Source organism: Chryseobacterium sp. Leaf201 (assembly GCF_001421435.1).
Taxonomy (GTDB): Bacteria; Bacteroidota; Bacteroidia; order Flavobacteriales; family Weeksellaceae; genus Chryseobacterium.
In genome coordinates this window covers 1-51,068 of the sequence record NZ_LMKA01000058.1, presented here as the reverse complement: position 1 = coordinate 51,068, position 51,068 = coordinate 1, and the positions used below count along the sequence as shown (strand labels likewise).

The 51,068-nt window shown below is 37.2% G+C and carries 64 protein-coding genes; 13 read left to right on the top strand and 51 right to left on the bottom strand.

Annotated elements, in window-relative coordinates:
- Nucleotides 1-66 precede the first annotated feature (66 nt).
- The 5 genes from ASE55_RS06890 to smpB form a co-directional block, all read right to left on the bottom strand.
- On the bottom strand, nucleotides 67-1,038 hold the full coding sequence (locus ASE55_RS06890; RefSeq protein WP_056217009.1) for a glycosyltransferase family protein: 972 nt from the start codon (nucleotides 1,036-1,038) through the stop codon (nucleotides 67-69).
- A complete protein-coding gene (locus ASE55_RS06885) occupies nucleotides 1,035-1,862 on the bottom strand; it encodes a UDP-2,3-diacylglucosamine diphosphatase (protein WP_056217003.1) in 828 nt (275 codons plus the stop codon). The genes ASE55_RS06890 and ASE55_RS06885 overlap by 4 nt, the downstream gene beginning before the upstream one ends.
- 56 nt (nucleotides 1,863-1,918) lie before the next feature.
- Nucleotides 1,919-2,659, bottom strand: coding sequence for a YebC/PmpR family DNA-binding transcriptional regulator (locus ASE55_RS06880; protein WP_056217000.1), 741 nt, complete (start codon nucleotides 2,657-2,659; stop codon nucleotides 1,919-1,921).
- Nucleotides 2,660-2,753: 94 nt separating this feature from the next.
- The gene (locus ASE55_RS06875) at nucleotides 2,754-4,238 is read right to left on the bottom strand and encodes an OmpA family protein (protein WP_056216998.1); all 1,485 of its coding nucleotides are present in this window, start codon (nucleotides 4,236-4,238) and stop codon (nucleotides 2,754-2,756) included.
- Nucleotides 4,239-4,315: 77 nt separating this feature from the next.
- Nucleotides 4,316-4,774, bottom strand: a complete 459-nt coding sequence (gene smpB, locus ASE55_RS06870; protein ID WP_056216995.1) for an SsrA-binding protein SmpB — start codon at nucleotides 4,772-4,774, stop codon at nucleotides 4,316-4,318.
- Between the two features lie 116 nt (nucleotides 4,775-4,890).
- On the opposite strand from smpB, the gene ASE55_RS06865 reads away from it, so the two are divergent.
- Nucleotides 4,891-6,513: an ABC-F family ATP-binding cassette domain-containing protein gene (locus ASE55_RS06865; RefSeq protein ID WP_056216993.1), complete on the top strand. Its 1,623-nt coding sequence runs from the start codon at nucleotides 4,891-4,893 to the stop codon at nucleotides 6,511-6,513.
- A gap of 78 nt (nucleotides 6,514-6,591) precedes the next feature.
- Here the strand turns inward: ASE55_RS06865 and ASE55_RS06860 are convergent, their stop codons facing one another.
- On the bottom strand, nucleotides 6,592-7,407 hold the full coding sequence (locus ASE55_RS06860; RefSeq protein ID WP_056216990.1) for a M48 family metalloprotease: 816 nt from the start codon (nucleotides 7,405-7,407) through the stop codon (nucleotides 6,592-6,594).
- A gap of 113 nt (nucleotides 7,408-7,520) precedes the next feature.
- Here ASE55_RS06860 and recJ point away from each other — a divergent pair, with 113 nt between their 5' ends.
- The 6 genes from recJ (at nucleotide 7,521) to ASE55_RS06830 (ending at nucleotide 14,457) form a co-directional block, all read left to right on the top strand.
- On the top strand, nucleotides 7,521-9,233 hold the full coding sequence (gene recJ / locus ASE55_RS06855) for a single-stranded-DNA-specific exonuclease RecJ (RefSeq protein WP_056216986.1): 1,713 nt from the start codon (nucleotides 7,521-7,523) through the stop codon (nucleotides 9,231-9,233).
- Nucleotides 9,234-9,266: 33 nt separating this feature from the next.
- On the top strand, nucleotides 9,267-9,632 hold the full coding sequence (locus ASE55_RS06850) for a four helix bundle protein (protein WP_056216983.1): 366 nt from the start codon (nucleotides 9,267-9,269) through the stop codon (nucleotides 9,630-9,632).
- A gap of 10 nt (nucleotides 9,633-9,642) precedes the next feature.
- Nucleotides 9,643-10,227 (top strand): nicotinate (nicotinamide) nucleotide adenylyltransferase, encoded by a 585-nt coding sequence (gene nadD, locus ASE55_RS06845; RefSeq protein ID WP_056216980.1) that lies wholly within the window; start codon nucleotides 9,643-9,645, stop codon nucleotides 10,225-10,227.
- 76 nt (nucleotides 10,228-10,303) lie between these two features.
- Entirely contained in the window at nucleotides 10,304-10,642 is a 339-nt protein-coding gene (locus ASE55_RS06840; RefSeq protein WP_056216978.1) for a DUF3817 domain-containing protein, read from the top strand.
- Between the two features lie 521 nt (nucleotides 10,643-11,163).
- Nucleotides 11,164-13,419, top strand: a complete 2,256-nt coding sequence (locus ASE55_RS06835) for a TonB-dependent receptor domain-containing protein (RefSeq protein ID WP_056216974.1) — start codon at nucleotides 11,164-11,166, stop codon at nucleotides 13,417-13,419.
- Nucleotides 13,420-13,599: 180 nt separating this feature from the next.
- Nucleotides 13,600-14,457: an alpha/beta hydrolase gene (locus ASE55_RS06830; RefSeq protein WP_056216971.1), complete on the top strand. Its 858-nt coding sequence runs from the start codon at nucleotides 13,600-13,602 to the stop codon at nucleotides 14,455-14,457.
- 41 nt (nucleotides 14,458-14,498) lie between these two features.
- On the opposite strand, the gene ASE55_RS06825 is transcribed toward ASE55_RS06830, so the two are convergent.
- The gene (locus tag ASE55_RS06825) at nucleotides 14,499-16,256 is read right to left on the bottom strand and encodes a discoidin domain-containing protein (protein ID WP_056216968.1); all 1,758 of its coding nucleotides are present in this window, start codon (nucleotides 16,254-16,256) and stop codon (nucleotides 14,499-14,501) included.
- 230 nt (nucleotides 16,257-16,486) lie between these two features.
- Between ASE55_RS06825 and ASE55_RS20060 the strand changes: the two genes are divergently transcribed.
- Entirely contained in the window at nucleotides 16,487-16,684 is a 198-nt protein-coding gene (locus ASE55_RS20060; RefSeq protein ID WP_128414516.1) for a hypothetical protein, read from the top strand.
- Complete coding sequence (locus tag ASE55_RS06820) at nucleotides 16,626-16,931, top strand: hypothetical protein (protein ID WP_056216965.1); 306 nt, start codon at nucleotides 16,626-16,628, stop codon at nucleotides 16,929-16,931. The genes ASE55_RS20060 and ASE55_RS06820 overlap by 59 nt, the downstream gene beginning before the upstream one ends.
- Before the next feature lie 387 nt (nucleotides 16,932-17,318).
- Here ASE55_RS06820 and ctlX read toward each other — a convergent pair whose 3' ends face one another.
- The 11 genes from ctlX to ASE55_RS06765 form a co-directional block, all read right to left on the bottom strand.
- Nucleotides 17,319-18,242, bottom strand: a complete 924-nt coding sequence (gene ctlX / locus ASE55_RS06815) for a citrulline utilization hydrolase CtlX (protein WP_056216964.1) — start codon at nucleotides 18,240-18,242, stop codon at nucleotides 17,319-17,321.
- A 12-nt stretch (nucleotides 18,243-18,254) separates the two neighbouring features.
- On the bottom strand, nucleotides 18,255-18,926 hold the full coding sequence (locus ASE55_RS06810; protein ID WP_056216962.1) for a CPBP family intramembrane glutamic endopeptidase: 672 nt from the start codon (nucleotides 18,924-18,926) through the stop codon (nucleotides 18,255-18,257).
- A gap of 13 nt (nucleotides 18,927-18,939) precedes the next feature.
- Nucleotides 18,940-19,854, bottom strand: a complete 915-nt coding sequence (locus ASE55_RS06805) for a dimethylarginine dimethylaminohydrolase family protein (RefSeq protein ID WP_056216960.1) — start codon at nucleotides 19,852-19,854, stop codon at nucleotides 18,940-18,942.
- A 424-nt stretch (nucleotides 19,855-20,278) separates the two neighbouring features.
- Nucleotides 20,279-21,565, bottom strand: a complete 1,287-nt coding sequence (locus tag ASE55_RS06800) for a citrate synthase (RefSeq protein ID WP_056216957.1) — start codon at nucleotides 21,563-21,565, stop codon at nucleotides 20,279-20,281.
- Between the two features lie 89 nt (nucleotides 21,566-21,654).
- Nucleotides 21,655-22,947, bottom strand: coding sequence for a phosphopyruvate hydratase (eno, locus tag ASE55_RS06795; protein WP_056216954.1), 1,293 nt, complete (start codon nucleotides 22,945-22,947; stop codon nucleotides 21,655-21,657).
- A gap of 306 nt (nucleotides 22,948-23,253) precedes the next feature.
- Nucleotides 23,254-24,519, bottom strand: a complete 1,266-nt coding sequence (locus ASE55_RS06790) for a hypothetical protein (RefSeq protein WP_056216952.1) — start codon at nucleotides 24,517-24,519, stop codon at nucleotides 23,254-23,256.
- Nucleotides 24,520-24,542: 23 nt separating this feature from the next.
- Nucleotides 24,543-24,872, bottom strand: a complete 330-nt coding sequence (locus tag ASE55_RS06785) for a hypothetical protein (RefSeq protein ID WP_056216949.1) — start codon at nucleotides 24,870-24,872, stop codon at nucleotides 24,543-24,545.
- A gap of 132 nt (nucleotides 24,873-25,004) precedes the next feature.
- The gene (locus tag ASE55_RS06780) at nucleotides 25,005-25,724 is read right to left on the bottom strand and encodes a sensor histidine kinase (RefSeq protein ID WP_238585006.1); all 720 of its coding nucleotides are present in this window, start codon (nucleotides 25,722-25,724) and stop codon (nucleotides 25,005-25,007) included.
- 62 nt (nucleotides 25,725-25,786) lie between these two features.
- The gene (locus ASE55_RS06775) at nucleotides 25,787-26,422 is read right to left on the bottom strand and encodes a hypothetical protein (protein WP_128414514.1); all 636 of its coding nucleotides are present in this window, start codon (nucleotides 26,420-26,422) and stop codon (nucleotides 25,787-25,789) included.
- Nucleotides 26,423-26,431: 9 nt separating this feature from the next.
- Nucleotides 26,432-27,274 carry a hypothetical protein gene (locus tag ASE55_RS06770; RefSeq protein WP_056216942.1) on the bottom strand — a complete coding sequence of 281 codons (843 nt, stop codon included), beginning with the start codon at nucleotides 27,272-27,274 and terminating at the stop codon, nucleotides 26,432-26,434.
- Between the two features lie 5 nt (nucleotides 27,275-27,279).
- On the bottom strand, nucleotides 27,280-27,912 hold the full coding sequence (locus ASE55_RS06765) for a response regulator (protein WP_056216939.1): 633 nt from the start codon (nucleotides 27,910-27,912) through the stop codon (nucleotides 27,280-27,282).
- Nucleotides 27,913-28,083: 171 nt separating this feature from the next.
- On the opposite strand from ASE55_RS06765, the gene ASE55_RS06760 reads away from it, so the two are divergent.
- Nucleotides 28,084-28,503, top strand: a complete 420-nt coding sequence (locus ASE55_RS06760; protein WP_056217017.1) for a hypothetical protein — start codon at nucleotides 28,084-28,086, stop codon at nucleotides 28,501-28,503.
- 61 nt (nucleotides 28,504-28,564) lie between these two features.
- Here ASE55_RS06760 and ASE55_RS06755 read toward each other — a convergent pair whose 3' ends face one another.
- The 31 genes from ASE55_RS06755 to ASE55_RS06610 form a co-directional block, all read right to left on the bottom strand.
- Nucleotides 28,565-29,392 (bottom strand): N-acetylmuramoyl-L-alanine amidase, encoded by an 828-nt coding sequence (locus ASE55_RS06755; protein ID WP_056216936.1) that lies wholly within the window; start codon nucleotides 29,390-29,392, stop codon nucleotides 28,565-28,567.
- Between the two features lie 120 nt (nucleotides 29,393-29,512).
- A complete protein-coding gene (gene rplQ, locus ASE55_RS06750) occupies nucleotides 29,513-30,040 on the bottom strand; it encodes a 50S ribosomal protein L17 (protein ID WP_056216933.1) in 528 nt (175 codons plus the stop codon).
- 6 nt (nucleotides 30,041-30,046) lie between these two features.
- Complete coding sequence (locus ASE55_RS06745) at nucleotides 30,047-31,042, bottom strand: DNA-directed RNA polymerase subunit alpha (RefSeq protein WP_056216932.1); 996 nt, start codon at nucleotides 31,040-31,042, stop codon at nucleotides 30,047-30,049.
- 33 nt (nucleotides 31,043-31,075) lie between these two features.
- The gene (rpsD, locus tag ASE55_RS06740) at nucleotides 31,076-31,684 is read right to left on the bottom strand and encodes a 30S ribosomal protein S4 (protein ID WP_056216929.1); all 609 of its coding nucleotides are present in this window, start codon (nucleotides 31,682-31,684) and stop codon (nucleotides 31,076-31,078) included.
- A gap of 19 nt (nucleotides 31,685-31,703) precedes the next feature.
- Nucleotides 31,704-32,093 (bottom strand): 30S ribosomal protein S11, encoded by a 390-nt coding sequence (gene rpsK, locus ASE55_RS06735; protein WP_034684858.1) that lies wholly within the window; start codon nucleotides 32,091-32,093, stop codon nucleotides 31,704-31,706.
- 12 nt (nucleotides 32,094-32,105) lie between these two features.
- The gene (gene rpsM, locus ASE55_RS06730; RefSeq protein WP_007839478.1) at nucleotides 32,106-32,483 is read right to left on the bottom strand and encodes a 30S ribosomal protein S13; all 378 of its coding nucleotides are present in this window, start codon (nucleotides 32,481-32,483) and stop codon (nucleotides 32,106-32,108) included.
- A 9-nt stretch (nucleotides 32,484-32,492) separates the two neighbouring features.
- On the bottom strand, nucleotides 32,493-32,609 hold the full coding sequence (gene rpmJ / locus ASE55_RS19850; protein WP_007839480.1) for a 50S ribosomal protein L36: 117 nt from the start codon (nucleotides 32,607-32,609) through the stop codon (nucleotides 32,493-32,495).
- A 62-nt stretch (nucleotides 32,610-32,671) separates the two neighbouring features.
- Complete coding sequence (infA, locus tag ASE55_RS06725) at nucleotides 32,672-32,887, bottom strand: translation initiation factor IF-1 (RefSeq protein ID WP_027381317.1); 216 nt, start codon at nucleotides 32,885-32,887, stop codon at nucleotides 32,672-32,674.
- Between the two features lie 3 nt (nucleotides 32,888-32,890).
- Nucleotides 32,891-34,270, bottom strand: coding sequence for a preprotein translocase subunit SecY (gene secY, locus ASE55_RS06720; RefSeq protein WP_056216926.1), 1,380 nt, complete (start codon nucleotides 34,268-34,270; stop codon nucleotides 32,891-32,893).
- A gap of 9 nt (nucleotides 34,271-34,279) precedes the next feature.
- Nucleotides 34,280-34,729 (bottom strand): 50S ribosomal protein L15, encoded by a 450-nt coding sequence (gene rplO / locus ASE55_RS06715; RefSeq protein WP_056217014.1) that lies wholly within the window; start codon nucleotides 34,727-34,729, stop codon nucleotides 34,280-34,282.
- A 19-nt stretch (nucleotides 34,730-34,748) separates the two neighbouring features.
- The gene (rpmD, locus tag ASE55_RS06710; protein WP_029297759.1) at nucleotides 34,749-34,925 is read right to left on the bottom strand and encodes a 50S ribosomal protein L30; all 177 of its coding nucleotides are present in this window, start codon (nucleotides 34,923-34,925) and stop codon (nucleotides 34,749-34,751) included.
- 10 nt (nucleotides 34,926-34,935) lie between these two features.
- The gene (gene rpsE / locus ASE55_RS06705) at nucleotides 34,936-35,457 is read right to left on the bottom strand and encodes a 30S ribosomal protein S5 (protein ID WP_027387203.1); all 522 of its coding nucleotides are present in this window, start codon (nucleotides 35,455-35,457) and stop codon (nucleotides 34,936-34,938) included.
- Between the two features lie 19 nt (nucleotides 35,458-35,476).
- Nucleotides 35,477-35,830, bottom strand: coding sequence for a 50S ribosomal protein L18 (gene rplR, locus ASE55_RS06700; RefSeq protein WP_056216923.1), 354 nt, complete (start codon nucleotides 35,828-35,830; stop codon nucleotides 35,477-35,479).
- A 15-nt stretch (nucleotides 35,831-35,845) separates the two neighbouring features.
- On the bottom strand, nucleotides 35,846-36,391 hold the full coding sequence (rplF, locus tag ASE55_RS06695; protein ID WP_056216920.1) for a 50S ribosomal protein L6: 546 nt from the start codon (nucleotides 36,389-36,391) through the stop codon (nucleotides 35,846-35,848).
- 17 nt (nucleotides 36,392-36,408) lie between these two features.
- Nucleotides 36,409-36,807 (bottom strand): 30S ribosomal protein S8, encoded by a 399-nt coding sequence (gene rpsH / locus ASE55_RS06690; RefSeq protein WP_056216917.1) that lies wholly within the window; start codon nucleotides 36,805-36,807, stop codon nucleotides 36,409-36,411.
- Nucleotides 36,808-36,956: 149 nt separating this feature from the next.
- On the bottom strand, nucleotides 36,957-37,226 hold the full coding sequence (rpsN, locus tag ASE55_RS06685; RefSeq protein ID WP_027387207.1) for a 30S ribosomal protein S14: 270 nt from the start codon (nucleotides 37,224-37,226) through the stop codon (nucleotides 36,957-36,959).
- 3 nt (nucleotides 37,227-37,229) lie between these two features.
- Entirely contained in the window at nucleotides 37,230-37,781 is a 552-nt protein-coding gene (gene rplE / locus ASE55_RS06680) for a 50S ribosomal protein L5 (RefSeq protein WP_027387208.1), read from the bottom strand.
- A gap of 13 nt (nucleotides 37,782-37,794) precedes the next feature.
- Nucleotides 37,795-38,121 carry a 50S ribosomal protein L24 gene (gene rplX, locus ASE55_RS06675; protein ID WP_056216914.1) on the bottom strand — a complete coding sequence of 109 codons (327 nt, stop codon included), beginning with the start codon at nucleotides 38,119-38,121 and terminating at the stop codon, nucleotides 37,795-37,797.
- 18 nt (nucleotides 38,122-38,139) lie between these two features.
- Nucleotides 38,140-38,508 (bottom strand): 50S ribosomal protein L14, encoded by a 369-nt coding sequence (gene rplN, locus ASE55_RS06670; protein WP_007839504.1) that lies wholly within the window; start codon nucleotides 38,506-38,508, stop codon nucleotides 38,140-38,142.
- 2 nt (nucleotides 38,509-38,510) lie between these two features.
- Nucleotides 38,511-38,765: a 30S ribosomal protein S17 gene (rpsQ, locus tag ASE55_RS06665; protein WP_027387210.1), complete on the bottom strand. Its 255-nt coding sequence runs from the start codon at nucleotides 38,763-38,765 to the stop codon at nucleotides 38,511-38,513.
- A gap of 12 nt (nucleotides 38,766-38,777) precedes the next feature.
- Nucleotides 38,778-38,963, bottom strand: coding sequence for a 50S ribosomal protein L29 (gene rpmC / locus ASE55_RS06660; RefSeq protein ID WP_056216912.1), 186 nt, complete (start codon nucleotides 38,961-38,963; stop codon nucleotides 38,778-38,780).
- A 12-nt stretch (nucleotides 38,964-38,975) separates the two neighbouring features.
- A complete protein-coding gene (gene rplP, locus ASE55_RS06655) occupies nucleotides 38,976-39,401 on the bottom strand; it encodes a 50S ribosomal protein L16 (protein WP_056216909.1) in 426 nt (141 codons plus the stop codon).
- A gap of 97 nt (nucleotides 39,402-39,498) precedes the next feature.
- A complete protein-coding gene (gene rpsC, locus ASE55_RS06650) occupies nucleotides 39,499-40,269 on the bottom strand; it encodes a 30S ribosomal protein S3 (RefSeq protein WP_027387213.1) in 771 nt (256 codons plus the stop codon).
- Between the two features lie 7 nt (nucleotides 40,270-40,276).
- Complete coding sequence (gene rplV / locus ASE55_RS06645) at nucleotides 40,277-40,675, bottom strand: 50S ribosomal protein L22 (protein ID WP_027387214.1); 399 nt, start codon at nucleotides 40,673-40,675, stop codon at nucleotides 40,277-40,279.
- Nucleotides 40,676-40,677: 2 nt separating this feature from the next.
- Nucleotides 40,678-40,956, bottom strand: coding sequence for a 30S ribosomal protein S19 (gene rpsS, locus ASE55_RS06640; RefSeq protein WP_027387215.1), 279 nt, complete (start codon nucleotides 40,954-40,956; stop codon nucleotides 40,678-40,680).
- A gap of 2 nt (nucleotides 40,957-40,958) precedes the next feature.
- Nucleotides 40,959-41,780: a 50S ribosomal protein L2 gene (gene rplB, locus ASE55_RS06635; RefSeq protein ID WP_056216906.1), complete on the bottom strand. Its 822-nt coding sequence runs from the start codon at nucleotides 41,778-41,780 to the stop codon at nucleotides 40,959-40,961.
- A 22-nt stretch (nucleotides 41,781-41,802) separates the two neighbouring features.
- Nucleotides 41,803-42,093: a 50S ribosomal protein L23 gene (gene rplW / locus ASE55_RS06630; RefSeq protein WP_056216904.1), complete on the bottom strand. Its 291-nt coding sequence runs from the start codon at nucleotides 42,091-42,093 to the stop codon at nucleotides 41,803-41,805.
- Between the two features lie 3 nt (nucleotides 42,094-42,096).
- Entirely contained in the window at nucleotides 42,097-42,726 is a 630-nt protein-coding gene (gene rplD / locus ASE55_RS06625) for a 50S ribosomal protein L4 (protein ID WP_056216901.1), read from the bottom strand.
- Entirely contained in the window at nucleotides 42,717-43,343 is a 627-nt protein-coding gene (gene rplC / locus ASE55_RS06620; protein ID WP_056216898.1) for a 50S ribosomal protein L3, read from the bottom strand. Before rplC ends, rplD begins: the two co-directional genes overlap by 10 nt.
- A gap of 418 nt (nucleotides 43,344-43,761) precedes the next feature.
- Entirely contained in the window at nucleotides 43,762-44,583 is an 822-nt protein-coding gene (locus ASE55_RS06615; RefSeq protein ID WP_082474364.1) for a GLPGLI family protein, read from the bottom strand.
- Nucleotides 44,584-44,665: 82 nt separating this feature from the next.
- Nucleotides 44,666-44,902, bottom strand: coding sequence for a hypothetical protein (locus ASE55_RS06610; protein ID WP_056216894.1), 237 nt, complete (start codon nucleotides 44,900-44,902; stop codon nucleotides 44,666-44,668).
- A gap of 497 nt (nucleotides 44,903-45,399) precedes the next feature.
- Between ASE55_RS06610 and ASE55_RS06605 the strand changes: the two genes are divergently transcribed.
- The 3 genes from ASE55_RS06605 to ASE55_RS06595 are packed head-to-tail and all read left to right on the top strand — an operon-like array spanning nucleotide 45,400 to nucleotide 49,539.
- The gene (locus tag ASE55_RS06605) at nucleotides 45,400-45,813 is read left to right on the top strand and encodes a hypothetical protein (protein WP_056217011.1); all 414 of its coding nucleotides are present in this window, start codon (nucleotides 45,400-45,402) and stop codon (nucleotides 45,811-45,813) included.
- Nucleotides 45,813-46,796 (top strand): hypothetical protein, encoded by a 984-nt coding sequence (locus ASE55_RS06600; RefSeq protein ID WP_056216892.1) that lies wholly within the window; start codon nucleotides 45,813-45,815, stop codon nucleotides 46,794-46,796. The genes ASE55_RS06605 and ASE55_RS06600 overlap by 1 nt, the downstream gene beginning before the upstream one ends.
- 34 nt (nucleotides 46,797-46,830) lie before the next feature.
- The gene (locus ASE55_RS06595; protein ID WP_056216889.1) at nucleotides 46,831-49,539 is read left to right on the top strand and encodes a hypothetical protein; all 2,709 of its coding nucleotides are present in this window, start codon (nucleotides 46,831-46,833) and stop codon (nucleotides 49,537-49,539) included.
- Between the two features lie 121 nt (nucleotides 49,540-49,660).
- Here ASE55_RS06595 and ASE55_RS06590 read toward each other — a convergent pair whose 3' ends face one another.
- Both ASE55_RS06590 and ASE55_RS06585 read right to left on the bottom strand, forming a co-directional pair.
- A complete protein-coding gene (locus ASE55_RS06590; RefSeq protein WP_056216886.1) occupies nucleotides 49,661-50,491 on the bottom strand; it encodes a GLPGLI family protein in 831 nt (276 codons plus the stop codon).
- Nucleotides 50,492-50,650: 159 nt separating this feature from the next.
- Nucleotides 50,651-50,962 carry a hypothetical protein gene (locus ASE55_RS06585; protein ID WP_128414513.1) on the bottom strand — a complete coding sequence of 104 codons (312 nt, stop codon included), beginning with the start codon at nucleotides 50,960-50,962 and terminating at the stop codon, nucleotides 50,651-50,653.
- Between the last annotated feature and the right edge of the window lie 106 nt (nucleotides 50,963-51,068).

Here is a 51,068-nt window from a genome sequence, read left to right as displayed (position 1 = left end):
ATAATAATTTTTACTTTTAAATAATATGACTTCCAAAAAATAATTTATAAAATGATATTGATCTTGTTAAAATTTCAAAACTTCGTTCAATAATATGTTTTCGATATCATCGGGATAATCTACCTTAAAATAGAGATCAGAATTTACCCAGTTTTCAATTTCTTTTTTATCCAAAATTTTAGAATTAGGAATTCCCATTTTATCCAGTGCGCAGGCATTGCATTCCTGTTCATATTGGTTGTGGATCGGGATAACAAATAATTTTTTATCCATGAAAAGCGCTTCGGCAGGGGTTTCAAAACCGGCATTGCACAGAATACCTTCACAGCTTTCAAAATATTTCAGGTAATGAACCTCATCAACGGGGAAGATTTCAACATTACTTTCTTTATACTGAAGTTTACTGTACCTGGAAAAAATTTTCCATTCTACAGGAATCTGTTTTACAATTTTAATGATGTTCTCATCTGAGAAACTGGGCAAATACACAAGATAAAAACCTTTTTTTTCAGGCTGCAAATCTCTTATTTTCTTTCTGATGACAGGCTTTTTAATCTGTGGGTGATAATTTTCAAAATGAAAACCTATCCTTCTTGTACTGGGTACGTAATATTTTAAAATCAATTCACCGAAGGGATCTTTCTTATCAGGTTTCGGGGTTTCTTTAAACAGCATTGAAGCCTGATGGCTCAGTTCAATCATCGGGTTTTTATTGAGTCTACACGCCCAACCCGTTAATGGTTCATAATCATTGATGATCAAATCATAATCCGAAAGCCTGATCTGCCTGATAATCTTAACAGCTTCCAGAAAACGGTTGCCTGTAAGTGTTTTTCTGTAGGACAGGCCTCCTGTTTTATTATAGAGCAGTGAAACCCCTTTGTGCTGGAAATTAACATCAAAATCTGCTTTTAACTGAGACTGATGCCCACTGATCAGTGTATCTACTGAAGCATATTTTTTCAGAAGAGGAACAATCTCCTGTGCGCGGGCTACATGGCCGTTGCCTGTTCCCTGAAATGCGTATAAGATTTTCATACTGTGAAATTGGTTACCATTTTTAAAAGCTCGATACTGTCTACGTCCTGAATTTCCTCCGCCTCTTCATCTTTCAGCAGATGCTTATGGTCTTCGTAGTAAAAAATTTCCCATTTTTTATCATGATATTCCAGGGCAGAAAGGTTTTCAATCCAGTCCCCGGAATTCAGATAGGTACAGGAACCCTTTTTATTGATCACCTCACGGATCTGGGGCTGATGGATATGGCCGCAGACTACATAATCGTAGTGATTGTCAATGGCCAGTTCCGAAGCAGTCAGTTCGAAATCCCCGATATATTTTACTGCTTTTTTTACATTATTTTTGATCTTTTTTGAAAATGAATATTTTTCCTTTCCCATTTTATCCAAAAACCAATTGACCATGTTGTTGATCACAATCAGGAGATCATATCCTTTACCGCCCAGTTTTGCAATCCATTTGGAATGCTGAACTGAAGCGTCAAAGACGTCTCCATGGAAGATCCATGTTTTTTTATCGTTTATATTGAGGCAGATTTTATTGCAGACTTTGAGTTTACCCAATTGGAAATCGGTAAACTTACGGAACATCTCGTCGTGATTTCCGGTGATGTAGTATACATCTGTATTTTTGGTAGCCAGTGAAAGGATCTTTTTAATTACTTTCAGATGGGGCTTAGGGAAGTAAGACTTTTTGAATTGCCAGATATCAATAATATCACCGTTCAAAACCAACGTTTCGGGCTGTATAGAATTAAGATACCGCAGTAATTCTTTAGCCTTACATCCATAAGTTCCTAAATGGACATCCGAGATAACAACTAATTCAACGTTTCTTTTCATAGTTTTATGCAAAGAAACTAATTGAAAATTAACTGTATATGAATGCCATATTATTTTTATAAAGCGTTCATCAGTTCTTCACTGATTTCCATGTTGTGGTATACATTCTGTACGTCATCATCTTCTTCAAAGCGGTCAAGCATTTTCATATTGGCTTTAAACTGCTCTTCGTTCACCTCTTTTGTATTGTTCGGGATTCTCTGCAACTCCGCGCTTTTTGCTTCAATTCCCAGTTCATCCAGTTTATGGGAAAGAGAACCGAAATCTTCAAAAGCAGTTGTAATCATTACTTCTTCTTCATCTTTTTCCACGTCTTCTGCTCCGCCGTCGATCATTTCCATCTCGAAGTCTTCCCAATCCATTTTAATCTGGGCTAAATCGATGGTAAAAATCCCTTTTCTATCGAAGATAAATGCCAGTTCACCATTTTTCCCCAGGTTACCGTCAAACTTATTGAAAATGGCCCTTACATTGGCTACCGTTCTTGTGGTGTTGTTTGTTGTGCATTCAATGAAAAATGCAACTCCTCCCTGCCCGTATCCTTCATAAGTAACCTCTTCATAGTTTTCTGCATCGGCACCGCTTGCTTTCTTGATGGCCCGTTCCACATTATCCTTAGGCATATTTGCTCCTTTTGCATTCTGGATACATCTCCTTAATGCAGGATTTGCCTCTACATCCGGACCACCCGCCTTTACGGCCAATGCAATATCTTTACCTATTTTAGAAAAAGTTTTGGCCATCTTATCCCATCTGGCCATTTTAGATGCTTTTCTATATTCAAATGCTCTTCCCATTTTAAATTTTTAATTTTCAACAAAATTAATTAAAAGTCAACGAAAAAAAAATACCCTCAGAAAACTGAGGGTATTATTATTTAGAAAAATTTAATTATTTTCTTTTTTTAGCGGCAGCTTTTTTCTTAGCTGGAGCTTTTTTAACTTTTACTGGAGCCGGATCTTCGTAATCTCTTTTCTTAAGAGCTTCCCACTGAGCCGCATCTTCAATAGCAGTTACCACTACTTTTCTGTCAACTTGTCTTTCAGCATCAGTTGCTTTTTCAGGAACTGTAGCTTTAGCTTCACCAACACCGATAGATTTAAGTGCATTTGCATCAACTCCTCTTGCATCTAACGCAGCAACTACAGCAGCAGCTCTTTGTCTAGATAACTTAAGGTTATAAGCTTCAGCTCCTTTAGCATCAGTTCTACCTTCTAACAGATAGTTACCTCCGTCTTTCTTGATCAGGTCAGCAGCTCTGTCTAATGCTGTAGTAGATTCAGCTTTGATAGTCGCTTTGTTGAAATCAAAGAATACACTTCCGAAGTTTTGCTCTAATTCAATAGCAGTTTGCTTCTTAGGCTTAGGACATCCGTTGTATTCAGGAAGACCTGGAACTGTAGGACAAGCATCATCTTTATCTAAGATACCGTCACCGTCTGTATCTGGCCAAGGACAACCGTTGTTTTCAGCAGGACCTGCAACAGTAGGACAAGCATCATCTTTATCGATTACACCGTCACCGTCAGTATCCGGCCAAGGACATCCGTTGTTTTCAACCGGACCAGCAACATCTGGACATTGGTCATCTTTATCTGGAACTCCGTCACCGTCAGTATCAGGACATCCCTGGAATTCTGGTAAACCTGGAGTATCAGGACATAAATCATCTTTATCTAGGATACCATCCTTATCTCTGTCTCTGTTCCCGAATCTGAAGTTAAGGGAAGCAGAAGCCTGCCAGAAATTAGCAACAGTAGATTTGTCACCTGGAGTGGAAACGTAATCTCCCTGAACACCTAAACCAAAGTTTTTAGTTACCCAGAAGTTTACACCGGCACCTGCAGCAACAGTAAAGAAGTTTGCTTTACCATTTTCAGTACCGTTATCTCCGTTATTAACCATTACTCCGTTAACATCCATTCTAGGGAAGGTAAGAGAAGTATAGTCATGTCTCAGGTAGTTAGCTCCAACTCTTAAATATGGGTCAAACCAAGATTCTTCATTCCATAAAAGCCCTGCAGCTTTAGCCTGGAAACCAAGACCTGTCATTAACATGAATTCTTTACCCATGTTGAATCTTTTGTTTTCAACATTACCTACGGTAGTCTGCCAGTCAATAACCAAACCTTTACCGATGTTTCTTGCAACTGTAAGTTTAGATAATGGAGGTGTAATAGAGAAGTTGTTCACATTGAACATAGTCTTCGTCAAGTTTCTAGCAGAGAACGTATTACTGAAATTACTTCCCTGTGCAAGGTGATTTTCCGCGTGAGCACCAACCCCGATTAACCACGGATTGTTGGTAGTCTGAGCGAACACAGTAGAAGCAACAGTAAGTGCCAATGCTGAAATTCCTAATTTTAGATTTTTCATAGAATTAAATGATTAAATAATTGATAATGCAAAATAAATATAATTTTTCTTTATAAACAAAGTTTTTCAGATGATTTTTAACTTTTCTTTAATATTCTGTCGAGGGTTCGTTTATTTTCTCTATCTTTTATGCTTTCCCTTTTATCAAAGAGTTTTTTACCCCTTGCCAGTGCTATTAAAACCTTTGCTTTGCCTCCGTCATTGATATACAATTTAAGAGGAATAATTGTGTTTCCGGCATCCTTTAACTTTTTTTCAAGTTTCTGCAATTCTTTTTTGTGCAACAGCAATTTCCGTTCCCTTTTTGTTTTATGGTTATAAAAAGTGCCTAATTTATATTCATCAATCATCATATTGATGATATACAGTTCCCCTTCTATAAACTGACAGAATGATTCTGCAATAGATGCTTTTGAAGACCGTAAAGACTTGATTTCAGTTCCGGTTAAAACCATCCCCGCTTCCACCTCTTCCATAATCTCATACTCAAATCTGGCTCTTCTGTTTACTATATTAACTGTCTTTTCGATCTTCATCTTAAATTTCTTTTATGAAATATATAAAAAATACCCCACATTAAAAACTTGAATATTACATTATTACGAAATACCCAAATTCTTTTCGTATTTTTGCGCCAAATTTACAAAACTATATGTTAACAGTATCTAACTTATCTTTACAATTCGGGAAAAGAATTCTTTTTGACGAAGTAAACATTATGTTTACGAAAGGGAACTGCTACGGGATTATCGGGGCAAATGGTGCAGGAAAGTCTACATTCCTTAAAATACTAACAGGCAAGCAGGATCCGACAACAGGCCATATATCTTTAGAACCAGGGAAAAGAATGTCAGTTTTGGAGCAGGATCACTTTGCATATGATCAATATACTGTTCTGGAAACTGTTTTAAGAGGAAATGCAAAATTATTCGAAATAAAAGAAGAGATGGACGCTTTGTACGCCAAAGAAGATTTCTCTGATGAAGACGGGATCAAAGCAGGTGAGCTGGGTGTACTTTATGACGAAATGGGTGGCTGGAACTCAGAATCTGATGCCCAGACGATGCTTTCCAACGTAGGTATCAAAGACGGTATGCACTGGCAGATGATGAGCGAGCTTGAAAATCAGGACAAAGTAAAAGTTCTTTTGGCTCAGGCGCTTTTCGGAAATCCGGATGTACTGATCCTGGATGAACCTACGAATGACCTGGATATCGAAACGATTGCCTGGTTAGAAAATTTCCTTGCAGATTATGAAAACACGGTAATTGTGGTTTCTCACGACCGTCACTTCCTGGATACCGTTTGTACGCACATCGGCGATTTGGATTATGCCAAATTAAACCTGTATACAGGTAACTACTCTTTCTGGTATCAGGCTTCCCAGCTGGCAACGAGACAGAGAGCTCAGGCCAATAAAAAAGCGGAAGAAAAGAAAAAAGAACTTCAGGACTTCATTGCGCGGTTCAGTTCAAACGTAGCAAAAGCGAAACAGGCTACAGCAAGAAAGAAAATGATCGATAAATTAAACATCGATGACATCAAGCCTTCTTCAAGAAGATATCCTGCTATTATTTTCGAAATGGAAAGAGAAGCCGGAGATCAGATTCTGGATGCAAAAGGTCTTGAAAAAACGAAAGACGGCGAATTATTATTTTCAAATATTGATTTGAACCTTAAGAAAGGGGACAAAGTAGCCGTACTTTCCAAAAACTCACTGGCGATTACAGAATTTTTTGAAATTTTAGCCGGAAACTCTGAAGCAGATAAAGGAAGTGTTGCATGGGGCGTTACAACCAACCAGTCTCACATGCCTTTGGACAATACAAAATTCTTCCAGGAAGACATCAGTCTGGTAGACTGGCTGAGACAGTTCACAAAGAATGACGAGGAGCGTCACGAAGAATTCATGAGAGGATTTTTGGGAAGAATGCTTTTCTCAGGTGATGAAGCGTTAAAATCCTGCAAAGTGCTTTCAGGAGGTGAAAAGATGAGATGTATGTTCAGCAGAATGATGCTTCAGAAAGCCAATGTTCTTCTGTTGGATGAACCTACCAACCACTTAGACCTTGAGAGTATCACTACGTTGAACAACTCACTGTCAAATTTCAAAGGAAACCTTCTGCTGGCGTCTCATGACCACGAAATGCTTTCAACAGTCTGTAACAGGATCATCGAACTGACTCCACAGGGAATCATCGACAGAGAAATGTCCTATGACGAATATCTTGCTGATAAAAAAGTAAAGGAATTAAGAGAGAAAATGTATTCTTAAGACTGCATTTTACTGATCATAAAAAATCCTCAGGCTTAGTTTAGCCTGAGGATTTTTATTTGAATGAATACTGATCAATTATTTTGTCAGCTTTGAGGTTGGTAAAGTAACTGTTCCCGGATCTTTCCACAGTCCGTCTTTTTCAGCGCGTTTTTTAATTGCTTCAGCCCTTTTATTGCTGTCCGGGTGAGAATTGAACATCTTCTGAAATCCCGACTGTGCAGAGCCGCCTTCAGAAAGCAATGCCAGTTTTTTAAATGCCGTATACGCTCCTACTACATTGTAGCCGTTGGCTCTCATAAAGTTGTAAGAATAGGTATCCGCTTCAGATTCCTGCTTTTTACTGTGAGAAGCGTCAAGAAAAGCATTGGCCATTTTTCCTACCTGGCTGTCATTAAGCGTGGCAACCGTTGATGAAGCTGAAGAAGCCGCATCCAATGCCGCCGCTTTCAGGTAAGCCGTTTTCATGGCATCTTTGGTATCCTGATTTTTAACGTGGCCGATTTCATGACCGATTACAGCTAATAATTCACTGTCTGTCATAATATCCATTAACGAGGAAAAAACACGTACACTGCCGTCTGCACAGGCAAAAGCATTAATATCTTTCACTTTGTACACCTTGTAATTAAGGTTAAGTCCGTCCTGGGTTTTATGTTTACCGAAAAGCTTGTTCAGCCTTACAGTATACGGATCTTTCGCGCTTGCAACCGGATTATTTTTATCCATATATTCCACGGATTCTTTAGACAGCAGGATGGCATCCTGATTGGTAAAAGTTAAAGCTTTTGCACCGCTGGAAACGATGCCTGCCGCTTTTCCGAGATTAATTTTCTGTGCATTTGCGAAATGCATCGCCCCGATTACCATCAGGCATAAAGTCATTTTTTTCATAGTTTTTTATTTCTAATTTGGACGGTGAAGATAACTGTTTTTTTTATCAATCTTAGAGTCAAATCTTAAGATAAGGATTTCAGAATGCTGTTTTTTTTCCTTATTTTTGTGAAATGAGTCAAAAATGGATTTACAAGCCTGAACCCGATGAAGAAATTGTGGATGGATTAAGTTCGTCACTTGGTTTTGGAACCTTTGAATCTAAACTTCTCGTTATGAGGGGGATTGACAATTACCAAAAGGCAAGAGAATTTTTTAAACCGAACGTTACAGACATCCACAACCCTTTTTTAATGGCCGATATGCAGAAAGCCGTAGAGCGGATTGCCACAGCTATTGAAAACGGAGAAAAAATACTCGTTTACGGAGATTATGATGTAGACGGCACTACGGCTGTTGCCCTGATGTACCTGTACCTCAGCAAAATTGTCCAGAAGAAATACCTGGATTTTTATATCCCCGACAGAAATTCTGAAGGGTACGGTATCTCAACCGAAGGAATTGATTTCGCCAAAGAAAACGGATTTTCATTAATCATAGCCTTGGACTGTGGAATCAAAGCCCTGGATATGATCAATTATGCCAAAAGCCAGTCCATCGATTTTATTATCTGCGACCACCATTTACCCGGTGAAGAAATTCCGAAAGCCATTGCGGTACTGGATCCGAAAAGGCGTGACTGCCGTTATCCGTTTAAGGAACTTTCAGGATGCGGTGTCGGGTTTAAACTGTGTCAGGGACTGAATACCATTTATAAGCTTCCCGAAGCCGAACTGTTTGAACTGACGGATCTCCTCGCGATTTCCATTGCTGCAGATATCGTATCCATGACCGGCGAAAACAGGGTTCTGGCGAAACTGGGATTAAAAACCTTAAGGAAAACCAGAAATCTGGGATTGAGGTTACTGATTCCTGATGATAAGCTTTCGCATTTTGAAATTTCCAATATTGTTTTTGAAATTGCTCCTAAGATTAACGCTGCCGGAAGAATTTCCCACGGAAAAGCAGCCGTTGAACTGATGGTTTCCGATAACCTGAAACATGCCCACCAGATTGTAGGCGACATTGTAGATCTTAACGATGAAAGGCGTGAACTGGATATGAATTCTACCCTTTCTGCCCTTAACCAGGTGATTGAATCCCAGCAGGAAACAAAATATACAACGATCGTGTACCATCCGGAATGGAACAAAGGCGTTATCGGGATTGTGGCTTCAAGACTGATTGAGACCTACTATAAGCCTACGTTAGTTTTCACAGACGGAAACAACGGCGAAATGGTAGCTTCTGCAAGATCCGTATCTGATTTTGACGTGCATGAGGCATTGGACCTGTGTTCTGAATATTTTCTGAAATTCGGAGGGCACCATGCAGCGGCCGGACTTTCAATGGAAAAGGAAAAATTCAGTGCTTTCAAGGAAAAATTTGAGAAAATCGTTTCTGAAAAAATCAAAGAACATCAGAAGGAACCATGCATCACGATAGATTCTGAGATTAAGATCGATGATATCAACCGGGATTTTATAAACTTCCACCGGAAGCTCGCTCCTTTCGGGCCTCACAATATGAAACCTATTCTGGCACTGACCAATCAAAAGCTTTCGGGCTATATCAAAACAATGGGGAAAGATAACAATCACCTTAAGTTTTATATCAGGCAGGAATCCACAGGGCGTAATATCGAATGTGTGGGCTTTAAACTGGGCCAGTTTGCCGATGATTTCAGGAATAAAAATTTTGATTTGGTATTCACTTTGGAGGAGAATCACTGGAAAGGCAATGTAACCCATTACCTGAATATCAAGGATGTGAAATTTAGGGATTAATTTTTAGGGTTTAGCTTTTAGGGATTAGTTATTATGGGAAATTACAAAGAGTTAATGGTTTGGCAGAAATCTGTAGATCTTGTTACAGACATTTATTCCTATACTAAACAGTTTCCAAAAGAGGAAATCTATTCTCTTACCAGCCAGATCCGCCGTTCTTCAATTTCCATTCCGTCTAATATTGCAGAGAGGCATTCCAGAAGATCCCGAATTGATTATATTCAATTTTTAAAAATTGCCAGAGGAAGCTGTGCAGAATTAGAAACCCAATTGATGATCTCAAAAAATTTAGATTATTTAAGATTAACGGAATTCAATTATTTAATTCAAAAATCAGAAGAAATTTCCAAAATGCTCAATGCGTTAATTACCAAACTGCAAGTAAACCCTAACACCTAAGCCCTAAAGTATGAAAAAGATCGGTTTATTTTTCGGGTCATTTAATCCTATCCACATTGGACATTTAATTCTGGCTAATTATATTCTGGAGAATTCAGATATGGATGAACTCTGGTTTGTGGTAAGCCCCCAGAATCCTTTTAAAGAAAAAAAATCTTTATTAAAAGACCATAACCGGCTGGATATGGTGCAGCTTGCCGTTAAAAACTACCCGAAAATGAGGGCTTCGAATGTAGAATTTTCTCTTCCGCAGCCCAGCTATACGATTGATACACTGACCTATCTTCATGAAAAATATCCGGACTATTCATTCAGCCTAATTATGGGTGAAGATAATCTCGCGAGTCTGCCTAAATGGAAAAATTCTGAAACGTTAGTTAAAAACCATCACATTATCGTATATCCAAGGGTTTTTGATCCTGAGAAGGCAGATTCACAGTATCTTCAGCATGAAAATATTTCTCTGATCAAAGCACCTGTTATTGAACTTTCCGCTACGGAAATCCGAAATATGATTAAGGCAGGTAAAAATGTGCGCCCGATGCTTCCGCCGGAGGTTTTTGATTATCTGGACGGCAGCAGTTTTTATAAATGAAGTTAGAAGTTAGAAGTTAGAAGTTAGAAGTTAGAAGTTAGACAAAATTATATTATCCTCAATAACTCATCATTCAATGGATTTCTTAGAAAAATTATTTTCAAAATACCCTCAGGAAAAAACCATCAGATGGTTTAAGCAGATTTGCCTGGCTGAAGCCGTTTCCTGGTTCTTCCTGTTTACAGCAATGATCTGGATCCGTACGGATCCTGAAGATATTTTTGCGATTGTCTACATCAGTACAATTGGCAGTATTCACGGGCTTTTCTTTACGCTTTACCTGATATTTATACCTGCAATAAGAAAAATCTACACATGGGACGATGAAGATTTTGTTTTTTCACTCATGTCGGCATTTTTTCCTTTTGCCACGATTTGGGTAGACAAAAAACTGGCCCGCTTCGACAGGGAATAACATAAATTTAAAGGGCTTTTTAAGCTCTTTTTTTATGCACCTGCATGTAAGTTCCATTCAGTCTGGACCTGCGTATCAGCTTTAACTCACTATTATAAATTGAGATAAAGATTTTCGCTGAATGAGCAATCAATAAATTTCTAAGTAAATTATCTGCTCCTTGATTCTCAATTAATACATTCCGATTTGTTTACCCTGATCTGCACTTTTCTATAAGAACTTCCCTTGTTTTCTCCTTACCAATCTTAATATCACTCAAAATGATCAGCAGTATTTTAGAGAAATTCATCTTAATTGCTATTGAGATGTAACAAAATTGTGACCTGAATTGTTTAATTAAATAGGAATCAGATTTCGATTTAATTTTTTAATATAAAATTTTACATCTGTAAATCAATACATTAAACAAAATATAAAAATATTTTAAGTACTTTGTATTGCATGATACTAAATTTATTACATATCTTTGCAATGTTAAATAATAATAAATACAAGCTATTAAAATCTCTAAAACAGGAAACATGAAAACATCTATACTTATTGCAGCTTTATTCTTCAGCGGATTTGCTTTTGCACAGGAAAAAAAACAGGATACTGTAAAAACAAAAAGCATTGAAGGCGTTACCCTAACCAAACAGGTTTTTAAGAAACAGAGCGACCGTTTTGTTTATGACGTTGCCGCTTCACCGGTTGCCAAAGGAAATACAACTTTCGATCTTTTGAAGCAAACTCCCCTTTTATCGACAACGGATGATAAAGCTTTCAAAATTGTAGGAAAAAATAATGCTCTTATCTACATCAACGGCAGGAAAACCAATATGGATGCAGAATCTCTTACACAGTTCTTAAAAAATACTCCGGCAGAAAATATTCAGAAAATTGAGGTAATTACGGTTCCGGGAAGTGAGTATCAGGTAGAATCTTCAGACGGAATCATCAATATTATTCTGAAAAAGAAAATGAGCGACGGAACCAGCGGAAACATGAGGATGTCTAACTCTCAGAATAAATATAACGCAAGCCAGGCCAGTTTTTCTGTTAATTACAGAAAAGATAAGCTGGGCGTTACGGCTAATTTAAGCGGCGGAGAAAACATCAACCCGCAGGCTTACATTTTAAAAAACGGAACCAACAGAATAAAAAATGAATCTGTAGGAAACATTGATGATCCAAATAAAAACTTGGGAGGCTACTTAAACATTGATTATCAACTGACTGAAAAAAGCAACCTGGCACTTTCATGGAATTCGTGGGCGAATAAAAGCTATAATTCTACTATCAATTTACTGAATACGATTACAGAATATGATAAAGACGGAATTTTAACCTCAACAAAATATACAAGAACACAAAATAAGGAAGATGCAAGAAATTACAACAATTCGGTTAATTTAAATTATGAAATAAAACTCGACTCTTTAGGAAGTAAATTCAATGCCAATGCGGCTTATCTTATTTACAAAAGGTTTCAGTATTCCGACAACAATACGCTGAACCTTGCAGATTTGGGAAGCCTGCCTACACCAGGAAAAAAAATCACTCAGAATATTCCGCAAATTGTGAACAATTTTTCGGCAACTGTAGATTATATCCAGAAATTCAAAAATGATTTCACCTTTTCTGCAGGAGGAAATTTTAACAAAACAAAAACAGATAACGATACCAAAAACTTTACTTTTCTATATGATAATGGTATTATGCAGAATCCTGATGCAGATTTCAACCATTTTATTTACGATGAAAACATTTACGGAGCTTACATCACGTTTGAGAAAAAATTCTCTGATAAATTCTCAGGAAAAGTGGGCGCAAGATATGAAATCACCAACAGTGTAGGTACTGCTGACAGTTTTAAAAACAATGCAGAAGGACACCAAAAAATTGAGCAAAATTATAATAACTTACTTCCTTATCTAAGCTTCAATTATGCAATTAACGACAAGAATAATCTTTCTTATGCATTTTCAAGCAGAATGAGAAGACCGAGCTTTTGGGAGCTGAATCCGGTAAGAAATATCATTACTGAGGATAATTATACTCAAAACAATCCTTTTGTAAAAGCATCTTCAAGCTATAACCAGGAACTGACGTATATGTACAAGAATTCCTATTTCGTGATTTTAAACCATTCTTATGAAAAAGATCAGATCACGCAGGTTCCTTTGCAGAGAAAGTATACCGATGAAAACAATGTAGAAAGAGTAAAACTGGCATACATCAGAACCAATTTCGGAGATAAACAGGAAATGTCTGCCATGCTGGGAATTCAGAAATCATTCTTCAAACAATATGTAACGTTGAATTTTAATGCGGGCGTTCAGCACAATATCAACAACGGAACCTTGAATACAGATCCTACAACGGGACAGGTTTTTGACACGTATGTTAACAACAGAAAATCGACAAGCTTTATCGTTACCAGCAACAATACGATTCGTTTAGACAAAAAGAAAACATGGTTTCTGGGTGTAAATTATTTCTATGTAGACAAACAGCAGATCGAATTGGGAATGTTGAAAAGTTTAATGAGTTTAGATCTAAGCATCAAGAAAAACTGGAACGACTGGACTTTTGCAGTGAATGTAAATGATGTATTACGAACAAATGTGGTAGAAATAGAAGATATGCAGGATTCCGGAAACTACAATTATATCAGAAACGACCAATACAAAAGAAACTTAACGGTAAGCATCACATACAATTTCGGAAACAGCAAGGTGAAAAAAGTAAGAGACATTGAAGGGGCCTCTGATGCCATTAAAAACAGGACACGATAATCATCAACTAATCAATCATTTCTTCATATCATTATTTTTTTATGGTAAAGCCTGCAGGGAAATCTGCAGGCTTTCTCTTTTGAAGACAGCAGACAATACCCTATTTTAACGGTAAGCATAATAATTGTATTCATAGATGCAGTTTCAGTTATTTAATTATTGGCTTAAATAAAGTTAAAGATGAAAAACGGTATATTGATTTCAGGTATTCTGCTGCTGTTATGTTTTACAGTGTGCAGACAGAAAAGCACTGACTCAGCAAACAGCTCTTTATCTACGGGTAAAACAGACGTTTCTTACGGACCGGAATCTGATCAGCGGATGGATCTTTACATCCCTCAGAAGACAACAAGAAAAGAAGTGTTCATTATCATCCACGGCGGCGGCTGGCGCGGGGGAAGAAGATCCCAACTGACTCTTTTTACCCATCGTTTAATGGAAAAATTTCCGGGCCATGTTTTTGCTAATATGGATTACAGGCTGGCCTCTACCTCCCGCTTTGCCCTGCCGAACCAGACGGATGATATACAGCGCGTTATTGATTATCTGGAGAAAACATTACCGTTCAAGCCAAACTATATCCTTCTCGGCAACAGCGCCGGCGGCCATCTTTCCATGTTGTATGCATACAGGTATGACCGTGGGAAAAAAGTAAAAGCCGTAGTGAATATCGTCGGTCCTGCAGATCTGGGCGATCCCGGATTTAAAAGTTATGACGATTATGCTTTTTTAGAAAATTACCTGGCAGACCCGAAAGTATACGGAAACAGGGAATCACTGATGAATACGGTAAGCCCGGTGTATTGGGTGACCCAAACCTCTTCTCCCACGCTTTCTTTTTACGGAACGGAAGATACCGTTGTTCCTGTATCACAAATGAAAATCCTGGATTCTTCTTTGCAGCGCTACCATATATATCATGAATCCTATACATTCAACGGCAACCATGTGGAATGGCAGAATGAACCCAATGCTTCATTGTTGATTACAAAAACTGAATTGTTTCTGAGGAATATTTCCAAAACAAAAACGCCCTGAAAATTCAGAACGTTTTAGTCTATATAAGGATGAGCATGTATTTATTCTGATTTAAAAACTTCCGTCTTTTCTGAAACCCCGTTGGCATTAAATGCTTCAATCTGGAAATAGTAGGCATCAGTTCTGTCGGCTCCGGTAAAGAAATATTCATTTTTACCATAGACCATAATGCTTCCGTAGAGCTTGTCGGGAGATTTCCCCCAATAGATCACATACCCGTCGGCTTCGGAATTCTGCTGCCATTTCATCCAGATGCTTCTTCTTTCGCCGTATTTTTTAGGATCTGCTCTCAAGGGAACAAAATTCTGAACTTTTGCAGGAACAGCTCCGGCTCCTTTCCCGAACACCCGGAATCCGCTTAATGCAAATTTCCCGGTCGGCATTTTCAGGTTCTCCATTTTCAGGAATCTTGCTTTGGCAGGTTTTTCCAGCTCAACATAATCATGAGGGACGTCTCTGGTATTTTTGCTTTTATCAACAATCACTTTCCATTTTTTTCCGTCATCCGAACCATAAATTTTATACTGGTGCATTTTTCCCAGTGTCTTGCCTAAAAACTCAATGTCCTGATCCGCATAATTAATCTGAATTGCATTAATGGAAGATACTTCCCCCAGATCCGTCTGGAACCATTCACCGGAATTTCCGGTTTTCGCACTCCAGTAGGTTTTAATATCTTCATCCACCGCATAATTGGAATGGTACCCGCCCAATGTTGAGGAAACCTGAACCGGCTTATTGTAATTCAGCAGCATCCAGCCTGCAAAAAGGCCTTTGGAAAAATCTTTTCCCTGTGCATATTGCGGAAGATAGGTAGGATAATCACCATACGCAGTATTGCAGTACATCACATCATCTTTATCAAATCCGGCAGGCCAGATCCCCAGCCTTCTTTCAAAGTTATTTTTAGTGGAGATAAAGATGGTTGAAACATGCCACCAGTTTTTATAATTGTCCTCAAAAGTAGCTCCGTGCCCGGCTCCTCTTGCGAAACCTCCCGGCTTATAGGAAAACGGATTGTGCTGCTGGTATTCGAATCCTTCCAGGGCATTATTACTGACATATACGCCGTCTGAATAGCCGCTGAACTCTGTAGCCGGTGCGCCATACTGCATATAATATTTACCGTTATGCTTCGTCATCCAGGCACCTTCCACAAAAGGCTGAAGAAAAACATTATCATTGTATTCCCCGAATCTTTCCCAGCCATGGTCTTCGGGCTTTAATCTTAAAATCGGTTTTACAAAACCTTCAGACTGAAGGGTCTTTGTCTTCACTTCTGTTCCCAACAGCGGCCATTCGTTGCTGGATCCCCAGTACAGATACAGTTTATTTTTGTCTTCATCGTAATGAAATGCAGGATCCCAGGCGCCTACTTTCAGGGTATCTACGGCAATCTTCCAGTCGTCTTTCGTTGGATTGGTACTTTTCCAGATCGGGAAATCCTGTTCCCAGGTGGATCCGAAAACATATAACGTATCTTTCATCGCCCAGACTGCCGGAGCGTTGAGGTCATGGATGTATTTATTGTCCCGTAGAAAATTCCTCTTCACAAATTTCCAGTCGAGCATATCGTCGCTGTACCAGTAGCCTTCCTGGTTGGTAGAAAACAGGAACAGCTTATTTTTAAAATTAACAATAACGGGGTCTGCCGTGGCCCGGTGCTTCCCCTGTTTTGAGAAAGCTTCAAAAGGGGTATATCCGTAGTCAATGTTAATCGGGTTACAGAATGTTTTCTGTTGTGCATTTAAGCTTAATATTCCCAAAAAAGTCATCAGGGAGAAAAGATACTTCTGCATTTTTATGTTTTTAACTTATGAACAAAAATAGGTAAGTTTTTTTAAAATGTACAGGGCCGGAGATTTTAAATCTGCAATATCCGGTTTTATAAGTTGCCGGTTTTTGTTATGAAAAAGCTTTGCCTGCTAGTAATAACTCCAATTTCTCATAGTAGACATATTCTTTCCTGTAGATTTTAATAAATTGTAAATCAAAGTATTAAATATTTGTATATTAGCCGGAATTAAAAATGAAAACTTCAAAATCTTTAAGAAGAGCCGTTGCTCCCGTCTTTTTAGGCAGTCTTCTGTCTGCTCAGGTGGGTATCAATACAGATCTTCCTACGAAAACACTGGATGTGAACCCTTACAGCGCCCGCAAAGGTTACGATGTGGGCAACCATTGGTGCCAGCCTGCCAGTTGGTGCCACCGGAACGGTGAATGTTGATGTGGCCATATTTATTAATAATGTGATAAAATCACAGGGCGGATACAACAGGTTTTCCATTATAGGCTCCGGTGTCAGAATCTATCATACAGTGGCAATTACGACCATGCAGGAATTTCCTGCCGGCACTCATACCATAGATTTAAGAACAGGGTTGGCAGAAGGTACTTCAGTACCGGGCCTGACCATTGGAGGGGCTGCATCAGATATCAATCCGGGAGAAATGACCATTCAGGTCCTGTATTAGTATAAAAATTCAAAATAAATCAATTGCTTTCTGAATAATCCAGGATCATTTAATATACCGGCATTGAGCATATTAACGATATGATACATCATCCGGTTCTTCCTGTTTATTTTTCAATAACTAAATTTTTAAACAGTACCATTTGAATGAAATCATTAAAATCCCGGAATAATATTTTATCGTTATATCCACATGGTAACAAATTTTATTTCAGTAATGTCCGAAAATATTGTCATGTTTAACAATGAACAGAAAACATAGTATTCCAATGCGGGGTATTTGCTGCTTACGGGATGATTTAATCTTTTTTTAAAAATTACATAAAAAAATCCGGAATCCAATCAGAATAATCTGATTGGATTCCGGATTTTTATTTTTATTCTGCTGTTATTTTTTAGGCAGGAAAACCTCAGCGAGCATGCATCGGGCGCTTCCACCGCCATTTACCTCTATGGTATTTAAATCTGAATAAATAATTTCGCAGTATTTTTCAATTGCAGAAACCTGATCTTCATGTAAAGACCTGTAAGCCGTTTCGCTCATGACCAGGAATTTTTCTCCGTCTCTGTTCTGAACCTGCAGCATATTTCCTGCGAACTGCTGCATCTGTTCTTCTGAGATTTCAATAATTTCCTTTCCTGAATTTTTAATGATTTCGGCTACTTTACTTCTTTCCAGTTCGCTGTCAATACAGTCCAGGCAGATTACCACAAACTTATCAGCCACGCACATCATGACATTAGTATGGTAAATCGGCAGCCTTTCTTCTCCTACAGTCTGGAAGGAATGGAAAACAACGGGCGTAAAGCCATATTTTTCACAAAACTCCCTGAAGAGATTTTCATCCAACCGTAAAGAGACCGAACCGTAAGCCAGTTTATTATCGTGGTCGAAAATCATGCTCCCTGTTCCTTCAAGAAAATGGCCCTGCATTTCAGGAAAAGACCAGTCGTCAATTTCTGACACTTCAAATCCCTGTTCTCTGATGGTTTCAATAATATCATCCCGTCTTTCCACTCTTCGGTTGGAGGCGAACATCGGGTATAAAACTACTTTTCCGTCTTTATGGAAGCTTACCCAGTTATTCGGGAAAATAGAATCCGGGGTATGCGGGTCTAACGTATCTTTAATGGTAATCACATTAATTCCTTTGCTTCTCAGTTTCTCCACAAAAGCCTTAAATTCTGTCAGCGCTTTGAACTGGGTATCAAAACCTTTCTGCTCGATCTGAAAATAATTGTTTTTTGCCGTTTCGGCATTGAAGCCGAATGCAATCGGCTCTATCATTAAAACGGTATCTGTAGTTTGCATGTGTTTAATTTTTTATAAAATAATATTGAATCCTGAATAAAAATCTGTCAGTCCATAGTAGCTCAGCGTCAGGAAAACGGTATCAATAAGGCCATGGATAATAATGTTGATCCAGATATTTTTAAATTTCAAATAGATAAGCCCGAAAGCCAGTCCGAATAAAAAAGTCATCACCAGCCCGGAAATTCCCTGATACAAATGCGGCAGTGAAAACATTACGGCACTTAACAGAACAATCACCAACTGATTTTTCCCGAACCATCTTTTAAGCTGTGAAAAAGCAAAAGCACGGAACAGGAGTTCTTCCCCGACTGCCGCACTGATCCACATATTAAAAAGCCATTTGAAATATTTCTGAGGATTTCCTTCAATCACTTTAAATGAAGAATAATCTGCCGGCTCATTAAAAATTTTACTGACCAGAGGCTGAAAAACAAAATCCATGGAAAGTTCCAGAACAAGGTAACAACCCAATATGATCATGATTTCCGACAGCCCTATTTTCTTAAAATTAAGATTCTTTAGATTTCCGTCCTGTAAGTAGGTGAACAAAAGGATCACTGCAATTATTACACAGAATGTATACGGAAAATGTGTAAAAGGATTATAAATTAATAAAAATGCGACTGCCAGAAGCAGCAATGCTACCCATTTATTACCGGGTAAAACTTTTGAATCTATCATTTTTCTTATTTCATTACTCTCTTACCAAAGGCATTGTGGAACACCTCAACAATCCTCCCATTTTTGAAATCTCCCGGTACGGGATTTCCTCTACCGTCATTCCCCATTCATTTCTCAGATGGTTATTCATTCTTGTAAAAGTCTTGTCTGAAACTACAATTTCCGGAGAAATTGAAAAGATATTCGGGAACATTTCAAACATTTCCTCATCTGTAACGTGGAAGCAGTTTTCTTCCCCGAAAATATCAATGATAAGATGATAATCACTTTCGTCCACAAACCCGTTTTTATAGATGATGCATTTATCCTCTCCTACCGGATTGAAGGTACAGTCCAGATGCAGGATTCCTTCATAGGGAATCTGATCATTTTTCTTCAGTTCAAGATCAATGATCCTTTTTTTAGGGAAATATTCTTTAAGAATTTCGATGGCATATTCATTGGTCCTCGCTGTCTTATAGTTTCTGTAATCTTCACTGAAACAGGTCCCGATAAATAGGAAATTACCCCAGACAATAACATCCCCTCCTTCTATGTGTGCCGTATCCGGAAGGTTGATAATATCCCTCCATTTTACTTTTTCAAAAATACCTTTATAGGCATCCTGCTCATCAGCCCTGTCTGAGATAACATTGGAAATAATCATTTTATCGTCAATCACAAAAGCTACATCCCTTGCAAATACCTGGTTGTAGTTCTCAATAATGCTCGGCCGAAGTACTTCTACATTGTATTTTTTTAAAACGGCCTCGAAAGCGTTCATTTCATCAATAATCTCCGATTCTTTGGGATAGATGTTATTTTGTATGGAATGATAAGACTTGGCATCGTAGCTTTCCTCGAGTGCAGGAGTTCCTCCCAGCGAATTGGGCTGCCCTAAAACTACTGATTTAAGCCTTCCCGTTTCGTTTTTTATATTTAGTTTCATAAAGAGTTATGCAATATTGCAAATATAAGTAAAGGTCTGTATCTGGGAAACTTTTAGGGTATTTTTAGGGATGTAATTCGCCTGTATTCTGAGAATAGCCTATCCTGCAGTTCTTTAATGATATGTATCCGGTAAATATTAAAGTTTTATTACTCTTAATATTTGATTAACAGATAATTTATCCAAAGTGTAATATTTATAGCACAAATATTATGATGCAATTTTATCTTTGAACGATGCCAATGTCCGTAAATTAAAGCTAATGATCATCTTCATTAATTAACAGTTTTTATTAATCAAGATCTGATTTACAATCTCTTAGGTTATACATCGGTTATTTGGATAATCTAAAGAATATTTACAAAAAAAATCCCAAAGCGAGCTTTGGGATTTAATGTATATAGATTGTAATACTGTTATCTTCTTATCTGTTGACCATATCGATATAGTCTCTCTGCTGAGCTCCCTGATAAACCTGTCTCGGTCTTCCGATCGGGTCTCCTTTCATTCTCATTTCTTTCCATTGGGCAATCCATCCCGGAAGTCTTCCCAATGCAAACATTACGGTAAACATTTCTGTAGGGATTCCTAATGCTCTGTAGATAATTCCTGAATAGAAATCTACGTTTGGATATAGTTTTCTTTCGATGAAGTACTCATCTTCAAGTGCTACTTTTTCTAACTGCATTGCAATATCAAGTGCCTTGTCTTCAATTCCTAATGCAATTAACAGATCGTCAGCAGCTTTTTTAATGATTTTCGCTCTTGGGTCGAAGTTTTTGTATACTCTGTGTCCGAAGCCCATCAAACGGAAGCTGTCGTTTTTATCTTTCGCTTTTTCAACCCATTTGTTAACGTCTCCACCGTCTTTTTCAATCAGTTCAAGCATTTCGATAACCGCCTGGTTTGCACCACCGTGAAGCGGCCCCCAAAGTGCAGAAATACCTGCAGAAACTGAAGCAAAAAGACCTGTATGGGCAGAACCAACCATTCTTACGGTAGAAGTAGAACAGTTTTGCTCATGGTCTGCATGAAGGATTAATAATTTATCTAAAGCCCCAACTACAACCGGATTGATTTCGAAATCAGCATTCGGTTGTCTGAACGCCATTTTGTAGAAGTTTTCTACATAGTTAAGGTTGTTATCTCCGTGGTTTAATGGCAGACCTAATGTTTTTCTATACGTCCAGGCAGCAAGGTGAGCAAATTTGGCAATAAGCAATTCTGCAGCAAGATCCATTTCTTCTTTAGAATTAACGTTAACCGCTTTTGGGTTAAAAGCTGTTAAGGCAGAAGTCAGAGAAGACAGAACGCCCATCGGGTGAGCAGAACGAGGGAAAGCATCGATGATTTTTTTCATCTCCTCTGCTACGAAGTTATATTTTTTGATATTCCCTTCAAAGGTATTGAACTGGTCTGAAGTTGGTAAATCACCGTGTAACAGAAGATACATTACTTCTGTGAAGTTGGATTTCTCTGCAATCTGCTCAATTGGATAGCCTCTGTAGAACAATTCTCCCTTATCACCATCTAAATAAGTGATTTCGCTGAGCGTAGCACCGGTATTTTTATACCCTAAATCTAATGTGATTAAACCTGTCTGGTCTCTTAATTTTGAAATATCGATTCCTCTGTCTCCGATCGTACTGTCTACGATAGGATATTCATATGAATTACCATCGTAATTCAATATTACTTTGTTGTCTGACATTATTTAATTTATTTTTTTTAAATATACTACTTATTACAAAATACGGCAAACTAAAAATTTCGCTTGCCGTTATTTATAAATTCGATGAATTATCTTTTGATTTTAAAAGCATCCAGTCCCGGGAAAACTGCCGTTTCACCTAAAGCTTCCTCAATTCTTAACAGTTGGTTGTATTTTGCCATCCTGTCTGATCTTGAAGCGGAACCTGTTTTGATCTGTCCGCAGTTCATGGCTACGGCTAAATCTGCAATGGTAGAATCTTCAGTTTCTCCTGATCTGTGAGACATTACCGAAGTAAATTTGTTATGCTGAGCCATTTGTACAGCTGCCATGGTTTCAGAAAGGGAGCCAATCTGGTTTACTTTCACAAGGATTGAGTTGGCAATACCTTCTTTCACTCCTCTGGCCAGTCTTTCAACATTGGTTACGAATAAATCATCTCCAACCAGCTGCACTCTGTCCCCGATTTTATCGGTTAACATTTTCCATCCTTCCCAGTCATTTTCCTGCATACCGTCTTCGATAGAGATAATCGGATATTTATTTGCCAGTTCAGCCAGATAAGAAACCTGCTCACTGCTTGTAAACTGAGCGGCATCCGGCGTCTGGAATTTTCTGTAATCGTACACTCCGTCTTTATAGAATTCTGAAGCGGCACAGTCTAATGCAATCATCACGTCGTCACCCGGCTTATATCCTGCTTTTTCAATGGCCTGAAGCAAAGTATCCAGCGCATCTTCAGTCCCGGAAAATGTTGGTGCAAAACCACCTTCATCACCTACTGCAGTAGAAAGGCCTCTTGAGTGAAGGATTGCTTTCAGGTTATGGAAAATCTCAGTTCCTTTTCTCAACGCGTGAGAGAAAGAATCTGCTTTTACCGGCATTACCATAAATTCCTGGAACGCAATCGGTGCATCTGAGTGAGAACCCCCGTTGATAACGTTCATCATCGGAACCGGAAGTGTATTGGCATTAACCCCGCCTACATATTTGTATAAAGGCATTTTCAGTTCAGCTGCCGCTGCTTTTGCAGCAGCCAGGGAAACCCCCAAAATTGCGTTAGCTCCTAAGCTTCCTTTGTTGCTTGTTCCGTCAAGATCAATCATAATCTGATCGATAAGGTTCTGGTCATATACCGGAAGGCCTACCAATTCGGGAGCAATTACTTCTCTTACATTCTCCACAGCTTTAAGAACGCCTTTCCCCATATATTCTGAACCTCCGTCACGAAGTTCTACGGCTTCATGTTCTCCTGTAGATGCTCCGGAAGGCACTGCAGCACGCCCCATCGCACCACTTTCCGTGAATACATCCACTTCAACTGTAGGATTTCCTCTTGAATCCAAAATCTGTCTCGCTTCTATGTAAGAAATGTAACTCATTGTTTTTTTTTATAGTTCAGACAAATTTAATGAATTTTTAAAATGTTGTGCTATCTATAGGATATTTTATGGTATGATTGTGAGTTAAATTTTAGTTAATTTTAATATTTTTTAAATAATACAGAGAGGGTGCAAAAAAATATTCTCCTCCTTTCACCGTTACAAAATTCTGAAACTGTAATTTGATAAGTCCTAATATCTACAACTCTTACAGATAGCTATTTCTTCCCCTGAAGGTTTTCTAGCATCTGATCATGTTACAAATCATTTGCGTTTACAGATTGATTTTGTGAATATTGATCATGGTTATTGTGGTTTCATAGAAATGGTATTAACTTTTGAAAGGTTGTAGGTGATCCCGATGAAATGTCCGAATTTGAACTGTTTTACCATAGGAATCTGCCCACTGGTACCCAGGTCATAACTTCCACCATTTTGGAAGCCGTCTGCCAGACGATCTACAACACCCATGCTTAGTCCGCCGGATAGGATCCATCTTTCTTCCCGGCCCAAGATAGCACCGGCTCCTAAAATCATTTGAAACTTTTGGTTCTGGGTAAAGATTGCTCCAAAGTTAACCTGAGGCTGTATCCATGAATTTAACCTGAAATTGGTATTAATGGTAGACCCAAATGCAAAGTCATATTGCCCGTGATTTTTCAAATACACTTCTTTTAGTGCAGTTCCTGCGGCAACATCTCTTGTTTCGTATTGCCTATCAAAAAGACTGGTAAGAAAGATTCCAGCACTGATGTCTATTTTTAAGCCACCGGTAATCCAGACTTTGTATTTTCCGACAAATGCTTCATCTTCTTGATTAGTTTCTTTATCAAATCTTTTAATAGTAAATTCAATGGCATCTGCATTTTTTCCCTGAATATCAATAGGAAGCGTATAGAAATCATTTTTAAAGAAATATTTTTTCTCAAAAGATTTCAGCATTTCTTGTGATTTATCAATGTTTTCCTTGATGATATTTTCTATAACCTTTTTCTGGGCTGATGTGAATGTGTATATTCCCTTTTCAAAAGAAGAATGATTGAGTTCCGCTTCAAGATTTAACGTTTTTAACGCAATAAACAAGGAATCTCTGGTCTTGGTGAAGCCTTCACCCAAGCTTTCTCTATTGATATTTTTCAGCTTAAACTTATCTAAGAAAAGATCTAAATCATACAATTTATCCTTTAATTGTTTATTTTCTTCGAGAAGGTTTTTATAAGTATATGAATCATGCTTTAATAATACAAGACTATCTTGCTTCTTTCCTAACTTAAATATATTATTAAATTCATTAAAATTCATAAAAAAAGTTACCGGCGCTCCACCTATAGTATAATTGTACTTAAGCGGATTGCCATTTATTAATCTCAAAGCAATTAATTCACGGGATTTTACAGAAAGCCACTTTGATTCCGAACATTTCCGAAATTCTTTTCCATCAAACTCTTTACATTTTTCAAAAGTAATCGAATTATCATGAGGAGTTCCTAAATCCACAACCAAAACTTTTGTTTTCTGACCACTTACCAAAAATGAAAGTGCCACGAATACAAAGAATAATAGATTTTTCATAATGTAAATTTTATAGTTATTATTTAATTTTTACCTGGTGACGGTGCAAGAAGTCCGGCAAGAGCGCCTATTGCTCCAGACGAAATGGCTGTGAAAATGGTAATTACCTGTGCATTTATTTGATCCCCATCTTTCATTGACATGATGGTAAGTGTTACGACAATGGTGAGAATAGCCAATCCCAGTGATATGACAATTATTCTGTAAATCCAGGAATCTGTTTCTATTGGATTTTTCGTCACAATAGTTTCTACTGCTTTTACAGGATTTTCCTGAAATTTCTTCTGTAAATCAGGACTATTTTTTAATGCTACTTTAAAGCCTTCAAATGTGTTATCAATTGGAGTTTCCATGTTTATTGGTTTTAAAATTAATACTTCAAAGTTGCTCTTAAAACAAATCCCGGTCAATTACCCAAACGGGTGATTCTGCAACAAAAAACAGCACCATTAGAAATGATGCTGCTGTATTTAAGTTGAAGCTAATTATAAATCAATCCTGAAAAAAAGATGGGTCCCGTTTTCGGTTGTCACTTCACAATGGCCGTTCTGTTCTTTCATTCTTCCTCTCATGTTCCGAAGTCCGTTTCCTTCGGGTTGGTCATAACGGATCCCGATTCCATTATCGGAAACTGTCATCATGAATTCTTTATCTTTCTGGACAAACGAGAGTTTTAGTTGACTTGACCGACTGTGTTTGTAAGCATTATTAAGGGCTTCCTTTAAACATAAAAATAAATTCCGTCTCTGTTCTGTGGTGATGATTGTTTCAAAAATTATGTTTTCATCCTCTATATTCAGTTGAATATTTGTTTTTTTGAGAAAATTCCGGGCATACATTTTCGAATAATCTATAAAACTTCCCAAGGTATCATTTCCTGAGTTCAGACTCCAGAGCATTTCTCTCATGGAAATATTCATTTCTTCGGATGTTTTCAAAAGCTCATCGATATCACTTTTTAACTCATCACCTTCAGCTCGTTGTTTTAAAAATTCTGCCTGAAGTTTCAATGCTGAAATTCCTGCGCCGAGATCATCATGCATATCATGAGAAATCCGCTCACGTTCTTTTTCTATGGATTTTTGTTTTTCAAGTTCTTTTTGGAGGAGCTGGTTTTGATGCTCGGCTTCTTTAAGTTTTTGCTGTTGAATAAAAAAAACCTGCCTTTTATTATATAATACAACAATTAAAACTATAAAAATCATAAATGTTATTAGTAAAATAACTCCTATAATATAAGCTAATTTTATTGTGTCTGGCAACTTACTCATCTTTTCATTTGTATTTTATTAGTTTCAATCTTTCTTAAAGCCATATAAAACAAACTATACATTATGATGTTCACAACATATTGTGTACTCTTTAAAATCTCTAAAAAATCAGGATCTTCTTCCTGAAGAAAAAACATTAAAATCGCTCTGAAAATAAAAAATATACTCCAAAGCATTAAACCACAAGACACCCAGAAGTGTGGATCATCTGTTATTTTCCTATCATCAAAATTTTTAAGTCTTTCATAAAACCAAACCAAAGTATTGGTAATAAAATAAAAGCAAACTAATATTCCTAGTCTGTTGTCATAGTCTTGTCCATAAAATTTAGTGAAAAAGGATATATAAACTAGCATTATCACTAAACTGTACCAATATATTTTCTTAAACTTTGGTAAAATTTTAGAATAGTAAAGAAAAAAGAATACAATAAGAAAAATGCTATAATAATTAAACAAATAAGCAAAATCACGCTCACCCAAATAGAGTTTATAATGACCATAAAGATCCAACAGAAAAGAAACTAATAGATAAATCAATACATAGCCTTGGCTGGAAAGATTTTTTCTTCCAGCCAAAACTATTGCCTTAACAACATCTATAAAGAGTATTGTTAAATATATTATCTGCAAAAACATCTTTTAAGGGTATAATGATCCCATATCAAAGTAGCCTTCTTTGCCGTTAATTTCTTCGGGAAGATACATTCCTACAATGGTTAATTGTTTTTCATGAGCAGAATATGCATCTCTATATCTTGTTTCATCTAAACCATATTGAGGGTTTCTTCTAAAAAAGTCAGATAATATCTTGTATCGAGTGACCTCACCTAAAACAAATTGTACTCGACTATACTTTTCTCCTGCAGAATTCGTTTCGTCAATAATTTCTTTAATATTATTCCAAGTATATCTCAAATGAATTGTCGAATCCTTAGGATAACTATAAGTAGAAGTAATTCTATATAAATTATTTCCCAAAAAGTTTTTACAAAGTGTATTAAAATCCAGATCGCTTATAATAGTTTTACTGACATCAAATACATAATTAAGATTAAATATAGCAAAGTGTTCTTTTAATGGATTATTATTATTATCCAATGGTGTAACAACCACATATAAAAATTCATTTGACAGATCAGGAATAACTAATACAGAATCATCATTTGTATATTTCATATATTCTTGCTTTGTTAAAAAGATAAAATTAAATTGCAATCCATTTCCTCTTGTACTATAATTATTATACAAATTTTCAATTGTACTTATATCTATAGTGTAACCATCTAAATGGTGTCGTTGCAAATCTGTATTAAGTAATTCAAGAATTCCCGCACTCGCTTGATACATAAACATAATACCAACATCGTGATGTACAATATCAAATAATCTCTCATTTTTACTGTAGACCAAATTTTTTAGCTTATCTCCATTGTTCAGTTTTGTGTCGGTAATAGCCTCTTGATTGTAATTGTCGTTTCCCATAATTTTTAGTTTTTAAAATGGTTAAATTTATTAATAGCCTCCACTTTATTGTTTACGTGAAGTTTTCTGTAGATGTTTCCGACGTGTTTTTTTACGGTGTCGATGCTGATGAATTTCTTGTCGGCGATTTCTTTGTAAAGGAGGCCTTGGGACAGAAGTCCGAGGATTTCTTTTTCACGTTCGGTGAGTTCGTCGAAGCCTTGTATTTGGGGGAGCTTTCTTTCAAAATGACGGAGAACTTTCCGGGCAATTGAGAAGCTCATCGGGGCACCGCCGTTGCAGACATCGCGGATTGAGGAGAGGATCTTATCCATGCTTTCGCCTTTCACCAGGTATCCAATGGCTCCGGCTTTAAGGGAATTAAATACTTTATCGTCATCCTCGAAGCTGGTACACATAATGAAATGGGTTTGCGGCAGGTGTGTCCTCAGCTTTTCTATGATTTCTATTCCGTGCATATCCGGCAGCTGGATATCCATCATCACCACATCGGGGGAAATATCAGAAAGTTGGGACATTGCATTTTTACCATCGAAAAACTGGGCAACAACGTTCATATCATCCTGGTAATTGATGACTTTTTTCAATGCATTGTTGTAGTTCTTTTCGTCTTCTACGATGGCTATGGAAATGCTCATGTTCGGTTCTGTTTAAGACAAATGTCAGGAAAAAACAAAGCAGAATCAATTACCCTTTTGTGTAATCTTTTAAGTTTTGAGTTCAGGTTATTGTTTTGGGTTTTGTTTTTACTAAATTTAGTAAAAAATAAGGTATCACTGCATAAACAATGTATTAAAAAAATAAAAATTATGAAAAAAGCACTTATAATGTTGAGCTCTGCACTCATTCTATCAACCATAAGCTGTAAAAAAAATGAAGGGGAGAATAAAGATGTATTAAAATCTGACCGTTCAGGAGCCGTACTTGCTGATAACGGTAAAATAGATTCCACCATTCAGTATAAAACGGATGTCAATGGAAAGAAGTATATAAAAACGGATTATGTTTATAAAGCCACTGACGGAAGTCTTGTAAAGGTAGTTTTTAATTATGATGAGAAAACAATGAGCGTAAGGAGCAACAACAAAACATTTATCCTGAACAAAGTAGAATCTACAGGAAACGAAACCACCTACGAAAAGATGGAGATGAAAGCCACAGTAAAAGGTGACAGTTTAATTTTAGATCAGAGAAATAATATTGTTGAACTGGTAAAGACAAAAATTTAAATACATAAAAGCCTTCAGACTATTCAATCTGAAGGCTTTATTTTATGCTTTATACACTATATTATTTCAGTTTCTTAAGCAGGGATCCGCTGACCCAGCCATAAAGAGGTTCTCCGCTGGCAGCGGGTGTTTTAAGAACATAGACATAGAACCATCCGGATTTACTTTTCACAAACTCAACTTCCGTATTGAGCGGGAGCTTGGCAATACTCTCGAATGTTGTGCCCGCACCTGTTCTCAGGTTTGTGTTGTTTTCTGTTATTTTATAGATATCTGCCGTATCATCCTGCCTTCCGAACAGCTTTGCCCTGAAACTTTCCATCGGGAAAGCGGGACCGGGATCATTTTTCCGAAACGGTGCAATGTCGTCATGCCCAAGAATGTCTTTAATGGAATAGGTTTCCATCAACAGCTTGCATATCCTGAAGCAGGAATCAATCTGTTTCTCCGTGAAATTATGCCAGAAGGAAATACTCTTTTCGTGTTTATGCTTTGCTTCCACCACCACTTCTTTCGGATACTCTTTTCCGAACCATGAATAGAAGCGGTCATTAACCTTCGTAAGCCTTCCCGGATTGTCAAGCTCTATCCCGATTGAAAAATTATTGAATCCGGACCGGTCTGCCCACCTGCTCACGCCTGCATGCCAGGCTTTACGGTTGAATTCAACCATCTGGGTAATCTTGCCTTCCCGGTCTATAACGATATGGGCAGAAGCCTTAGCTTCGGGGTCTTTGAACCAGGCCACAGAACTTTCTGCACTCCGGCCGGCCGTGAAATGAATGATGATGCTGTCCGGAACCATTTCGTCTCCTTTATTCGGCGTTGCAGTAAAAGTGACTGTTTCAGAGGCAAGTGTTTTTGATAATTTTTGATTTACGATTTTCATGATTACAATTCTTTTGGTAAAACAATTTTATGCATTTTAAAGATACAAATCAATTACACTTTAAGGTACAAAAAAACCGTTCAGAAATCTGAACGGTTTTTCATTTATATCTGATGAATATTATTCTTCAGTTTTTTCCTCTGTAGAGTCTGCAGCCTGAGCGGTTGGCTCAGCAGCATTTTCTTCTACTGCAGGAGCTTCAGCAGCTACAGCTTCTTTTTTAGGAGCTGTTGCAGATCTTCTGCTTCTTCTTGTTGTTTTCTTCTCTTCCGCATTCGGATTGTAAAGCTCATTGAAGTCTACCAGTTCGATAAGAGCCATATCAGCAGCATCACCAGGTCTGAAACCTGTTTTGATGATTCTTGTATACCCACCATTTCTTTCAGCAATTTTAGGAGCTACTGATCTGAAAAGTTCAGTAACCGCTTCTTTATTCTGAAGATATGAAAAAACAATTCTTCTGTTGTGTGTAGTATCTTCTTTTGCTTTTGTTAATAGGGGCTCAACATATACTCTTAAAGCTTTTGCTTTAGCAACAGTAGTGTTGATTCTTTTATGCTCAATTAGAGAACAAGCCATATTAGAAAGTAACGCACTTCTGTGAGAAGCCGTCCTTCCTAAGTGATTGAATTTTTTACCGTGTCTCATTATTAATTATTTATCAGCGTCTAACTTATATTTTGCAACGTCGAAACCGAAGTTAAGACCTTTTGAATGCACTAATTCTTCTAGTTCTGTCAAAGATTTTTTACCAAAATTTCTGAATTTCATCAAATCAGACTTACTGTAAGATACCAATTCTCCAAGGGTTTCCACTTCAGCCGCCTTCAGACAGTTCAGGGCTCTTACGGAAAGATCCATATCTGCTAATTTAGACTTCAGGAGTTGTCTTGTGTGAAGTGTCTCTTCATCGTACTGGATGGATGCTTTTACCGCTTCCGTTTCAAGGGTGATTCTCTCATCAGAGAACAACATGAAATGATAAATCAATATCTTGGAAGCTTCTGTTAAAGCATTCTGAGGACTGATGGAACCATCAGTTTCTATATCTAATACAAGTTTTTCGTAGTCTGTTTTTTGCTCTACACGATAATTTTCAATGCTGTATTGTACTTTCTTGATTGGCGTAAAAATAGAGTCTATGGCAATAGTACCGATCGGTGCATTGTTTGACTTATTTTGTTCAGAAGGAACATATCCTCTTCCTTTTTCTATGTTGAAAGTAATTTCGAAAGTTACATCACTGTTCAGGTTGCAGATCACAAGTTCCGGGTTCAGCACCTGGAATCCGTTGATAGACTTCCCTAAATCTCCAGCAGTAATAACCGTCTGCCCCGAAACCTTGGCTACAACCTGCTCACTAGTCTGGTTTTCTGCCGTAGATTTTAATCTTACCTGCTTAAGGTTAAGAATAATTTCGGTAACATCTTCGATTACTCCTGAAATAGTTGAAAATTCGTGCTCTACACCTTCTATTTTGATAGATGAAATAGCATAACCTTCCAGAGAAGAAAGCAACACTCTTCTCAAAGCATTACCGATTGTAAGCCCGAAACCTTGTTCTAGTGGTCTGAATTCAAATTGACCTCTAAATTGATCAGAGTTAAGTAAAATTACTTTATCGGGTTTTATGAATTGTAAAATTGCCATATTATTGGGTTGAGCAAAAATTTGATTAAAAAATTATTTAGAGTAAAGTTCGACAATAAGCTGTTCCTTGATGTCCTCCGGGATCTGGATTCTTTCAGGAGCAGAAACGAAAGTACCTTCTTTCTTCTCATCGTTGAATTGTAACCACTCATAATTTGCTTTAGAAGCCAATGCATCAGTAACCACTTCAAGAGACTTAGACTTTTCTCTTACGGCGATTACATCACCCGCTTTAAGCAAATAAGACGGAATATTTACCAGCTCCCCATTTACAGTAATATGTCTGTGAGAAACCAATTGTCTAGCAGCAGATCTTGTTTTAGCAAACCCTAATCTGTATACTACGTTATCTAATCTGGACTCGCAAAGCTGTAATAATACTTCACCAGTTACCCCTTTGCTTCTGTGTGCTTTAACGAACAGGTTAGAAAACTGTCTTTCTAAAATACCGTAAGTATATTTAGCTTTCTGCTTTTCCATTAACTGAACAGCATATTCAGATTTCTTCGCTCCTCTTCTTTTGTTAACACCATGTTGTCCTGGCGGTTGGTTTTTTCTTTTCTCGAAGTTCTTGTCATCTCCGTAGATTGCAGCACCAAACTTTCTAGCAATCTTTGTTTTAGGTCCAATATATCTTGCCATAATGGGTAAATTCTAAAAATTAAACTCTTCTTCTTTTTGGTGGTCTACATCCATTATGCGGCATAGGAGTCACATCAATGATTTCGCTAACTTCAATTCCTGAATTGTGGATTGTTCTGATGGCAGATTCTCTACCTGCACCAGGACCTTTCACAAACACCTTTACTCTTCTAAGACCCGCTTCGTGAGCTACATTAGAGCAATTTTCAGCTGCCATCTGAGCAGCAAATGGAGTATTCTTTTTAGAACCTCTGAAACCCATTTTACCGGCAGAAGCCCAAGAGATAACTTCTCCGCTTTTATTTGTTAAAGAAATGATGATGTTATTGAAAGAAGCCTGAATATGCGCTTCTCCAATAGCTTCAACTTTTACTTTTCTTTTTTTAACTACTTTACTTTGTTTTGCCATAATTCCTAACGATTATTTACTAGCTTTTTTCTTGTTAGCAACAGTTTTTCTCTTTCCTTTACGGGTTCTCGAGTTGTTTTTCGTTCTCTGGCCTCTTAAAGGTAGTCCTAGTCTGTGACGTATTCCTCGTTGGCATCCTATGTCCATTAATCGCTTAATGTTCAATTGCACTTCAGATCTTAATTCTCCTTCTACTTTTACGTTTTCTGAGATATAAGTTCTGATGGCAGCCAATTCATCGTCATTCCATTCGTTGACTTTCTTGTCTTCGCTGATACCGGCAGCTTTAAGGATTTCTGAAGATGTACTTCTTCCGACTCCGTAGATGTAAGTTAAACCGATAACACCTCTTTTGTTTTTTGGTAAATCAATACCTGAAATTCTCGCCATAATTTAATGTTAGCCTTGTCTTTGTTTAAATTTTGGGTTTTTCTTGTTGATCACGAACAGTACACCTTTTCTGCGTACGATCTTGCAATCAGCACTTCTTTTTTTAATTGATGCTCTTACTTTCATTTTGAATAGTATTTATTTTTTAACAATAGCCAAACGGAACATGCATTCCATTTGGCATTTGTTTAATATCTAAACGTAATCCTCCCTTTTGATAAATCATAGGGAGACATTTCTAATTTTACCTTGTCTCCGGGTAAAAGTTTAATATAATGCATTCTCATTTTACCGGAAATATGAGCGATAAGAATATGCCCATTTTCCAGCTCTACACGGAACTGGGCGTTCGAAAGTGCTTCCGTGATAACGCCGTCTTGTTCAATATGTTTTTGTTTTGCCATAAATTAATATCCAGTCGTTCTTGATAATTTAGACTGCATTAAGCCATCATAATGATGGTTCAGCAGATAAGTATTAATCTGTTGAACAGTATCTAAAATTACTCCAACCATAATCAATAGTGATGTTCCCCCGAAAAATAGGGCGAACGCATCTGTCTGAACAAAGCTTCCATGCACAATTGCCGGAAGGACTGCAAAGATAGATAAAAAAATTGCACCTGGCAAGGTAATTTTTGATAAAATATCATCTAAATAATCAGCGGTTTCTTTTCCCGGTCTTACCTTGGGTACCAGGCCTCCGTTTCTCTTCAGATCATCAGCCATTTGGTTCACCGGAATGGTAATTGCAGTATAGAAAAACGAGAAGATAATAATTAACAGCGCAAACAATACGTTGTACTGCCAGCTAAAAACATTCTTGAAACCGGCAAGAAAAGTGTTTGACTCATCTACTTTCGTTAATAATCCCGGTACGAACATCAATGCCTGGGCAAAGATGATCGGCATTACACCGGCAGCATTTACTTTCAATGGAATCCACTGTCTTGCTCCCTGCATAAGATTTCTGTTGACACCTCCTCTTGCCTGAGCTCTGCTTACATACTGAATCGGTATTTTTCTTACGGCAACGGATAATACCACCGCCAGAAGAACTACCAGCATCCAGAAAATTACTTCAATAAGGATCATGATAGATCCCATTCCTCCTTTTCCGTTCTGCACGGCCATTTCCTGTACGAATGCTTCCGGTAATCTTGAAAGGATCCCCACCATAATCAGGATAGAGATACCGTTTCCGATACCTTTGTCGGTGATTTTCTCACCCAACCACATTGCGAATACTGAACCGGCAACCAAAATAACAATACTTGGCAACCAAAACATGATAGAATTTGGCTCTACATAATATGCAGACTGGAACTGAGCATACGGTAAAAACAATTGAGTGATAGAGGTTAAATAAGAAGGCGCCTGTACAAGACAAACCCCAATAGTTAACCATCTGGTAATCTGATTCAATGTATTTCTACCTGACTCTCCATCTTTCTGAAGTTTCTGAAGATAAGGAATAGCCATCCCCATCAACTGAACAATAATAGAAGCAGAAATATAAGGCATGATTCCTAACGCCATCACGGAAGCATGGCTGAATGCCCCTCCCGTAAATGACGAAAGCAAGCCAAGGAGACCTGCTCCCTGCTTGTTTCCGCCTTGACTTTTATAATGCTCTAAGAGATCTCCCACTTCTGCAAGGTTAATTGCAGGCAGCGAGATATAAGATGCGAATCTATACACAAGAATAATCCCTAAAGTGAAGATAATTTTATCCCGTAATTCTTTAAGGCTCCAAATATTTTTGAGTGTTTGTATAAATTCTTTCATTAGTTTTTATTATAAGGTAATTGCTTGTCCACCTGCTTTAGAAATAAGCTCTTCAGCAGATTTAGTGAATTTGTCAGCCGAAATTGAAACCGCAGATTTCAATTCTCCTCTACCCATAATTTTCACTATTTCGTTCTTAGTAGCCAGACCGTTCTGTACCAAAACTTCTTTTGTAATATCTCCTGTTAAAGATTTAGTATCAATTAAGTTCTGAATATCATCCAGGTTGATCGCTCTGTATTCTTTTCTGTTTACGTTTTTGAAACCGAATTTAGGTAATCTTCTCTGTAAAGGCATCTGACCTCCTTCAAAACCGATTTTCTGAGAGTAACCGGCTCTTGCTTTCTGACCTTTGTGTCCTTTTGTAGACGTACCTCCTTTTCCAGTACCCTGTCCTCTACCAATTCTTTTTGAATTGAATGTAGAACCTGCAGCAGGTTTTATGTTGTTTAAATTCATTTTAATTTTTGTTTTAAAATTATTTTTGAACTTCAAGTAAATGACTAACTGCAGCTATCATTCCTAAGATAGAAGGAGTAGCTTCGTGCTCTACAACTTGGTGAAGTTTCTTTAATCCTAATGCTTCAAGCGTTCTCTTTTGGGTTTTTGTTCTACCAATAGCGCTTCTTACTTGCTTTACTTTAATTGTTGCCATTGTTTTATTATTAACCGTTAAACACTTTAGTTAGAGAAACTCCTCTCATTCTTGCAATTTCTTCCGGTCTTCTGATGTCTAACAATGCTTTGAAAGTTGCCTTTACCACATTGTGAGGGTTTGAAGATCCTTTGGATTTTGAAAGGATATCATGAACGCCTGCAGATTCAAGTACCGCTCTTACCGCACCACCTGCGATAAGCCCTGTACCGTGAGAAGCAGGTCTCAAAAAGATATCTGCACCACCATATCTGGCAGAAGTCTGGTGAGGAATGGTATGGTTCATTACAGGAACTTTCACTAAGTTTTTCTTAGCGTCTTCTACTGCTTTAGCAATAGCAGAAGCAACTTCCTTAGATTTCCCTAATCCAAAACCGATGGTTCCGGCTTCGTCTCCTACAACAACAATTGCAGAAAATCCGAAAGCTCTACCTCCTTTGGTTACTTTTGTTACTCTGTTAACAGCTACGAGACGATCTTTAAGTTCTAATCCTCCCGGTTTTACTCTTTCTATATTATCTAGTCCTAACATATTTTCCGAAATTTAATGATTAGAATTTAAGTCCGGCTTCTCTCGCACCGTCAGCAAGAGCTTTAACTCTTCCGTGATATACGAATCCGTTTCTATCAAATACTATATTTTCGATTCCTGCAGCGATAGCTTTGGCAGCAATAGCTTTACCTACAGCAGCAGAAATATCAGTTTTAGTTCCGTTAGCGTCAACTCCTTTCTCTCTGGAAGAAGCGGAAGCCAAAGTTTTTCCACTGTTATCGTCGATTAACTGAGCGTAAATTTCCTTATTACTTTTATATACAGATAATCTTGGCAATTCAGAAGATCCGGAGATTTTCCCTCTTACTCTTCTTTTTATTCTTATTCTTTTTTCTAATTTACTTAATGCCATAATACTTATAATTTATTAAGCAGATTTACCAGCTTTACGTCTAACAATTTCCCCAACGAATCTTACACCTTTTCCTTTGTACGGCTCAGGCTTTCTGAATGAACGGATTTTCGCCGCTACCATCCCAAGAAGTTGCTTGTCATAAGACGTTAAAGTAATAATTGGATTTTTACCTTTTTCAGTCAATGTATCTACTTTCACTTCCGCCGGAAGCTCCAATACGATACCGTGAGAGAATCCTAAAGCCAACTCAAGTTTTTGTCCTGTGTGTGATGCTCTGTATCCTACCCCTACTAATTCCAGTTTCTTTTCGAAACCTTCATTTACACCAACGATCATGTTGGCAATTAACGCTCTGTATAAACCGTGAAGCGCTTTGTGTTGTTTAGACTCGGATGGTCTGTTTACTGTAAGTATACCATCATTCTGTTCTAAAGTAATTCCTGCTGTAAGCTCCTGAGAAAGTTCTCCTTTTGGACCTTTGGCTGTTACCACACCGTTGTTTTCAGTAATGGTAATTCCTGCTGGAACTGTTATAATTGCTTTACCAATTCTTGACATTTTCCTGTGATTAAAAATTAATAAACATAGCAGATTACTTCACCGCCTACTTTCTCTTCTCTAGCTTTCTTGTCAGTCATTACTCCTTTAGAAGTAGAGATGATAGAAATACCCAAACCGTTCAGTACTCTTGGAAGTTCCGTAGAACCTTTGTACTGTCTCAAACCTGGTCTTGAAGCTCTCTGAATAGACTTGATAGCCGGTTTGTTGGTTTGCTTGTCGTACTTTAAAGCGATTTTGATTGTACCCTGAACAGCGCTTTCCTCAAACTTAAAGTTTAAGATATACCCCTGATCAAATAAAATCTTAGTAATCTCCTTTTTGATTTTCGATGCAGGAATTTCCACCACTTTGTGGCCTGCGCTTTGTGCGTTCCTTACTCTTGTTAGGAAATCTGAAATTGGATCTGTTACCATTTTTCTTTTATAAATTATTGGTTAAAGAACAATCAGTATTGCAAGGACTTGAAGAATAAAATATCAGACTTCAGAAAACTTCGGTCTGATATTTTTGTATCTCTAGTATCCAGACAACTTAATTGTCCCGATTTTTTAATGAGTATTAATTACCAACTGGCTTTTTTAACTCCCGGGATAAGACCGTTGTTTGCCATTTCTCTGAAAGTTACTCTGGAAATTCCGAACGTTCTCATGTACCCTCTTGGTCTCCCTGTCAGTTTACATCTGTTGTGCAATCTCACAGGAGAAGCATTTTTCGGTAATTTCTGAAGTCCTTCATAATCACCTGCTTCTTTAAGAGCTTTTCTTTTGTCAGCGTATTTAGCAACTAGTGCTTCTCTCTTGCGCTCACGCGCTTTCATTGATTCTTTAGCCATTTCTTAGTTCTTTTTGAATGGTAAACCGAAGTGAGTTAATAATGCTTTCGCTTCTTTATCTGTCTTAGCAGTTGTAACGAAAGTGATGTCCATCCCCTGGATTTTTTTCACTTTGTCGATAACGATCTCAGGGAAAATGATCTGCTCAGTAATTCCTAAGTTATAGTTACCTCTACCGTCGAAACCGTCAGCCTTGATTCCAGAGAAATCTCTGATTCTCGGCAATGCGGAAGAAGTTAATCTGTCTAAGAACTCATACATTTTATGTGCTCTTAAAGTAACTTTAGCTCCTACCGGCATTCCTTTTCTCAATTTGAAGGCAGCCTCATCTTTCTTAGAGATGGTACCAACAGCCTTTTGGCCGGTGATATTTGTAAGCTCTTCTACAGCATAATCAATGATCTTTTTGTCTGCAGTGGCATCACCTAACCCTTGGGAAAGGATGATCTTTTCCAATTTAGGCACCTGCATTACTGACTTGTACCCAAATTCTTCCATCATTGCAGGAACAATTGTTTCTTTATATGCTTTCTTGGGTCTTGCTATATATTCCATGTGTTATTTAAAATTATAAAGTTTCACCCGTTTTTTTATCGATTCTTACTTTCTTATCTCCTTCGGTTTTATAACCTACTTTGATTGCTTTTCCGTCTTTACCAACTAAAGCTACGTTTGAGATATGAATAGAAGCTTCTTTTTCAGTAATTCCTCCTTGAGGGTTTGAAGCGGAAGGCTTAACGTGTTTTTTAACGATGTTAAGTCCTGCTACAATAACTCTCGGGTCTCTTCCTTCTTTTTTGATCACTTCAATAACTTCACCTGTCTTACCTTTGATATCTTTTTTACCAGTGGTAATGATTACGTTATCTCCTCTTTTTATTTTTAACTTTGACATTTTTTTAAATTTTAAATATTAAAGTACTTCAGGAGCTAATGAAATGATTTTCATATATTCTTTGTCTCTCAACTCACGGGCAACCGGTCCGAAAACACGGGTTCCTCTCATTTCTCCTGCTGCGTTTAGCAATACACAAGCGTTGTCTTCGAATTTGATGTATGAACCATCTTTTCTTCTTACCGCTTTTTTAGTTCTTACTACGACAGCTTTAGATACCTGACCTTTCTTTGCGTTTCCTGATGGTGTGGAATCTTTGATAGTAACAACGATTTTATCACCAACTGAAGCATATCTTCTTCTGGTTCCTCCCAGAACTCTGATAACCAATACTTCTTTGGCACCTGTGTTATCAGCAACTTTTAATCTTGATTCTGTTTGTAACATTATTACTTAGCTTTTTCAATGATTCTTACTAATCTCCATCTCTTGCTCTTGCTCATCGGTCTAGTTTCCTGGATCAGAACTGTATCGCCCTCTGTGCATTCGTTGTTCTCGTCGTGTGCAGTATATTTTTTCGTTTTCAAAACGAATTTACCGTACATCGGGTGCTTTACTCTGGTAGTCTCGCTAACAACAATAGTTTTTTCCATTTTATTGCTGGAAACCACTCCGATTCTTTCTTTTCTTAAATTTCTATCCATTGTAAAATGAAATTATTGTTTGTTAGTTAACTCAGTATTTAGTCTGGCGATTGTTCTTCTCAAATCTTTGATTTGGATCGGGTTTTCAACTGGGCTGATTGCATGAGCCAATTTCAGTTTTGAATATTGAGCTTTTGCTTCAGTAAGTTGAGCTTGAAGGTCACCCGCGCTTAAATTTTTAATATCAGCTTTTTTCATTGTATACAAAGATTAAAGGGGTTTAACAAAATCGTTAGCAACTATGAATCTGGTAACTACCGGTAATTTCTGTGCAGCAAGCCTAAGGGCTTCTTTTGCGATCTCGTAAGGTACACCTCCGATTTCGAACATAATTTTACCTGGTTTTACTACAGCTACCCAATATTCCACGGCACCTTTACCTTTACCCATCCTTACTTCGGCTGGTTTCTTGGTAATTGGCTTATCCGGGAAGATTTTGATCCATAACTGACCTTCTCTCTTCATATATCTTGTTGCAGCAATACGCGCAGCTTCAATTTGTCTCGCAGTGATCCAAGCACCTTCTGTCGCCTTGATCCCGAAAGTTCCATAAGCAAGTTGATTACCTCTCTGGGCAGTCCCCTTCATCTTCATCTTATGAACTCTACGGAATTTGGTTCTTTTTGGTTGTAACATAATTTCTAAATTTTAGATTTTAGATTTTAGATTTTAGATTTTTCTTATTTTAAAAAAGTAACGGTAATTTAAAATTCAAAATTTCTATCTAAAATTTTTAATTATTATTGTTATTATTATTGTTGTTTTTTCTAGGTCCTCTGTTATCCCTTCTGTCTCCGCCTCCTCTGTTATCTCTTCTGTCTCTGTCTCCGGAAGGACCGCCTTTTTTCTGTTGTCCCACTAGAGGAGAAAGTTCTCTTTTACCGTAAACTTCACCTTTCATGATCCAAACCTTAACACCTAGTTTTCCGTACTGAGTTAATGCCTCACCAATGTGATAATCAATATCAGCTCTGAAAGTAGACAAAGGAATTCTTCCGTCTTTGAAAGATTCGCTTCTTGCCATTTCAGCACCGTTCAATCTACCTGAGATCTGAACTTTGATACCTTCTGCCCCCATTCTCATTGTACCTGCAATCGCCATCTTAACAGCTCTTCTGTAAGAGATTCTGTTTTCGATCTGCTTAGCGATGCTGTCAGCTACCAATACTGCATCAAGTTCAGGTCTTTTGATTTCGAAAATATTGATTTGAATATCCTTTTTTGTAAGTTTCTTCAATTCTTCTTTCAATTTATCAACTTCCTGACCTCCTTTACCGATGATTAATCCCGGTCTAGCAGTAGTGATTGTAACTGTTACTAATTTTAATGTTCTTTCAATATAAATTCTTGAAATTCCACCTTTAGATAGTCTAGCCTCAAGGTATCTTCTGATTTTGTAGTCTTCAGCGATTCTGTCTCCATAATCGTTTCCACCAAACCAGTTAGAATCCCATCCTCTGATGATACCTAATCTATTACCAATTGGATTTGTCTTCTGTCCCATACCTTGATTAATTTTCTTTTGTACCTAAGATTAGCGTAATGTGGTTTGATCTTTTTCTGATTCTGTACCCTCTACCTTGCGGAGCCGGTCTCAGTCTCTTCAATTGTCTTGCACTGTCTACAAAAATTTCTTTAACGATAAGGTTTGCCTCTTCGATATCAGCACCTTCGTTTTTTGCCTGCCAGTTGGCCATTGCTGAAAGTAAGACTTTCTCTAATTTGTTAGATGCGTCTTTCTTAGAATATTTTAGAATATATAAAGCTTTGTCTACTTCTACTCCTCTGATGATATCAGCTACTAATCTCATCTTTCTTGGAGAAGACGGGCAATCATTATGTAATGCTTTTACTACATCCTGATTTGTTAATTTACGTGCTAATGCACTTTCTCTTTTTCTTGATCCCATGATTATCTGCTACCTTTATTTTTGTTACCACCATGACCTCTGAAAGATCTTGTTGGAGAAAATTCCCCTAACTTGTGACCTACCATGTTTTCTGTAACGTAAACCGGGATAAAAGATTTCCCGTTGTGTACAGCAATAGTCTGTCCTACGAAGTCCGGAGAGATCATAGACGCTCTAGACCAAGTTTTGATAACTGTCTTCTTACCAGACTCTATGTTTGCCTGAACCTTCTTATCTAAAGTATATGCGATGAATGGTCCTTTTTTAAGTGATCTTGCCATAATTATTTTCTTTTAGATATGATATGACGGTTAGACGCTTTGTTTTTCTTTCTGGTTTTGTACCCTTTAGCCGGCATACCGTTTCTAGATCTTGGGTGACCTCCGGAAGAACGTCCTTCACCACCACCCATCGGGTGATCCACAGGGTTCATTACTACCGGTCTTGTTCTTGGTCTTCTCCCTAACCATCTGCTTCTACCAGCCTTACCTGATACGGTTAACTGATGGTCTGAGTTAGAAACTGAACCAATCATTGCCATACATTCTGTAAGAATCATTCTGGATTCTCCTGAAGGCAACTTGATAATCGCATATTTTCCGTCTCTTGAAGTTAACTGAGCCGAAGAACCTGCACTTCTTGCTAAAATGGCACCCTGACCAGGCTTCATTTCAACACAAGAAATTACAGTACCCAATGGAATATTTTTCAATTTCATTGCGTTTCCTACGTTAGGCTCTACGCTTTCTCCTGAAACTACTTTCTGATCTACTTTGATACCGTTCGGAGCGATGATATATCTCTTCTCTCCGTCAGCATATTCTAATAAAGCGATAAATGCAGTTCTGTTTGGATCATATTCTACAGTTTTTACCGTTGCTTCAACATTTGCTTTGTTTCTTTTGAAGTCGATAATTCTGTATTTCTTTTTGTGTCCACCGCCGGTGTAACGCATGGTCATTTTACCAGTTTGGTTACGTCCACCTGACTTACTAATACCAACCGTTAGAGACTTCTCTGGCTTGTTGGTAGTAATTTCCTCAAAATTGTTAACAACTCTGAATCTCTGTCCCGGGGTGATAGGTTTTAATTTTCTAACAGACATTACTATTATTTATAATTAATAATTAATTTACGGCAAAAATATCGATAACATCACCTTCAACAAGTTTAATTATCGCTTTTTTCAATTTGTTTGTCTTTCCAACCTGAAGACCTTTTTTAGTGTATTTCGAAGAAACCTTCGGAGCATAAATCATTGTGTTAACGTCTGCTACTTTTACACCGTAAGCCGCTTCTACAGCTTTTTTAATCTGGATTTTATTCGCCTTAGGATTCACTAAGAAAGAATAAGAACCTCTTAAATCTGTAAGGTAATTAGCCTTTTCTGATATAACTGGTTTAATAATAACTGACATGACTTATTTCTTTAAATTTTCCTGGAATTTTTCAACTGCACCTTCAAAGAACACGATTTCACCTGCATTTACCAAGTCGTAAGAACTGATTTCGTTGAAGTTCTTTACTTTGGTTTTAGGTAAGTTTCTTGAAGATAAATACACATTCTTGTTAGCTTCAGGAAGTACAAATAAAGCTTTCTTATCGTTCAATGCCAAAGCATTCAATACGGTGATGAAATCTTTAGTTTTAGGAGCGTTCAAGCTCATATCTTCCAAAACTCTGATGCTGTTGTCTCTCATTTTCTGAGATAAAACAGATTTTTTTGCCAATCTCTTAAGCGCTTTGTTCAATTTGAACCTGTAGTCTCTCGGTTTTGGTCCGAATACTCTACCCCCACCTCTGAAAGTTGGAGATTTGATATCCCCGTATCTTGCAGAACCGGATCCTTTTTGCTTCTTAAGTTTTTTAGTAGAAGCTGTAATTTCGCTTCTTTCTTTAGATTTATGAGTTCCTTGTCTCTGTGCGGCAAGGTACTGTTTAACTTCTAAGTAAACCGCGTGCTGATTTGGCTCAATTCCGAATACCGTTTCGTCTAGAGTTACTTTTCTTCCGGTCTCTTTTCCTGATGTATTTAATACTACTAGTTCCATTTTCTGATAATTACATAAGAATTTTTAGCTCCCGGAACAGCACCTTTTACTACTAAAAGATTTTGTTCTTGATCCACTTTTAACACCTGAAGGTTCTGAACAGTTACCTGCTTACCTCCCATTCTTCCAGCCATTCTCATCCCTTTGAATACTCTTGAAGGGTCTGAACCAGCACCGATAGAACCTGGAGCTCTAAGCCTGTTGTGCTGACCATGAGTTGCCTGCATTACACCTCCAAATCCGTGTCTTTTAACAACACCCTGGAAGCCTTTACCTTTAGAAGTACCTGTTACGTCAACGAATTCGCCTTCTGCAAACAGATCTACTTTTACTTCTCCTCCTACTTTTACTTCGTCTACGAATTCTCTGTAGAATTCTACCAACTTAGCTTTAGGAGCTGAACCAGCCTTTTTAAAATGGCCAGCTAACGCTTTACCAACGTTCTTCTCACTCTTGTCATCGAAACCTAACTGAACTGACTTGTAGCCGTCCTTTTCTATGGTTCTGACCTGTAAAACCGAGCACGGACCTGCTTGAATAACTGTACAAGGAATGTTTTTTCCTTCTTCGTTAAACAAAGACGTCATACCGATTTTCTTACCAATAATACCTGACATTGTTTATATTATAATAAAATTTATCTTCTATTTCTCGCCATTTTAAGGAATCTAAAGTAATTTCTACGTTTGATATAGGCATACTATGTCCTAAAATGAGTGTGCAAATTTATGAATAAATTTATAACTGACAAACATTTGATGCAAAATATTTTGATTTTTAGCGATTTACATAAAAATCAGCAAAACATATGTTTTCCAATATTAATTAAAAAACAAATCTTTCTTTATTTCCTACATTATATAATAGATAAAAATAACTGTAACCTGAATTGAAGAAAATCGGCATATCGAAGTATCAATGTGGCGCAATACCAGATCTACATGATTAAATATGTCTGCTTAAAGTAACATGTTAAAGATCTGAATATGCCACTGAAAAAGCCGCTTGAACAGCGGCTTTTTCGTTATATACTTATTAAGGATTTAGCTCTATAGGATTATTTTTCCGTTTCATTTTATCTTTCACCTTTGCTTCAGCATTTGAATCAAGTGTGAATCCGCTTTTAGCAATTTCAGAAATAAAATTATCCTGTGTATTTTTGAGTGCTTGATAAAAATCTTGTTTTGTCACTTTCTTTCCGTTTACCCTTTTCTCTGAAATCCAAAGAAGCGGCTTTTCAGCAATATTTTTATAACTCAATAATTCGAATTTATACTGTTTTTTCGAGTCTTCTATTTCCACAATCAGTCCTGGTAACCCATAGAATTTATAAGGCCCGTCTGAAATAGGAATGTCATTTGTAAACCAAGCTTTATATTGGCGTCCTGCGTAAGATAAAAATGCAGCCTGACATCTTAGGTTTCCAATGTTCTTTTTTTCTTCAGAAATTTTCCATTTGAAAGCAGGATTTTCTTCATAAACAAAATCGTTTCTAATAATTTTATCATAGAAAAGGATCTGGCTTTTTACAGGATCTTTTATTATCCGGTACGTAAAATTAGTTTTTGGAATAGTTGAAAGATCAATGCTTGCAACAGATGTATTTTTTCCTTTACTCATATCAGCAACAACAGAGTCTCTTTTATATGAATTCATACTCATAAATTGGGACTTTCCTTTTCCTCTCTCTAATATAAAATATTCCTCACTTATATTCGCTTTATCCAGAGAATCACTATGACTTGTCAGCAAATACACATACTTTGATTCTATCACATCAATGTCAACTGCCTTTTGCCCGTATGCACTACAGGTTATTAACATAAACAGAAACAACATTCCAACTTTTTTATACATATCTTACTTTATTTTTAAACCACGAAAGAGGATCTATGTCCCCTTTTGCAGTTTATTTTAATTAACATTGTAGTTTACCATATTAATTTCCGCACAGAACTTCGTCTGCAACAATAACAACGTCTATGATATCTCCCAACGTTTCACCACAAGCCTGACCTGTAATTCCACAAGATAGGGTAACAGGCACACAAGCATAAGCTTTTGCGTCGTTAGTGATTGGTTCTGCTTCAGGTAGATTTTCGGTTTCTACTGCAATAGTGTTTGCACTCATTGTACCGGCAACCACAAACGCGGCCATAAAAATTAGTTTTTTCATGATAATTATTTTTTAATTTGATTTCACTAAAGTATGAATAAAATAAATACAAACAAAATTATTATCAATAATTTCCACATTAAAATGAAATATAGACAATGAAAATATTTTTAAATTCAATAAAACCCACTAATACCACCAATTTACATGAAATACGCTAATATGGGATTTCGGCTTCAGATCGAAATTACACGCGAGTAAATCAATATTAATTACTTCAATCTAAATTGATATCTTAGATTTACATACCATCAGTTATTTTGACTTCTGTTAAAACTGGTGAACAATAGAGGTCCTTAAAAAGACAAGCAAGAGTTTCTACAAGACTAATAGTGTTATTAATAAGGTAATAATTAACTTTTAAGATCTACTGTTAAATTTTTTGGAACTTTTACAGTTTATAATTTTACGTTTGAGAAGTTCAGATAAAAGAAATGATGATGATTTACGGTGTAATTTTTGCTACGGTATTTCTAATTTTTAAACACATTACACCCATGAAAAAGGTACTTTCCATTTTTTTATTTTGCATAAGCATTCTTTCATTTGCCCAATCAAAAGCCCCGTTTACCGGAAAAAGAGATTTCGTTATTGAACAGGGAGCCAGCGGCTCCGGAACTCCGGCTTATTACCTTGATGCAAAAACCAATGGCGACGTGCATTTTGGCTTTGTGCAAGTCAACCAGGCAGATGGTACAGAGACCAAAGAAATAATCAATGCCGGAAAATACAACCCGAAAGTTATGAAGGTGCATTTTAAAACTTATAATGAAACTTTTTATGTAAAATTTGATAAGGAGAAAATTTATCTTACCGATGCAAAAGGAAACATTAAAAAATCAGATGACTGCTGCCCGGTTTCCGAAATGGCCTATACAAACTGCAATTGCGAAGGCAAGCTGTACCGTTAATGAAAGCCCTTAAACTTTTATCGCTTCTGCTCTTTTTAACTTTAGTATGCTGCACAAAGAAAGAGGACCATCCGTATACATTTTATTACTGGAAAACAAAACTCTCTTTAGATGAAACAGAAAAAAAGGCATTGGATGGGGCATCCGCTCCCTATCTTTATACAAGATTTTTTGACATCGATAAAATCAACGGAAAATTTCAGCCTGTAGGCACCATTACAAAAGACCGCAGTTTTATTCCCGGAAAAAATATTGTTCCCACGGTTTTTATTACCAACCGCACATTTCTTTATATCGGCAAAGATGAAATCAGGTTTCTTGCCCAAAGTATCCATAACCTTATTCAGAAAAAGGGCATACTGTACGGCCTTAAAATTTATAACGAAATCCAGATCGACTGTGACTGGACAGTTGGTACAAAAGAGGATTACTTTACATTCTTAAAAGAATTAAAGAAGGTTTCAGGAAAAGAAATTACCTGTACCCTGCGTCTTCATCAGGTAAAGGATAAAAAACAGACCGGCATTCCGCCTGTGGAAAAAGTATATCTGATGTGCTACTCCACTTCCTCACCTCTGGAAAATTCAGATAAAAATTCAATTCTGGATGTGAATACCCTGAAAAGTTATTTGGCTGACCTTGATAAATATCCGGTGAAACATATTGAAGTGGCCCTTCCAATCTATTCATGGGGAATTGTTACCAACTATCTTGGAAAGCACAAATTAATCAATGGCCTGTCCGGGAAAGACCTGGAAAATCCAAATTTTAAAAAAATCTCTGAAACAGAAATTGAGATTCAGAAGGACGGATTTTATTTCGGGAATTATTTAAACAAAGGGTTCAGGATTGAAATTGAAGAAATTTCCGATGAGCAGCTTGAGGAGACCATTCAGTTCCTGGAGAAAAAAATATCTTCCTTTTCTATCATTTATTATCAGTTAGACCGTAAATTTGTTATAGGGCAGACGTTTAATTTTTAAATTCTGATCCTACATAAAAACACTTAATATCAATATGAAAAAGCACTTACTTTCACTGGCTGTTATTGCCCTTTTTTATACGGAATCCAATGCCTGCGCCTGGTCTGATCCGGACTATGAATATTTTAACCTGTTTACGCAAAGCATTATTAAGGATAAATCTTACCTTCCTTTCTTACACAGCTACTCAACGAGGTTCTATACGGATTTTAAACCGTCACAGATTCCTGATGAAAATATAGACTCATGGAAACGTTTTTTCGGGAACCGGTTTACTTATGTAGAAACGGATTACCTCGTGAATAAAATGAGCCTGAATGATCTTAATGCCTTAAAAAAAGGCAATCCGACAAATGCGTTACTCACTAAAGCAGGGCCAGGTTTTTACCAGAAGTACCGTGAAGCTATCGATTACCTGATTGAGGCAAAATACCTTGAGCCGTATATGAGGATCAATTTTGTTGAAAATGCAGATTCATTTTATTACAGCGGAGCTCAGAATGACAAAAATGCGACCAGCCTGGATTATAATAAAACCATTGCAGCACTTACCTCCCTGTACAACGCAACCCAAAACCTTGAAATCAAACAACGGTACGGATACCAGCTGGTAAGGTTCAATCACTACACCAGAAATTATGATGCGGCACTGAAAGCTTTCAAAACGTACGTTGAACCCATCAGGTTAAAGGGGGCCCCTTATATCATGGCACTTGACCAGCTTGCCGGAGCGCAGAGAGGATTGGGAATGAACAGCGATGCCAACTGGAATTTCTTTCAGGTCTTCAAAGACAGCCGGAGCCGTAAGGAATCTGCTTTTGTTTCCATGAAGCTTTCAGATACGGCATCATTTAATAATATCCTGAAGCGTACTGCAACGGATGATGAAAAAAACATGGCTTATTTTCTTTTAGGATATGAAGATTTTAACAACCCGGTCCCGATAATGGAGAAAATGTATGACATCAATCCTGATTCCGAGATCCTGAAGGTAATGGCCGTAAGAAGCATCAATGAATTGGAGAGAAGCTATCTTCCGATTTACTATTACAGCAATGATGAAAATTCAACAATTCAGGTTTCAAATTCCACTAAAAATGCAAATGCGGATCAGGCAAAACCAGAAACGGCAGAAGTAAAAAAAGAGGAACTTTCCTTTTGGCAAAAAATCATAAGGTTCTTCCGAAACCTTTTCGGGGGCTCAAAAAATAAAAACAGTGACGGAACTAAGGCTGACCAGAGTGAAGACGAGCTGTTGGACAATCCGAACAGGATTCCTGTTTTCACCAGGAATAATTATTACTATGATGAAAAGACGAGGAACTTTCTGGATGACCTGGAAAAATTCACTGATAAAGCTAAAGACAAATCTAAGGATGAGTACTGGCAGATTGCCGATGCCTATTTGAAATTCCTGAAAAAAGATTATGAAGGCAGCACTGAAGTCTTAAATGACATCAAAACCACAAATCCGGAATACCTGGAAGAGATCAAAAGAATGAAAGTTCTGAATGATATTGTTTCCCAACCGAAAATTGATGCAGATTATGAAAATCATCTGATGAAAGATTACGCAGATTATTTTGCAGATCAACCGGAAGTAAAAAAAGACAGCACCGAAAATGAAGATTACGATTATTATGGTGAAGTCCCTTCCACAAAAGATTTTCTGAAAGATGTGCTTGCCAACCGGTATTTCCTTCAGGGAGAAGACGGGAAATCTTTTCTAATGAACAACAAGCTTTCGGATCTTCAGTACAACCCGAATTCTGCCTTGGTAAAAAGTGTGGAAGACTTTTACAGGAAGCCTGACAAGACTCAGTTTGAGCAGCAGATTATTGCTAAAAACATTAACGATGTAGGAAACATTGATGCGTTCTTTGCCGTAATTTACGGCGACCGTGCGATGAGACAGGCAGATTTTGAAAAAGCCCGTTCGCATTATGCAAAAGCTCAGAACTTCTCCGGAATTCCAAGATCGGAATGGAACTACGACCAGAAAAAAACAACACCGCTTCAATATGCTGCTACGGCTTATAATGGGTTCAACAATATTTCAGATCTGGTTTTCGGGCACAATGTATGGGAAAGTTACCAAAGCAGTCCCGCAGAAAGCATGGAAAAAGAAGACTATACGGATTTCCCTTTTATCAGGCCGGTAATGAGCAAATTTGAGCTTTCAGATGCCCTTGTTCAACTTAAAAAGACAGGCAGCGGCAATGGTGAAAAAGCGGCAAAAGCCAATCAGCTCATTGGAAATCTCCTGTATAATACATCAATATTAGGATATTACCGTCAATTGTTTGTCATGGATCTTGATAATACGAACGGCGGGAAATATGATTTCCAGGGAACAGACAAACGGAATCCTTATCAGTATTATTATAAAAACTTCCTTGACCGTTCTTATACAGAGCCTGATAACTTTGATCTGGCCATCGGCTATTATAAAAAGGCACTGGCTCTTTCTCCTGACAAGGAACATAAAGCAAGGATTCTATTTCAGATGGCCAGCGCAGAACAGGGGAAATATTATCAGTATGAAGCAAAAAACCCTTCTAAAACCGACTACTCAGATCCGAAATGGAGCGAGAAAAATGATGCCTACCAGCAACAGCTTGATCAGATTAAAAACCAGAAGTACAGAACGTATTTTGCCATGCTGAAATCCCAGTACACGGATACGGAAACAGCAAAAAGCCTGATGGGAAGCTGCTCGTATTTCGGTTATTTTATGAAGTAAATAAATTGTTTAAATAAAAAGGAATCGTTCGATTCCTTTTTATTTAAAATTTAGTGATTGCCCATTTATTATTGCAGCCGTCAAGCTAAATATAAAACTTTTAAATAGATCTTTTAAAACTTTAATCCAATTCCATAGATTCATATTGGATATTTCTTGGCTTAATTGTTAGTGGACTACCATCTTCATTGTAAGCTTTCCCATTATAAAAAGCTCCAGGATTTTCTTTATATGCCTTTTGAACGGTTTTGAATTTTTCCCTGGTAATTTTTAATATCTTTTTTTCATTCCTCAGATAGATGCGTTTGGGGTTTTTATCAATCCCTACAGCTGTAAAAGTATACTTCTTATCACTGTCTTCTACTTTTAAAATTAATCCAGGCAGACCTCCGAATATATAAGGTCCGTTATATAATGGGATGTCTGGCGTATACCATGCAAAATATGTTCTGCCAGCATAATTCACTTTAGCTTTTTTACATTTATATCCTAATATATCTTTCTCTTCTTTTTCCAAATTCCAGTTTAATGCAGGCTGTTTCCCATCATATTGGTAAGGATATCTGAACCTATCCTGGACAGTTAAAGAATTACCATTTTTGAAAATCACATTATTCCACAATACTTTTGTTTTAAAATATTCTCCTGCCTCTTTCTGTCCAATAGTATTTTTAACACTGTACTCTTTATCTAATGAATCAATTCTAACTTTATTATTATCAAAAAATTTAGATACTTTGTCATTCACTTCAAGTATACATATAGCTTCTTTCTTACTGGAAGGCAAGAGTGCGTTATCCAGAAAATCAACCTTATAGTATATATTGTAGAAGCTTTTACCATATTCAATTATCTCAAATGGAGAAGGCTTAATTGAAAAATTAGGAGAAATAATTTTCTGACCATTAACAGTAATGGTAAATAAAAAAATTAGTAATAAATTATATTTCATTTTTACTGATATGTAAATAGGCAGCAGTATGCTGCCTATTCAGGATTAATACATAATTTTTAGGTATACTGGCCAACAAATNTAATAAATTATATTTCATTTTTACTGATATGTAAATAGGCAGCAGTATGCTGCCTATTCAGGATTAATACATAATTTTTAGGTATACTGGCCAACAAATGTACCTGAACACTGCTGGTCAGTAAAATACGTGGCTGCATCATTAAGTTCATCCATGCTTGTGTAATCATTAGCATCGAGGTAAAAAACTTTTCCACACCAAGTAGAAACACCAATCCAAGCAATAGGTTTCAGTGCAACTTTCAAATCTGTCTGAGAATTCTGTTTTGTACTCTCATTACTTTTCGATTCTGCTGTTTCTCTTTTAAGTTCCTGCTTTTTGATCTCTGCATTCTTTGCATTCATTAGCCCTGCTACACATATAGTAGCAACAAATAATAATTTTTTCATAAAAAATATAATAAATTATATTTCATTTTTACTGATATGTAAATAGGCAGCAGTATGCTGCCTATTCAGGATTAATACATAATTTTTAGGTATACTGGCCAACAAA

Coding starts and splice junctions, on each gene's coding strand:
- rplW (WP_056216904.1), bottom strand. CDS start 42,093: ATGTCAGTTATTATTAAACCAGTTATATCAGAAAAGGCTAATTACCTT.
- ASE55_RS06600 (WP_056216892.1), top strand. CDS start 45,813: ATGAAAGCCCTTAAACTTTTATCGCTTCTGCTCTTTTTAACTTTAGTA.
- ASE55_RS06875 (WP_056216998.1), bottom strand. CDS start 4,238: ATGAAAAATCTAAAATTAGGAATTTCAGCATTGGCACTTACTGTTGCT.
- ASE55_RS06770 (WP_056216942.1), bottom strand. CDS start 27,274: ATGGGAAACGACAATTACAATCAAGAGGCTATTACCGACACAAAACTG.
- nadD (WP_056216980.1), top strand. CDS start 9,643: ATGAAAAAGATCGGTTTATTTTTCGGGTCATTTAATCCTATCCACATT.
- ASE55_RS06880 (WP_056217000.1), bottom strand. CDS start 2,659: ATGGGAAGAGCATTTGAATATAGAAAAGCATCTAAAATGGCCAGATGG.
- rpmJ (WP_007839480.1), bottom strand. CDS start 32,609: ATGAAAGTAAGAGCATCAATTAAAAAAAGAAGTGCTGATTGCAAGATC.
- ASE55_RS06790 (WP_056216952.1), bottom strand. CDS start 24,519: ATGAAAAATCTATTATTCTTTGTATTCGTGGCACTTTCATTTTTGGTA.
- ASE55_RS06865 (WP_056216993.1), top strand. CDS start 4,891: ATGTTAACAGTATCTAACTTATCTTTACAATTCGGGAAAAGAATTCTT.
- ASE55_RS06615 (WP_082474364.1), bottom strand. CDS start 44,583: ATGTATAAAAAAGTTGGAATGTTGTTTCTGTTTATGTTAATAACCTGT.
- ASE55_RS06765 (WP_056216939.1), bottom strand. CDS start 27,912: ATGAGCATTTCCATAGCCATCGTAGAAGACGAAAAGAACTACAACAAT.
- ASE55_RS06605 (WP_056217011.1), top strand. CDS start 45,400: ATGAAAAAGGTACTTTCCATTTTTTTATTTTGCATAAGCATTCTTTCA.
- ASE55_RS20060 (WP_128414516.1), top strand. CDS start 16,487: ATGAAAACTTCAAAATCTTTAAGAAGAGCCGTTGCTCCCGTCTTTTTA.
- rpsQ (WP_027387210.1), bottom strand. CDS start 38,765: ATGGATAGAAATTTAAGAAAAGAAAGAATCGGAGTGGTTTCCAGCAAT.
- ASE55_RS06860 (WP_056216990.1), bottom strand. CDS start 7,407: ATGAAAAAAATGACTTTATGCCTGATGGTAATCGGGGCGATGCATTTC.
- infA (WP_027381317.1), bottom strand. CDS start 32,887: ATGGCAAAACAAAAACATATTGAACAAGACGGCGTTATCACGGAAGCA.
- ASE55_RS06850 (WP_056216983.1), top strand. CDS start 9,267: ATGGGAAATTACAAAGAGTTAATGGTTTGGCAGAAATCTGTAGATCTT.
- ASE55_RS06800 (WP_056216957.1), bottom strand. CDS start 21,565: ATGTCAGACAACAAAGTAATATTGAATTACGATGGTAATTCATATGAA.
- rplQ (WP_056216933.1), bottom strand. CDS start 30,040: ATGAGACACGGTAAAAAATTCAATCACTTAGGAAGGACGGCTTCTCAC.
- rplC (WP_056216898.1), bottom strand. CDS start 43,343: ATGTCAGGTATTATTGGTAAGAAAATCGGTATGACGTCTTTGTTTAAC.
- ctlX (WP_056216964.1), bottom strand. CDS start 18,242: ATGCAAACTACAGATACCGTTTTAATGATAGAGCCGATTGCATTCGGC.
- ASE55_RS06590 (WP_056216886.1), bottom strand. CDS start 50,491: ATGAAATATAATTTATTACTAATTTTTTTATTTACCATTACTGTTAAT.
- rplF (WP_056216920.1), bottom strand. CDS start 36,391: ATGTCAAGAATTGGTAAAGCAATTATAACAGTTCCAGCAGGAATTACC.
- ASE55_RS06760 (WP_056217017.1), top strand. CDS start 28,084: ATGAAAAAAGCACTTATAATGTTGAGCTCTGCACTCATTCTATCAACC.
- ASE55_RS06825 (WP_056216968.1), bottom strand. CDS start 16,256: ATGCAGAAGTATCTTTTCTCCCTGATGACTTTTTTGGGAATATTAAGC.
- ASE55_RS06785 (WP_056216949.1), bottom strand. CDS start 24,872: ATGGAAACTCCAATTGATAACACATTTGAAGGCTTTAAAGTAGCATTA.
- smpB (WP_056216995.1), bottom strand. CDS start 4,774: ATGAAGATCGAAAAGACAGTTAATATAGTAAACAGAAGAGCCAGATTT.
- rplE (WP_027387208.1), bottom strand. CDS start 37,781: ATGGAATATATAGCAAGACCCAAGAAAGCATATAAAGAAACAATTGTT.
- ASE55_RS06840 (WP_056216978.1), top strand. CDS start 10,304: ATGGATTTCTTAGAAAAATTATTTTCAAAATACCCTCAGGAAAAAACC.
- ASE55_RS06820 (WP_056216965.1), top strand. CDS start 16,626: ATGTGGGCAACCATTGGTGCCAGCCTGCCAGTTGGTGCCACCGGAACG.
- rpsK (WP_034684858.1), bottom strand. CDS start 32,093: ATGGCAAAACAAAGTAAAGTAGTTAAAAAAAGAAAAGTAAAAGTTGAA.
- rpsD (WP_056216929.1), bottom strand. CDS start 31,684: ATGGCAAGATATATTGGACCTAAAACAAAGATTGCTAGAAAGTTTGGT.
- ASE55_RS06780 (WP_238585006.1), bottom strand. CDS start 25,724: ATGATTTTTATAGTTTTAATTGTTGTATTATATAATAAAAGGCAGGTT.
- ASE55_RS06890 (WP_056217009.1), bottom strand. CDS start 1,038: ATGAAAATCTTATACGCATTTCAGGGAACAGGCAACGGCCATGTAGCC.
- ASE55_RS06805 (WP_056216960.1), bottom strand. CDS start 19,854: ATGAAACTAAATATAAAAAACGAAACGGGAAGGCTTAAATCAGTAGTT.
- ASE55_RS06755 (WP_056216936.1), bottom strand. CDS start 29,392: ATGAAAATCGTAAATCAAAAATTATCAAAAACACTTGCCTCTGAAACA.
- rpsH (WP_056216917.1), bottom strand. CDS start 36,807: ATGGTAACAGATCCAATTTCAGATTTCCTAACAAGAGTAAGGAACGCA.
- ASE55_RS06810 (WP_056216962.1), bottom strand. CDS start 18,926: ATGATAGATTCAAAAGTTTTACCCGGTAATAAATGGGTAGCATTGCTG.
- ASE55_RS06585 (WP_128414513.1), bottom strand. CDS start 50,962: ATGAAAAAATTATTATTTGTTGCTACTATATGTGTAGCAGGGCTAATG.
- rpsM (WP_007839478.1), bottom strand. CDS start 32,483: ATGGCGAGAATTTCAGGTATTGATTTACCAAAAAACAAAAGAGGTGTT.
- rplD (WP_056216901.1), bottom strand. CDS start 42,726: ATGGAACTAGTAGTATTAAATACATCAGGAAAAGAGACCGGAAGAAAA.
- rplR (WP_056216923.1), bottom strand. CDS start 35,830: ATGGCATTAAGTAAATTAGAAAAAAGAATAAGAATAAAAAGAAGAGTA.
- ASE55_RS06835 (WP_056216974.1), top strand. CDS start 11,164: ATGAAAACATCTATACTTATTGCAGCTTTATTCTTCAGCGGATTTGCT.
- rpmD (WP_029297759.1), bottom strand. CDS start 34,925: ATGGCAACAATTAAAGTAAAGCAAGTAAGAAGCGCTATTGGTAGAACA.
- rpsE (WP_027387203.1), bottom strand. CDS start 35,457: ATGTTAGGACTAGATAATATAGAAAGAGTAAAACCGGGAGGATTAGAA.
- rplN (WP_007839504.1), bottom strand. CDS start 38,508: ATGTTACAAACAGAATCAAGATTAAAAGTTGCTGATAACACAGGTGCC.
- rplP (WP_056216909.1), bottom strand. CDS start 39,401: ATGTTACAACCAAAAAGAACCAAATTCCGTAGAGTTCATAAGATGAAG.
- rplB (WP_056216906.1), bottom strand. CDS start 41,780: ATGTCTGTTAGAAAATTAAAACCTATCACCCCGGGACAGAGATTCAGA.
- rpsC (WP_027387213.1), bottom strand. CDS start 40,269: ATGGGACAGAAGACAAATCCAATTGGTAATAGATTAGGTATCATCAGA.
- ASE55_RS06885 (WP_056217003.1), bottom strand. CDS start 1,862: ATGAAAAGAAACGTTGAATTAGTTGTTATCTCGGATGTCCATTTAGGA.
- ASE55_RS06830 (WP_056216971.1), top strand. CDS start 13,600: ATGAAAAACGGTATATTGATTTCAGGTATTCTGCTGCTGTTATGTTTT.
- rpmC (WP_056216912.1), bottom strand. CDS start 38,963: ATGAAAAAAGCTGATATTAAAAATTTAAGCGCGGGTGACCTTCAAGCT.
- rpsN (WP_027387207.1), bottom strand. CDS start 37,226: ATGGCTAAAGAATCAATGAAAGCGCGTGAGCGCAAGAGAGAAGCACTA.
- rplX (WP_056216914.1), bottom strand. CDS start 38,121: ATGTCAAAGTTAAAAATAAAAAGAGGAGATAACGTAATCATTACCACT.
- ASE55_RS06610 (WP_056216894.1), bottom strand. CDS start 44,902: ATGAAAAAACTAATTTTTATGGCCGCGTTTGTGGTTGCCGGTACAATG.
- ASE55_RS06745 (WP_056216932.1), bottom strand. CDS start 31,042: ATGGCAATTTTACAATTCATAAAACCCGATAAAGTAATTTTACTTAAC.
- rplV (WP_027387214.1), bottom strand. CDS start 40,675: ATGGGATCAAGAAAAAGAGAAAGTGCATTAGCACGTAAATTAACAAAT.
- rplO (WP_056217014.1), bottom strand. CDS start 34,729: ATGAATTTAAACAACATAAAACCTGCTGCAGGTTCTACATTCAATTCA.
- secY (WP_056216926.1), bottom strand. CDS start 34,270: ATGAAAGAATTTATACAAACACTCAAAAATATTTGGAGCCTTAAAGAA.
- ASE55_RS06595 (WP_056216889.1), top strand. CDS start 46,831: ATGAAAAAGCACTTACTTTCACTGGCTGTTATTGCCCTTTTTTATACG.
- rpsS (WP_027387215.1), bottom strand. CDS start 40,956: ATGGCAAGATCACTTAAAAAAGGACCATTCATCGCATATACTTTAGAT.
- eno (WP_056216954.1), bottom strand. CDS start 22,947: ATGAGTTACATTTCTTACATAGAAGCGAGACAGATTTTGGATTCAAGA.
- recJ (WP_056216986.1), top strand. CDS start 7,521: ATGAGTCAAAAATGGATTTACAAGCCTGAACCCGATGAAGAAATTGTG.